The organism is Spongiactinospora rosea (genome assembly GCF_003315795.1).
In the GTDB taxonomy this organism is placed as follows: Bacteria; Actinomycetota; Actinomycetes; order Streptosporangiales; family Streptosporangiaceae; genus Spongiactinospora; species Spongiactinospora rosea.
In genome coordinates, this window is sequence record NZ_QMEY01000032.1 from 57,672 (window position 1) to 98,864 (window position 41,193).

General features: G+C 69.8%; 45 protein-coding genes and 1 pseudogene (1 of these 46 cut by a window edge). 20 read left to right on the forward strand and 26 right to left on the reverse strand.

Going from position 1 to position 41,193, the window contains the following annotated elements; all coding sequences use genetic code 11:
- Positions 1–117: the 5' portion of a hypothetical protein gene (locus DP939_RS47320; protein ID WP_199565729.1), read on the reverse strand. Its footprint begins 33 nt before the window's first position; only the first 117 of its 150 coding nucleotides appear in the window; the start codon lies at positions 115–117; its stop codon lies off the left edge, out of view.
- Positions 118–282: 165 nt separating this feature from the next.
- Between DP939_RS47320 and DP939_RS40235 the strand changes: the two genes are divergently transcribed.
- Positions 283–1,341, forward strand: a complete 1,059-nt coding sequence (locus tag DP939_RS40235) for a sensor histidine kinase (RefSeq protein WP_158578956.1) — start codon at positions 283–285, stop codon at positions 1,339–1,341.
- 59 nt (positions 1,342–1,400) lie between these two features.
- On the forward strand, positions 1,401–3,071 hold the full coding sequence (locus tag DP939_RS40240; RefSeq protein ID WP_113986101.1) for a serine/threonine protein kinase: 1,671 nt from the start codon (positions 1,401–1,403) through the stop codon (positions 3,069–3,071).
- A gap of 4 nt (positions 3,072–3,075) precedes the next feature.
- Here DP939_RS40240 and kynU read toward each other — a convergent pair whose 3' ends face one another.
- The 3 genes from kynU to DP939_RS40255 form a co-directional block, all read right to left on the reverse strand.
- Positions 3,076–4,281 (reverse strand): kynureninase, encoded by a 1,206-nt coding sequence (gene kynU, locus DP939_RS40245; protein WP_113986102.1) that lies wholly within the window; start codon positions 4,279–4,281, stop codon positions 3,076–3,078.
- A gap of 29 nt (positions 4,282–4,310) precedes the next feature.
- Positions 4,311–4,826, reverse strand: a complete 516-nt coding sequence (locus tag DP939_RS40250; RefSeq protein WP_113986103.1) for a 3-hydroxyanthranilate 3,4-dioxygenase — start codon at positions 4,824–4,826, stop codon at positions 4,311–4,313.
- Between the two features lie 69 nt (positions 4,827–4,895).
- On the reverse strand, positions 4,896–6,317 hold the full coding sequence (locus tag DP939_RS40255; RefSeq protein WP_113986104.1) for an aldehyde dehydrogenase family protein: 1,422 nt from the start codon (positions 6,315–6,317) through the stop codon (positions 4,896–4,898).
- Positions 6,318–6,418: 101 nt separating this feature from the next.
- On the opposite strand from DP939_RS40255, the gene DP939_RS40260 reads away from it, so the two are divergent.
- From DP939_RS40260 to DP939_RS40270, 3 genes are all read left to right on the forward strand, one after another.
- The gene (locus DP939_RS40260; protein ID WP_113986141.1) at positions 6,419–7,123 is read left to right on the forward strand and encodes a dienelactone hydrolase family protein; all 705 of its coding nucleotides are present in this window, start codon (positions 6,419–6,421) and stop codon (positions 7,121–7,123) included.
- Between the two features lie 257 nt (positions 7,124–7,380).
- The gene (locus tag DP939_RS40265) at positions 7,381–8,133 is read left to right on the forward strand and encodes a GntR family transcriptional regulator (protein ID WP_113986105.1); all 753 of its coding nucleotides are present in this window, start codon (positions 7,381–7,383) and stop codon (positions 8,131–8,133) included.
- A 123-nt stretch (positions 8,134–8,256) separates the two neighbouring features.
- Complete coding sequence (locus tag DP939_RS40270) at positions 8,257–8,481, forward strand: hypothetical protein (protein WP_113986106.1); 225 nt, start codon at positions 8,257–8,259, stop codon at positions 8,479–8,481.
- A gap of 272 nt (positions 8,482–8,753) precedes the next feature.
- Here DP939_RS40270 and DP939_RS40275 read toward each other — a convergent pair whose 3' ends face one another.
- Positions 8,754–9,956: a coiled-coil domain-containing protein gene (locus tag DP939_RS40275; RefSeq protein ID WP_147268327.1), complete on the reverse strand. Its 1,203-nt coding sequence runs from the start codon at positions 9,954–9,956 to the stop codon at positions 8,754–8,756.
- A 167-nt stretch (positions 9,957–10,123) separates the two neighbouring features.
- Between DP939_RS40275 and DP939_RS40280 the strand changes: the two genes are divergently transcribed.
- The 3 genes from DP939_RS40280 (at position 10,124) to DP939_RS40290 (ending at position 12,445) form a co-directional block, all read left to right on the forward strand.
- Positions 10,124–10,717 carry a gamma carbonic anhydrase family protein gene (locus DP939_RS40280; RefSeq protein ID WP_113986108.1) on the forward strand — a complete coding sequence of 198 codons (594 nt, stop codon included), beginning with the start codon at positions 10,124–10,126 and terminating at the stop codon, positions 10,715–10,717.
- Positions 10,718–10,741: 24 nt separating this feature from the next.
- Positions 10,742–12,079 carry a hypothetical protein gene (locus DP939_RS40285; RefSeq protein WP_113986109.1) on the forward strand — a complete coding sequence of 446 codons (1,338 nt, stop codon included), beginning with the start codon at positions 10,742–10,744 and terminating at the stop codon, positions 12,077–12,079.
- A 177-nt stretch (positions 12,080–12,256) separates the two neighbouring features.
- The gene (locus DP939_RS40290; protein ID WP_147268329.1) at positions 12,257–12,445 is read left to right on the forward strand and encodes a hypothetical protein; all 189 of its coding nucleotides are present in this window, start codon (positions 12,257–12,259) and stop codon (positions 12,443–12,445) included.
- Positions 12,446–12,689: 244 nt separating this feature from the next.
- On the opposite strand, the gene DP939_RS40295 is transcribed toward DP939_RS40290, so the two are convergent.
- Genes DP939_RS40295 through DP939_RS40305 form a run of 3 tightly spaced genes read right to left on the reverse strand, consistent with a single transcriptional unit; the run spans position 12,690 to position 14,891 of the window.
- Positions 12,690–12,971, reverse strand: coding sequence for a metal-sensitive transcriptional regulator (locus DP939_RS40295; RefSeq protein ID WP_113986111.1), 282 nt, complete (start codon positions 12,969–12,971; stop codon positions 12,690–12,692).
- Positions 12,972–12,996: 25 nt separating this feature from the next.
- A complete protein-coding gene (locus DP939_RS40300; RefSeq protein WP_225878789.1) occupies positions 12,997–14,058 on the reverse strand; it encodes a glycosyltransferase in 1,062 nt (353 codons plus the stop codon).
- Between the two features lie 8 nt (positions 14,059–14,066).
- Positions 14,067–14,891: a hypothetical protein gene (locus DP939_RS40305; protein ID WP_225878790.1), complete on the reverse strand. Its 825-nt coding sequence runs from the start codon at positions 14,889–14,891 to the stop codon at positions 14,067–14,069.
- A 437-nt stretch (positions 14,892–15,328) separates the two neighbouring features.
- Between DP939_RS40305 and DP939_RS40310 the strand changes: the two genes are divergently transcribed.
- Positions 15,329–15,682 carry a beta/gamma crystallin domain-containing protein gene (locus DP939_RS40310; protein ID WP_199565730.1) on the forward strand — a complete coding sequence of 118 codons (354 nt, stop codon included), beginning with the start codon at positions 15,329–15,331 and terminating at the stop codon, positions 15,680–15,682.
- A 424-nt stretch (positions 15,683–16,106) separates the two neighbouring features.
- Here DP939_RS40310 and DP939_RS40315 read toward each other — a convergent pair whose 3' ends face one another.
- The 6 genes from DP939_RS40315 to DP939_RS40330 all read right to left on the reverse strand — a co-directional run bounded on the left by DP939_RS40315 (position 16,107) and on the right by DP939_RS40330 (position 19,183).
- Entirely contained in the window at positions 16,107–16,841 is a 735-nt protein-coding gene (locus DP939_RS40315; RefSeq protein ID WP_113986114.1) for a hypothetical protein, read from the reverse strand.
- 25 nt (positions 16,842–16,866) lie between these two features.
- Positions 16,867–17,559 carry a pentapeptide repeat-containing protein gene (locus tag DP939_RS40320; protein ID WP_113986115.1) on the reverse strand — a complete coding sequence of 231 codons (693 nt, stop codon included), beginning with the start codon at positions 17,557–17,559 and terminating at the stop codon, positions 16,867–16,869.
- Positions 17,560–17,628: 69 nt separating this feature from the next.
- The gene (gene amcA / locus DP939_RS49170; protein ID WP_318656344.1) at positions 17,629–17,802 is read right to left on the reverse strand and encodes a multiple cyclophane-containing RiPP AmcA; all 174 of its coding nucleotides are present in this window, start codon (positions 17,800–17,802) and stop codon (positions 17,629–17,631) included.
- A complete protein-coding gene (locus DP939_RS48300; protein WP_225878791.1) occupies positions 17,799–18,119 on the reverse strand; it encodes a hypothetical protein in 321 nt (106 codons plus the stop codon). Before DP939_RS48300 ends, amcA begins: the two co-directional genes overlap by 4 nt.
- 58 nt (positions 18,120–18,177) lie before the next feature.
- Complete coding sequence (locus DP939_RS48305) at positions 18,178–18,732, reverse strand: radical SAM protein (protein ID WP_225878793.1); 555 nt, start codon at positions 18,730–18,732, stop codon at positions 18,178–18,180.
- A 163-nt stretch (positions 18,733–18,895) separates the two neighbouring features.
- Positions 18,896–19,183, reverse strand: coding sequence for a hypothetical protein (locus tag DP939_RS40330; RefSeq protein ID WP_147268330.1), 288 nt, complete (start codon positions 19,181–19,183; stop codon positions 18,896–18,898).
- A 269-nt stretch (positions 19,184–19,452) separates the two neighbouring features.
- On the opposite strand from DP939_RS40330, the pseudogene DP939_RS40335 reads away from it, so the two are divergent.
- A pseudogene (locus DP939_RS40335) lies at positions 19,453–20,270 on the forward strand (helix-turn-helix domain-containing protein).
- Complete coding sequence (locus DP939_RS40340; protein WP_404828625.1) at positions 20,267–20,473, forward strand: DUF397 domain-containing protein; 207 nt, start codon at positions 20,267–20,269, stop codon at positions 20,471–20,473. The pseudogene DP939_RS40335 and the gene DP939_RS40340 overlap by 4 nt, the downstream one beginning before the upstream one ends.
- 334 nt (positions 20,474–20,807) lie before the next feature.
- On the opposite strand, the gene DP939_RS40345 is transcribed toward DP939_RS40340, so the two are convergent.
- From DP939_RS40345 to DP939_RS40370, 6 genes are all read right to left on the reverse strand, one after another.
- Entirely contained in the window at positions 20,808–21,326 is a 519-nt protein-coding gene (locus tag DP939_RS40345) for a DUF6879 family protein (protein ID WP_199565731.1), read from the reverse strand.
- Positions 21,327–22,060: 734 nt separating this feature from the next.
- Positions 22,061–22,477 carry an SgcJ/EcaC family oxidoreductase gene (locus DP939_RS40350; protein ID WP_113986119.1) on the reverse strand — a complete coding sequence of 139 codons (417 nt, stop codon included), beginning with the start codon at positions 22,475–22,477 and terminating at the stop codon, positions 22,061–22,063.
- Between the two features lie 264 nt (positions 22,478–22,741).
- Positions 22,742–22,921, reverse strand: a complete 180-nt coding sequence (locus DP939_RS40355) for a hypothetical protein (protein ID WP_113986120.1) — start codon at positions 22,919–22,921, stop codon at positions 22,742–22,744.
- Between the two features lie 536 nt (positions 22,922–23,457).
- Positions 23,458–25,590 carry a (Fe-S)-binding protein gene (locus DP939_RS40360; protein WP_225878794.1) on the reverse strand — a complete coding sequence of 711 codons (2,133 nt, stop codon included), beginning with the start codon at positions 25,588–25,590 and terminating at the stop codon, positions 23,458–23,460.
- A gap of 121 nt (positions 25,591–25,711) precedes the next feature.
- A complete protein-coding gene (locus tag DP939_RS40365; protein WP_113986121.1) occupies positions 25,712–26,350 on the reverse strand; it encodes a TetR/AcrR family transcriptional regulator in 639 nt (212 codons plus the stop codon).
- Positions 26,347–27,165, reverse strand: a complete 819-nt coding sequence (locus DP939_RS40370; protein ID WP_113986122.1) for a sugar phosphate isomerase/epimerase family protein — start codon at positions 27,163–27,165, stop codon at positions 26,347–26,349. Before DP939_RS40370 ends, DP939_RS40365 begins: the two co-directional genes overlap by 4 nt.
- Before the next feature lie 136 nt (positions 27,166–27,301).
- Here DP939_RS40370 and DP939_RS40375 point away from each other — a divergent pair, with 136 nt between their 5' ends.
- The 5 genes from DP939_RS40375 to DP939_RS40395 all read left to right on the forward strand — a co-directional run bounded on the left by DP939_RS40375 (position 27,302) and on the right by DP939_RS40395 (position 32,817).
- The gene (locus tag DP939_RS40375) at positions 27,302–28,000 is read left to right on the forward strand and encodes a class I SAM-dependent methyltransferase (protein ID WP_113986145.1); all 699 of its coding nucleotides are present in this window, start codon (positions 27,302–27,304) and stop codon (positions 27,998–28,000) included.
- Between the two features lie 45 nt (positions 28,001–28,045).
- Complete coding sequence (gene radA / locus DP939_RS40380) at positions 28,046–29,449, forward strand: DNA repair protein RadA (protein WP_113986123.1); 1,404 nt, start codon at positions 28,046–28,048, stop codon at positions 29,447–29,449.
- A gap of 111 nt (positions 29,450–29,560) precedes the next feature.
- A complete protein-coding gene (disA, locus tag DP939_RS40385; protein ID WP_113986124.1) occupies positions 29,561–30,643 on the forward strand; it encodes a DNA integrity scanning diadenylate cyclase DisA in 1,083 nt (360 codons plus the stop codon).
- A 117-nt stretch (positions 30,644–30,760) separates the two neighbouring features.
- The gene (locus DP939_RS40390; protein WP_113986125.1) at positions 30,761–32,101 is read left to right on the forward strand and encodes a pentapeptide repeat-containing protein; all 1,341 of its coding nucleotides are present in this window, start codon (positions 30,761–30,763) and stop codon (positions 32,099–32,101) included.
- Positions 32,102–32,175: 74 nt separating this feature from the next.
- Positions 32,176–32,817: a class I SAM-dependent methyltransferase gene (locus tag DP939_RS40395; protein WP_199565732.1), complete on the forward strand. Its 642-nt coding sequence runs from the start codon at positions 32,176–32,178 to the stop codon at positions 32,815–32,817.
- Here DP939_RS40395 and DP939_RS45715 read toward each other — a convergent pair.
- A complete protein-coding gene (locus DP939_RS45715; protein ID WP_147268332.1) occupies positions 32,814–33,521 on the reverse strand; it encodes an RAD23 family protein in 708 nt (235 codons plus the stop codon). The two genes, DP939_RS40395 and DP939_RS45715, sit on opposite strands and share 4 nt — an antisense overlap.
- A 118-nt stretch (positions 33,522–33,639) precedes the next feature.
- Here DP939_RS45715 and DP939_RS40410 point away from each other — a divergent pair, with 118 nt between their 5' ends.
- On the forward strand, positions 33,640–34,527 hold the full coding sequence (locus tag DP939_RS40410; protein WP_113986128.1) for an HhH-GPD family protein: 888 nt from the start codon (positions 33,640–33,642) through the stop codon (positions 34,525–34,527).
- Here DP939_RS40410 and DP939_RS40415 read toward each other — a convergent pair.
- Both DP939_RS40415 and DP939_RS40420 read right to left on the reverse strand, forming a co-directional pair.
- The gene (locus tag DP939_RS40415) at positions 34,494–35,126 is read right to left on the reverse strand and encodes a TetR/AcrR family transcriptional regulator (protein WP_113986129.1); all 633 of its coding nucleotides are present in this window, start codon (positions 35,124–35,126) and stop codon (positions 34,494–34,496) included. The genes DP939_RS40410 and DP939_RS40415 overlap by 34 nt on opposite strands.
- Positions 35,127–35,151: 25 nt before the next feature.
- Entirely contained in the window at positions 35,152–35,610 is a 459-nt protein-coding gene (locus tag DP939_RS40420) for a hypothetical protein (RefSeq protein ID WP_113986130.1), read from the reverse strand.
- A 98-nt stretch (positions 35,611–35,708) separates the two neighbouring features.
- On the opposite strand from DP939_RS40420, the gene DP939_RS40425 reads away from it, so the two are divergent.
- Entirely contained in the window at positions 35,709–36,110 is a 402-nt protein-coding gene (locus tag DP939_RS40425; RefSeq protein ID WP_113986131.1) for a RidA family protein, read from the forward strand.
- Here the strand turns inward: DP939_RS40425 and DP939_RS40430 are convergent.
- Positions 36,103–36,396, reverse strand: a complete 294-nt coding sequence (locus DP939_RS40430) for an ArsR/SmtB family transcription factor (RefSeq protein WP_199565733.1) — start codon at positions 36,394–36,396, stop codon at positions 36,103–36,105. The genes DP939_RS40425 and DP939_RS40430 overlap by 8 nt on opposite strands.
- Positions 36,397–36,512: 116 nt before the next feature.
- Here DP939_RS40430 and DP939_RS40435 point away from each other — a divergent pair, with 116 nt between their 5' ends.
- Entirely contained in the window at positions 36,513–37,436 is a 924-nt protein-coding gene (locus DP939_RS40435) for an alpha/beta fold hydrolase (protein WP_113986133.1), read from the forward strand.
- A 106-nt stretch (positions 37,437–37,542) separates the two neighbouring features.
- A complete protein-coding gene (locus tag DP939_RS40440) occupies positions 37,543–37,854 on the forward strand; it encodes a hypothetical protein (protein WP_113986134.1) in 312 nt (103 codons plus the stop codon).
- 92 nt (positions 37,855–37,946) lie between these two features.
- Here the strand turns inward: DP939_RS40440 and DP939_RS40445 are convergent, their stop codons facing one another.
- On the reverse strand, positions 37,947–38,897 hold the full coding sequence (locus tag DP939_RS40445; RefSeq protein WP_113986135.1) for a sugar phosphate isomerase/epimerase family protein: 951 nt from the start codon (positions 38,895–38,897) through the stop codon (positions 37,947–37,949).
- Between the two features lie 363 nt (positions 38,898–39,260).
- Positions 39,261–41,193, reverse strand: a 1,933-nt coding sequence (locus DP939_RS40450) for an ATP-dependent Clp protease ATP-binding subunit (RefSeq protein WP_147268333.1), incomplete at its 5' end; no start/stop codon positions are given.

Sequence of the window (41,193 nt, forward strand, 5' to 3'; positions counted from 1 at the left end):
GCCGCGGGCCTTCTGCCGATTGCGCGGGTCGTTGGCCATCCGCTTGGCCTTCTCCACGGCCTGCCGGCCCTGCGGGCTGCTGAGGTAGCGGCGGACCTTGTCTACCAGTGATGCCATGTTCGCCTCCTTGCGTTGTCCTCCCACTACCCTGCGTTCCGCCTTCGATGCGCCCCGGATGATCTGGCCCAGCTATAGGCCGCGGGTTTGCCCTCTCGTGAGGTGAAATCGCCTATACATGAGCAAATAGCCGGATGTCAGGTTTCGGGGATGAGTGCGGAGAACATGGCTGCCAACGCGCCGCACGGCGAGCGATCCGTGCGCACGCGGATCATGGGGACGGTGCTGCCCCGACTCGGGTTGTTCCTGGTCGTGGCGCTGCCCGCCACCTACCTCGCGGTACGCGCGGCCCCCTCGCCGGGTGTGGCGCTGGCGACCGGGCTCGCGGTGCTGGGGGTCACGGTGCTGGTCGTGGCGGGGCTGGTCGTGCGGCGCGCGGCCGGGCGTACGGCCCGGCGGGTGGAACGGATGGGTACGGCGCTGCGCGAGGCCACCGCCGCCGACCTCGGCCGCAGGATGCCCGTGCCGCCCCGGCCCCGCGACGGCGACGAGGTGGACCGGCTGGCCGCGGCGGTGAACCGGACCCTGGACCGGCTGGAACGCGCTGTGGAGTACGAGCGGCGGTTCGCCTCGGACGCGTCGCACGAGCTGCGCACACCGCTGACCGGGCTGCGCACGCGCATCGAGTTCGCGCTGGCCGACCGTGAAGAGACCGACCCCTGGCAGACGCTCAAGGACGTACTGAAGGACGCCGACCGCATCCAGGCCATCGTGGAGGACCTGCACACCCTGTCCCTCCTGGACGCCGGGCACCGTCCCCGCAGGGAGCCCGTGGACCTGTCCGCGCTGACCAGGGCGGTGCTGTCCGCCTCCCCCACGCGGGTGCCGGTGTCCACCGACATCGCGCTCGGCGTGGCCGTGCCGGGCGACCCGTTCCAGCTCAGGGCCCTGGTGACGAACCTGCTGACCAACGCCGAGCGGCACGCGAACAGCGCGGTGTCGATCACGGTGTCCGCCGGTGAGGGCACGGCCGTGCTGGTGGTGACCGACGACGGCGGCGGCATCGCCCCGGCGGACCGCGAGCGGGTCTTCAAGCGGTTCAGCCGCCTGGACACCGCCCGCAGCCGGGATCGGGGCGGCACCGGGCTGGGCCTGTCCATCGCCAGGGACATCGCCGCGGCCCACGACGGCCAGCTCCGCGTCGAGGACCCGGTGAACGGCCAGGGCGCGCGGCTGGTGCTGCGGCTGCCGCTGACGGCCGAGCGCGCATCCATCACTTCATGAACACATTAAGCGCAAATACGCTCCTTTATCACCCTCAACAGCGGTAACATGATCACGCTATGTCATCGGGAGACCAGCACGACGCGCTCGGCAGCGGCTACCAACTGCTCGACAAGATCGGCGAAGGGGCCATGGGCGCGGTCTGGCGTGCCGTGGACCGGCGTACCGGTGAGCACGTCGCCGCCAAGCTGCTGCACGGCCGCCTCCTCGACGATCCGGACATCGTCGGGCGTTTCGTACAAGAGCGCAGCGTCCTGCTCCGGCTGCGCCACCATGGCATCGTCGCCATCCGCGACTTCGTGATCGAGGGGTCGCGCGTCGCGATCGTGATGGACCTCGTCGAGGGCGCCGACCTCGGCCGCTATCTGCGCGAGCGCGGCACGCTGCCGCCCGCCGAGGCCGTCGGGATCGTCATCGAGCTGGCCGGGGCGCTGGCCGCCGCGCACGCGGCCGGGGTGGTCCACCGCGACGTCAAACCGGCGAACGTCCTGCTCGGCCGTTCCGTGATGCTGACCGACTTCGGCGTCGCGCGCATCCTCCAGGGCCCCGCGGCGGCGGCGACCGCCGTGGTGGGCACGCCGATCTACATGGCCCCCGAGGCGATCGAGGGGGCCAGCGCCGCCCCGGCCGCCGACGTGTACGCGCTCGGCATGGTCCTCTACGAGCTGCTGGCCGGGCGGGCGCCGTTCGCGGGCGGCAACCACCTGAGCGCGCTGCACAGCGCGTTCAACATGACCCCCAGGCGGCTGCCGGGGATGGGCGACGAGATCTGGTCGATCATCCAGGACGCCACGGCCAAGGACCCCGCCCGGCGGCCCACGGTCCCGGTGCTGGCGGAGCGGCTGCGCGCGGTGCTGCCCGCCGTACAGGGGACGGGGGCGCTGCCCCGGGTGCATCGGGACGCGCCGCTCGCGCTCACGACCGTGCCGGTCGAGCGGGCCGCGCAGGCCGCGCCCACGCGGCGGCGACGCAAGCGCGTGATCGCCGCGGTCAGCAGCGTCGTGGCGGCCGGGGCGCTGACCCTGGTCGCGGTCCAGTTCGCGAACGCCGGGAGCGGCCCGGCCGATCCGCACCCCACGCCCGTGGCGGCCGGTCGTACGGTCGCGCCCACGCCGGAGGTCTCCCTGGCGCCTCCGCAGGTGGTGGAACTCAGCCCCACCGCCACGCCGGAGAAGACCGATAAGTCCGGCAAATCAGACAAGAAGCAGGACCCCTCCTCCGCCCGCCGCCCCGCCACCTCCGACTCCCACGTCACCGCCCCGCCCACCAAGCGCGCCGACAAGCCCTCCAAGGGCGAGACCTCCCCCAAGCCGACGAAAACGGCAAGCCCGTCTCCCGCGAAGCCATCCTTCATCCAGGAGGGCCCCGTGCGCCGCGACGAGATGCGCTGCCGCGAGCCCTGGCTGGTGGTGGCCAAGGCCGGGATCGCGATGCGCCCGTGCATCCGGGTCAAGGACGGCATCATGGCCGTCATGGGTCAGGTACGCGGCTCCAAGGGCGTCACCGCCGACGCCCACGTCGAGCTGTGGCGGCCGGGCGTCGGCACGATGCTCGGGCCCTACATCTGCAACGGTATGCGCTTCACCTACGACGGCCAGATCAAGACCTGCGGCTGGTTCAAGGTGGACCCGCCGGACGGCGCGACCTACCAGGCCAGGCAGCGGTGGCGGCTGTCCGGCAAGGGCGGCGACTTCAACGGCGGCGCGCAGTCGGCCGGGCTGGAGTGGTAGTCGTTCAGGTGACCGCGAGGCGGCGGGTGTAGCGCTCGTCGTGCCACGGTTCGGCCGCGAAGACCTCGGTCAGCGCGGTCGCGGCGTCGTAGACGTCCACGTACCGCAGGTACAGCGGCGCGAACCCGAACCGCAGGATGTCCGGGGCGCGGAAGTCGCCCTGCACGCCGCGTTCGGCCAGCGCGCGGACGACCGGGTAGCCGTGCGGATGGCGGAAGGACACCTGGCTGCCGCGCCGCGCGGGCTCGCGCGGGGTGGCCAGCCGTAGGTCCGGGTGAGCGGATTCGGCCAGCTCGATGAACAGCGACGTCAGCGCGAGGCTCTTGGCGCGGACCGCGGCGAGGTCGGCCCGCTCGAAGATCTCCAGCGCGGCGTCCAGCGCGGCGAACGACAGTACGTGCGGGGTGCTCACCGCGAATCCGCGGACGCCCTCGGCCGGGCGGAAGGACGGCTCGAAGGCGAACGGCTCGGCGTGGGCGTACCAGCCGGTGAGCGCGTTGCGCGCGGTGCCGTGGTGGCGCGGGTTGACGTACAGGAAGGCCGGGGACCCCGGACCGCCGTTGAGGTACTTGTACGTGCATCCGACCGCGAAGTCCGCGGCCGAGACGTCCACCGGAAACGCGCCGACGCTGTGGCACACGTCCCACACCATCAGCGCGCCCGCCGCCTGGACCCGCGCGGTCACCTCGGCGACGTCGCGGCGCTCGCCGGTGCTGTAGACCACCTCCGACAGCAGCACCACGGCCACGTCGTCGCCGACGTGGGGCCAGTCGCGCACCTCGTAGCCGTCCAGCAGGGCGGCCAGGCCCTCGGCGATGTACCGGTCGGTGGGGAACTCCCCGAGGTCGGCGACGATCACCCTGCGGTCCGGGCGCAGCTTGAGCGCGGCGGCCAGCGCCTGGAAGACCGCGATGGAGGTGGTGTTGCCGGCCACCACCTGGCCCGGCCCCGCGCCGATCAGCGGCGCGATCCGGTCGCCCATGGCCAGCGGCTGGGCAAACCAGCCGGCGGTGTTCCAGCCGCCGACCAGCTCACCGCCCCACTCCCGCTCCACCGCCCGGGCGACCCGGGCCGCGGCGCTCTTGGGCGGCGCGCCGAGCGAGTTGCCCGCCAGGTAGATCCGGTCGTCGGGCAGGGTGAACTCGGCGCGGAAACCGGCGAGCGGGTCTGTGGCGTCCAGGGCCTGGCATTCGTCGCGGGACAGGGTCATGCGTGTTCCTCCGGTGCGTGGGTCACCCGTCAGCCCTTGCCGGGGTGGTGGGCCCCGCAGGCGTCGCAGGTGCGGGCCTTCTCGTCGGCGTAGAACGCCTCGAAGACCGGCGGCAGGTCGACCACGATGTCGCGTACCTGCAGCTCCACCTCGTGGACCAGGTTGCCGCACTCCTGGCAGTACCACTGGAAGCGCTCCAGCGTGCCCTCCGGCCGGACCTTCTCCACCAGGAAGCCGATCGAACCGGGCTCGGGGCGCTGCGGCGAGTGCGGCAGGTTGCGCGGCAGCAGCCACATCTGGCCTTCGCGGATGTGGACGGTGTCGGGGCCCTCCGGCGTGATGACGTTGACGTGCATGTTGCCGCGGACCTGGTAGAACAGCTCCTCGTACGGGTCCACGTGGTAGTCGGTGCGGGCGTTGGGGCCGCCGACGACCATGACCACCAGGTCGTCCGCGCCCTCGAAGATCACCTTGTTGCCGACCGGCGGTTTGAGCAGGTGGGCGTGCTCGTCGATCCACTTCGTGAAGTCGATGGGTGGGATCATGGGCGTCCTCCGCTGCAGACGTGCGGTAAGTCTCGTTTTATCCGGCAAAGCCGGACATATCAACCAGGTTCAGGCGTCCTCCAGCTTGATCGTCACCGTGGAGGGCTCGGAGTAGAAGTCCAGCGAGTGGACGCCGCCCTCGCGGCCGATCCCGGACAGCCGCAGCCCGCCGAACGGCGTGCGCAGGTCGCGCAGGAACCAGGTGTTGACCCACACCAGCCCGGCCTGGACGGCGGCGGCCACCCGATGCGCCCGGGACAGGTCGCGCGTCCACACCGTGGCCGCCAGGCCGTACCGGCTGTCGTTGGCCAGCGCGACCGCCTCGGCCTCGGTGTCGAACGGCGCGATGTGGCACACGGGCCCGAAGATCTCCTCCTGGTTCACCCGCGAACCCTGCGGCAGGCCGGTGAGAACGGTCGGCTCGACGTGGTAGCCGCTCTCCGCCCAGGGCGGGACGCCGCCCCCGGCCAATACCTCCGCGCCCTCGGACGCCGCCAGCCGGTAGTACGAGAGCACCTTCTCGCGGTGACCGGCCGAGATCATCGGCATCGGCTCGCGCTCGCGGGACAGCTCCTCGGCGCGTTTGGCCAGCCGCCTGGCGAACTCCTCGTAGATCGGCCGCTCGACGTACAGCCGTTCGGTGCACAGGCAGACCTGGCCGCCGTTGGTGAACACCGAGCGCACCGAGCCCTCCACGGCCGCGTCCAGGCGGGCATCCGCGAAGATCAGCCCGGCGTTCTTGCCGCCCAGCTCGAACGAGATCGGCTTGACGCCGTCGGCGACGGTCCGCATGATCGCCGACCCGGTACGGCTCTCGCCGGTGAACGTCACGCCGTCCACCCCCGGGTGCCCGGCCAGGAACTCCCCCGCCGACCCCGCGCCCGGCCCGTTGACCACGTTGAGCACGCCGGCGGGCAGCCCCACCTGGGCCGCGATGTCCGCCAGCACGGCGGCCGACCCCGGCGTCAGCTCGGACGGCTTGATCACGATCGTGTTGCCCGCCACCAGCGCCGCCCCGGCCTTCCAGGTGGTCAGCAGGAACGGCAGGTTCCACGGGACGATCACCGCCACCACTCCGAGCGGACGGCGGATGGTGTAGCTCAGCGTACCGGGCAGGTGGTACGCGTTGTCCGGACGCTGGGCGGCTATGTCGGCGAACACCCTGAAGTTGGCGGCTCCGCGTGGGATGTCCAGCGTGCGGGCCTGCACGGCGTCCTTACCGGTGTCGGCGACCTCGGCGGCCACCAGGTCGTCGAACCGCGCCTCCATGCCGTCCGCGAGCCGCCGCAGCCACGCCGCGCGCTCGGCCACCGGCAGCGCGGCCCAGCCCGGCTGCGCGCGCCTGGCGGCCGTCACGGCCCGGTCCACGGTCTCGCGTCCGGCCTCGTGGATCCGGCCGATCTCGGCCCCGGTCACCGGGTCGTGGTTGGCGAAGGTGGCGCCCTCCGCGATCCACTCACCGCCGATGAAATGACCGTTCTGGTATGACATCACCGCCTCCTCCCTCCCTTCGCATCGTCTCTCCCGGCGGCCCCGGACGCCAGCGCGCGCGCTGTTGGCGATCTATGTGTCGCGTGACATCCTGGGTGATCGTGACGACACGTACAGAACGGGTGACGGTATCGGACGGGGCCTTCGACATGCCGGTGTGGCTGCCGGCGTCCGGACGCGGGCCGGGGATTCTGCTGATCCAGGAGGTCTGGGGCGTCGGGCCCTACATCAGGAAGGTCGGCGAAGACCTCGCCGCGCTGGGCTACGTCGTGGGCGCGCCCGAGCTGTTCTGGCGGCTGCACGAGCACTGGGAGGGCGCCCACGACGACGCGGGCCTGGCGGCCTCCCTCGACCTGGCCTCGCGCTTCGACTTCGAGCGCGGCGTGGAGGACAGCGCCGCCGCCCTCGGCCACCTGCGCGGCCTGCCGGAGGTCGCCGGGCGGGCCGGGACGTTCGGGATCTGCCTGGGCGGGTCGATCGGCTACATGCTCGGCGCGCGGGGCCTGCCCGACGCCGTGGTGGCGTTCTACGGGTCGGCCATCCCCGACGCCACGGATCTGATGGACTCGGTGCGGGCGCCGCTGCTGTGCGTGTTCGGCGGCTCGGACCCGTACATCCCCAGGGACAAGGTGGCCAAGGTCGAGGAGGCGGCGGCCGGGCGGCCCGGTGTCGAGGTACGCGTCTACGAGAAGGCCGGACACGCCTTCCACAACCATCTGGCCCCGCGCTTCCACGATCCGGAGTACGCGCCGCGCGCCTGGGAGGCCGCAACGACCTTCCTTTCCCGCCACCTTCCCGTTACCTGACACTCCATTCACGCAGGTCAGGTCGCGCACCCGTGGGGTCTCTCTTTACGCGATTGCCATCCGTCGGTGATGGGCACGATCATTACCGGCCAGGACCGTTCCACGGTAACGGACCGAGAAAACCCCCGTAGATCACCACATAGGCACGATTCACTCAAAATCAACTCGGGACCAACCTGCGTATCTGTGCGATCGTGGACAAGACGGGGCAAGTTCTCTGGAGAGCCAAAGCAGTTGGTGACAGAGGGTGATCAAACGTGTCGGAATCCCCGGTGTCCAACGAGCCCCCGATCTATCGGCGCATAGCCGACGGGCTCCGCGCCGCGATCTTGTCCGGTGAACTGCGGGACGGCGACCGGTTGCCGGGCGAGAACGCGCTGATGGCCGAGTACGGCATCGCCCGTGCGACCGCCAGGCAGGCGCTCTCCGTGCTCATCAACGAGGGTCTGGCCGTGCCCAAGCGAGGGTCCGGAGTCTATGTGCGCAGGTTCAAGCCGATCAGGCGGCACGGCTCCCGGCGTCTGGCGCGCGACCAGTGGGGCCAGGGGCGGGCGATCTGGGACTCCGACACGCGCGGGCGGCCGTACACGGTCGACGGGCTGCGCGTGGCCAGGGAGCCCGCGCCCGACGACGTGGCGGCGATCCTGGCCGCCTCGGAGGTCTGGGTGCGCAGGCGGCGCTACTCGGTGGACGAGCGGCCGGTACAGCTCGCGACCTCCTATTTCCCCGCCGACCTGGTGGAGGGCACACCCATCACGCTCCCCGACACCGGCCCCGGCGGCGTCTACGCCAGGCTCGGCGACCTCGGCCAGGCCCCCGCGCACTTCACCGAGGAGGTCCAGGCGCGGATGCCGCAGCCGGAGGAGGTGACCGCGCTGCAACTGCCCGCGGGCACGCCCGTGGTCGTCGTCTGCCGCACGGCCTACACGGCGGGAGGGACCGCGGTGGAGGTCAACCTCATGACGTTAGACGCCGCGTCTTATGTACTTCAGTACGACTTCGACGCCTAAGTCAAGGCAAAACGTCAAGCGGCTACGTTGACCTGACCCCTACGATCATTGATTTCTCTAGAGATGTGGCGCACCTTCGTAAGTGCAAGGTCGCAAACCGGGCCCTGGGGAAAGGGTGGACAGATGTCCTTGGACCGGCATCTCACAGAAATCGCCCGGGAGTACCCCGACTGGACCATCTGGCGCAGCGACGCGGGCCGGTGGTGGGCCACCCGCCACCACCCGCTCTCCCTGCCGGAGCGCGAGGCCGGCCTCGCCATGACCATTGACGCCGACACCCCGGACGACCTGCGCGAACAGCTCATCGACCAGCGGGAGCGCGCCGAGTCGCTGGGGCCGGACCCCTAGCCAGCCCCGTGGAACGCACCCGATCGAGGGGGGGCGCTCCACGGGTCCGAGCCGCCCGGTGCCGGAGTCTGCGTCACGCGGCTCCGGCGCCGGGCACCACAGGCGCGGAAGCCTCTGACCCGATCGGGGGCGGGGGTTTCCGCTTCGGTCCGGCCGCGCCGACGAAGCCGCGGCCCGGACCACGCAGTACCAGCACCACGAAAGTGCGCGGCGAGCCCACACCACCCACTGCACCATCGCCCGCGCACCCTGAGCGGGACGACGGCCGCCGGTCAGCCGCGGTCGTGCCGGGAACGGGCGTACGCGTCGTCAGGTATCCCGTCGGCCTCGACGACATCGTGCGCACCGGGCTCCGGCGCTCCGGGGCGGCCGGTCTCCGCGTCGTCGTCCCGCTCCACCTCGGCCCCCGGGCGGGGGGCCTCGTCCTCGGCGTCGTCCACGACCACGCGGACGACCTCGGCGTCGAAGTCGGGGGCGGGCTCCAGCGCGTCCTGGGGCTCGGTGAGCTTGCGGACGTCCTGGGTCATGTCGGGGGTGACCTCGGGGGTGATCTCGGGGACGGCCTCCGGCGCGATCTCAGGCGTGGGGAACTGCTGCACCGCCGAAGGCGGGAGTACTTGAGCCTCGTTCACCAGCGCCCCGGCCGCGTTCTCCTGGTGCAACAGGTCGCCGAGCACCGCGCCGATCTCGGTGAGCCTGCGCACCACCTCGCCGTGGGTGTCGGTCAGGTAGGCGACCCTGCGCCCGGTCTGCTCGTCGAGCGTCGCGGCGCGGTGCTGGGCCGCGGCCAGCGCGGCCTGGGCGTCGGCGCGGGCGGCCTCAAGGGTGGCCTCCGACTCCGCCCTGGCGGCGGCGAGCGTGGCCTCGGCCTCGGCGCGAGCGCCGCCGATGGTCTGCTCCGACTCCTGCCTGGCCTCGGTGAGCAGCCGCTCGGACTCGGCCTGCGCCGCGCGCACGGTCTGGTCGGCCTCCGCCCTGGCGGTGGACACGGCCTCCTCGGCCTGCGCCTGGGACTGGGCCAGCATCTGCTCGGAGGCGGCGGTGGCCTCGGTGACCCGGCGCTCCGCCTCGGCCTGGGCCGCCGACAGGATGCTCTCGGACTGCTCCCGAGCGGTGGTCATCAGCCGCTCGGACTCGGTGGCGGCCTCCTCGCGCACCCTTCCCGCCTCGGCCTCGGCGTCCTGCTTCTTGGCCGCGGCCTCCTCCTCGCCCAGCTTGAGGATCTGCGCGAGCCGGGGGCTGAGGTCTTCGTAGCTCTGCGGCCCCTCGACCATCCGCCTGCGGGCCTCCGCCAGCTCGATGCGGCCCTGCTCCGCCTGCTCGATCGCCCGCGCCAGCCGCTCCTCCAGATCGCGGATCTGGTTCCGCGTGCGGACCATATAGTCGTGGACCTGACGGCGGCTGTAGCCGCGCATGACGACCTCGAAGGAGTCGTCCTGCATCAGGTCTGGAATGCTTTCGTGCTGGTTTGTCATGGCATTGCCCTGGGGGTCTACGAGATGAGGAAGGACGACGGCTCAGGCCGATGGTACGGCGGGCTGGACGGCCAGGGCGTCAGGAAACGACTTTCCTGCCTGCGGGCCGAGTCCGCAACCCGAACGCTCCACCTGCTGCGGAAATATCGACTTACTACCATGAATCCATGAATGATCTCCCCTCCATCAGGACTACCCCCTTCATCGGGGCTCTCCCCTTCGACGCGACGAATGATCTCCCCTTCATCGCGGCCCTCCCTCCCGACGCGACTCCTGACATCCACCCAGAAGCGTATGTCGCTCCCGGAGCCGTCGTGGTCGGCAGGGTGCGGCTCGGCCGCGCGGCCAACGTCTGGTACGGCTCCGTGCTCCGCGGTGACGATGAGCGGATCGAGGTGGCGGAGGAGTGCAACATCCAGGACCTTTGCTGCCTGCACTCCGACCCTGGGGAGCCGGCGATCCTGGAGCCGCGGGTGAGCCTCGGGCACCGGGCCATGGTCCACGGGGCGTACGTCGAGACGGGCGCGCTCATCGGGATCGGCGCGATCGTGCTCGGCGGGGCCCGGGTGGGCGCGGGCACGCTGGTCGCGGCCGGGGCGGTGGTGCCGCCAGGGCGTACCGTACCGGCCGGTGTGCTGGTGGCCGGTACACCGGCCAAGGTGATCCGTGAGCTGACCGACGCCGACCGGGCCTCGTTCGCCAAGACGCCCGAGGGGTACATGGCCAAGGCCGACCTGCACCGCGCAGCGCGGCGCGTATGATCGACGCCCCGCGAGACGTCTAACATGGCCGCCGTGCGACAGTGGGATGGATTCTCGACCATCGAGGGCGACGTACGCGCCATGGTCGACGATCCGCGCTGGCCGGGGTTGCCGGCGCAGGCCAAGGCGCAGGCCGTCGCCGCGCGCATGCTGGTCACCGCGGACGGCGGGAGATGGCTGTTCGGCACGCACGCGCGCTGGTACCGCCAAGATCCGGTCGATGGGCGCTGGCACCTGTCCGCGCCCCCGCTGGACCAGACGCTGCGCTCCTCCGCCCACGTCGTGCGGCACACCTCTCCGCTGGCCGCGGACCTCGTGCCGCGCGGACCCGACTTCTCCTACGAGGAGGGTTCGACTCAGGGCTTCATCGGCCCCGACGTGCCCACCGACATCGTGGAGAAGGTCCGTGTGCTGGTCCTGTCCCGCAGGGCCAGGCACGAGGACTTCCCGCTCACCACCGAACCGCTCAGCAGGCTCTTCGCCGGTGACGTCGCCAGCACCGTCGCCGCGGTGTGGGGCACGCTGATGTGGACGGCCTACGCCCCGGCGTTCGACGGCAACGAGGTGCTGCTGTCGATGTTCGGCGAGTTCCTGGGGCGGGCGCTGCCGGGCGACGAGTTCGTCCGGTGGGTGAGCCGGGTCTCCCTGCTCGACCTGGCCGGCCTGTACGCCGAGCGGATCAGAGCCGGGGAGCCCAAGGCCGGGCTGCGGCTCGCGGCGGTGATGGCCAACACCGCCGACGCCGTGCTCGCCGACGACCGCTTCCGGCCGCGCGCCGCGGCGCTGCTCGCCATGCTCCAGCCCGCGCTGCGCCGCCGCGACCTCGACCACGCCGCCGCCCACCAGGGCGACGAGGCCGTACGACAGGCGTGGCTGGACCGCTGCCCCCCGCTGCTGACCCGCGCGGTGGTCTGCGAGACCTCGCCCGGCGAATACTTCAGGCACTCGATGTACGACCTGGTGCAGTCCCTCGGCTACATCGCCAAGCGGCGGCACGACCCGCGGGTCACCGCGGCGGCACTGCTGGCCGCCGACCTCGCCGCGCTGTCCCCCCAGTCGGCCGCCAAGGTCTATCCGTGGCTGGACCCGGAGATGCGGCACGTCGTCCACACCGTGCTCGCCGACCCCCGGCACACGCTGCGCGGCCAGTGGCCGGACGACGGCGAGCTGCCGCCCTCACTGCGCCCGCCGGACATCGGCAGCGCGGCGGCCCTGCTCGGCACCGCCTACGCCACGGGCCTCGCCTGGTGCTCCCTGGCCGGGGTGGAGGCCCCCGCGAGCGGGTTCGCGACGGCGGCGGCGACGGCCCGGCGACTCACGCATCACTTGATCTTCGCCAATGAATCCGGCTTAAACCAATAGGTGGGTAATTTCCGCCTTACCTTCCCTATACCCTCCCAATACCCTCCGGTCTGAAGATTCATCGAATTGTGATCTCCGAACCGGAAAAGATCCATACCTGGATCGGGACCAGCCGGAAGGAATGGTCCCGATGGGCCATGTCGCCGAAAGGCCCCCAGTCGTAACCTCGTGATGGGTGTGGGCTGCGGAAGGAAGGACGACGCGGTGGGGCACGACGACATGGACCTGCGGGTCCACGACCGTGTCGCGTTGGACGAAATCGCGCTCTACGCCGAGGTGCTCACCGCCGTCGCCATCACGGAGCGACGGCTGACCTTGGAAGAGCTCGACAACGCGCTCGGATTGCGGACTCCGGCGAGCCACTGACGAGTCACTGAGACCATCACAACTGCCTAGTCCCGGCCTTGTCCAGGGCCGGGACTACGTATTTTTCGGGCCGGTGTACGGACTAGCCTCGTGCCGGGGGCCGGACTAGTCCCGTTTCTGAGCTCTTTTCATGATCTGGGCTCACGATGTGGTGTCCAGGCTCATCACTTGGGGTCCAGGCTCATGGCTTGGGGGTCTGGGCTCACGACTTGGAGGGCTGGGCTCACGACTTGGAGGGCTGGGCTCACGACTTGACCAGGCGGGCTATCGCCGCGGAGGCCTCCTTGACCTTCTCCGACGCCTCCGGGCCGCCGGAGCTGATCGCGTCCGCCACGCAGTGGCCGATGTGGTCTTCCAGCAGGCCCAGGGCGACCGCCTGGAGGGCCCGGGTGGCCGCGGAGACCTGGGTGAGCACGTCGATGCAGTAAGAGTCTTCCTCGACCATCCGCTGCAGGCCCCGGATCTGCCCCTCGATACGCCGCAGCCGGGTGAGATACGCCTGCTTGTCCCCGCTGTACCCATGCATGTACCCAAGCTACCGGTTAGCGGTATCACCGCAGGGTAGTGAACAGCTCCTCCCACTGTTCCGCCACAGCGGGAGCGGCGTACCCGGCGGCGCTCGCCAGCGCGCCCGCGCCGAGGGCCCGGCGCCGCCGCTCGTCGTCGATGAGGGAGAGCAGGGCCGCCGCGTACGCCTCCACGTCGCCCTCGCCCTCCGGCACCAGCAGCCCGTTGCGGCCCGGCGTGACGAACTGCCCCGGCCCGCGCGGGCTATCGAACCCCACCACCGGCACCCCGCAGCCCAGCGCCTCCATCACCGTCATGCCCAGCGCCTCGGCCTGCGAGGTGACCGCCACGATGGACGCCTTGGCGAACTCCCCGGTGAGGTCCGGCGTGGTCCCCATGAAGTAGACGTGGTTGTGCAGGCCCAGGGTGGCGACCAGGGCTCGCAGCCGCTTCTCCTCCGGCCCGCCGCCGTACAGGCGCAATCGCCAGTCCGGGCGCTTGTCGGCCACGGTGGCGAACGCGCGCAGCAGCCGGTCATAGCCCTTGACCGGCACCCAGCGCCCGCCGGCGGCCACGATCCGGTTGTCCATCCGCGAACGCGGCCATGGGGCCGCGGGCAGCGCGTCGGGCACCAGCCGTATAGCGGTTCCAGGGGCATTGTCCAGCAGCCGGGTCCACTCCTCGGCGGCGGTCTCGGTGGCCGTCACCACGCCGTCCAGCCGCGGGTAGAACCGTTTGACCGGAGCCGGGCTCGGCGGCCTGCCCCACTCCCTGGCCAGCTTCAGCACCTCGCGCGGCGCGTGCCTGGCGGCCTGCACGGCGAGCGCGGGCCTGGTGGTGATCAGTACGTCCGCGCGCAGCACGCGCAGCCTGCGCCACAGCGCGACCTCGGCGCGCATCTCACCGCGCGGGAGCAGGTGGCGTACGCCCGGCCGCACATCGACCAGCCAGCGCAGCTCCACCCGCGAATCGACCGGGAAGAACGGCTTGTCCCGGTGCCGTTTGACGCTGAGGATCTCCACCTCGTGGCGCTCGGCCAGCTCGGCCGCGAGATTGACGACGGACCGCACGTCACCGCGCATCCCGTACACCGACGGCAGCACCACGCAGATCCTCAAACGCCGACCTCCAGGCGCAGCTCGTCGTCGGCGGTGAAGGCCGGCCGGACGGGCACACCGTCCACGGTCGCGGCCGGGTAGTGCAGGCGGCGGCGTTTGCCGTCCACGTCGTCGAGCATCGCCGCCAGGCGCAGCGGGCCGGGCACGCCCTCCACCTCTAAGGAGGGCTGCCACTCGCCGGTGGCGGCGTTGGTCGCCTCGACGACGTCGCACAGCGACAGGGCCGCGTGGAACCGTACGCCCTGGACCGTCGCGGCGGCGGTGAGCACGGTGGCAGGTGTGTCCTGGTGCAGCGCGAGACGGGCCTCGTGGCGCGAGTCGTCGTCGGAAAGGCCGGTGTACGCGAGCAGCCCGGTCACCTCGAACCGGCCCTCCCGGAACCACACCGCCCGCACCTCCGCCACCGGCCGCGCCTCGGATATCTTCAGCGCCAGATTGCCGTTGAGGGTGCGGTAGGCCCGGTAGGCGATGGTCCGCCTGGCGAGCGCGTAGGCGTCGAGGTGATCGAGCGAGAAGCCGGGATCGGTGCTCTTCAGCCGTACCCGCTGCGCGCCCCGCCCGAGATAGGCGTCCCACCTGCCGGGTTCGAGCCGCAACGCGGCCAGCGACACGGCCAGCGCCGCGTCCCGCACCTCCGGGCTCCACGCTCCGAGCGGCACCCGCCGCTCCTCACCACTGCCCCGGCGGCGCAGCACCAGCTCCGCCTCCTGCCCGAGCGGGCGATCCACGGCGAGCCGCAGCGAGAGCACATCGGCCAAGGTGACCTCGGCATCGGTGACCACGACGCGCACCCGCCAGCCCTCCCCCTCGAATTGAGCCACGCGTCTGTGAGGTTACCGTGATTCTTCCGTAATGTGGAGAAGCCGCTTTGTCCAGACTTACCCACCCTCGCCCGAAGCCTGGCCGGTAAGGGACATCGGACGGCCCCTTCCCACGCCGACCGCCGCCACCCGCCGGCGCCCGCCACCGCCCGGCGCAAGGACTCGGCCGAACGACGCCACCCCGGCCCCGGCGGCCCGCCACGGCGACCCGGCCAACGGCTCGGGCGAGCCGGCTCCACCACCACCCACGAATGACCAGAAAGTGGATACCTATTGGGCTGTCAGATGGCCATTCATACGATGAGGATAAATGCGTCTGGAAAATCACTTAAAACGACAGCACAAGCTCCCTGAGAATCCTGCCGAGCTCGTCAGGGCAGCGAATTTCTGCAATTCATGAACCCCATCCCTCGGAAAGGTGAATTTCCGTGAAACGAATGGCCAAGAACGCGATTCTGGCGACACTGGCATCCGTCGCCATGACCGCCTCGCTCACCGTCACCGCGCCGGCCGCGTTCGCGATCAACAGGGTCGACTGCGGCCGCAGCGACTTCACGTGGGTCGAGCTCCACTTCTCCGGCGGCGGCGCCGAGGACTGGTGCTACGCCAATCGCGGTGAGGCCGGCATCCGCGGCGGCGCGTGGCTGGACAAGATTCACACGGGCAACAACCGCGTCCAGTGGTTCGGGGACGGAAGGTGGCAGCCCGCCCAGCCGATCAACAAGTGGACGACGTTCCACTTCCCGAACCACCCGGGCGGCGTCAACATAACCGCCATCAGAATCGTCTGACCCACCGGCGATAACAGGGGCGGCGATCGGGCCCGATCGCCGCCCCACCCCCTTGTTCCCGGTCATCAGTACCCCTATATCGGCAGCGAGCCCGCCCCATCAGGCCGGTAGCCACCGACTCGCGCCCATCCGGGTCCGCGCACGACCACACCCCCGCAGCGTCTTCGACGGCTTCCCGCAGCCGCAACGGACCGTGCCGACGTACCGTCCACCCGTTCCCCGCCTGCCGGGTGATCGCCTGGGAACCGGTGTCACGTACCTGCCACAACCACAGGAACTGGGGTGTACGGCCCGGCACATGCCGCCACCTCGTCGCCTCCCAATGCCGATCTCCAGGACCTTCTCACCGTCGCCGATACCGGCCATCAGGATTCACCGGCCATCATTGCCGGTGAACCGGATTCCAGACGACCCCGGTGCGGGATTACGGGCGAGGAGGTTCCGGCTGTTCGAGCCCCAGCCAGAAGGCCGCTGTAGAGGGCACGTCCGTACCCAAGGTGGATCCGTCATGGGGCAGCAACTCGGTCGGTGCGAGATATCCGTCTCCCTGCTCAAGCCGGATGCGCAGGCAGCGCAGTGGCCGTCCCTCCGCGACATAGCGGCGTACGTCATCGGTGTGCGGCCAGTTCTCAACTGCGGCCACCCCATACAGCTCCTGACATATCTCCTGAATGTCCCGATCGCCGAGGAGTAGATACCTTGGCCCTGGACCAAGGTTGAGGCCCAGCCGGCGGCGGGAACGGTGCCGGGCGGCCTGCGGTCGCCGATCGAAGTTGTCCACGTGCAGCCCGATGCGCTGGTCGATCGAGTGGTCCCTGGTGGTGGTCGTGAGACCTCCACGGTTCACCACACACCCGAGGAGTTCGGTCGGCCAGCGGCCGTCGAGCGGATCGAGCTCGGCCGCCGCGTCCCGCCGGCTGTGCTCGCCAGCGCCGAACAACGGCAACTCGCATCGCACCAGTTCGACAAGGCGGCCGGTCTCCGTCGCGTCCGACGCTTGAAACCGATCGGCCTCCTCCCTGGTCAAAGGCTGCCAGTCGTCCACCGGGACTACCGCACCTTCGTCGTAATCCTCCTTTGCGCCGGCCTGGCGGACCGTGGCGATCTCGCATCGTCCGATCAAGTCGGCGAAGGAATCGAAGATCAAGCGGATGCCCACGTTGTTCCCCCGTTCGATCGAACCGCTAGGCATCCTCGCCGTAGGTGACGTCCAGCTCTGCGGCCAGCGCCTCACCGAGTTGATGGACCTGCGACCGCTCGATCGTCACCCCCTTGAGGGAGCCGACGCCGCGGATGGCGGACAGGTCCTGGCCTCGTAGATCGCACCCACGGAGATGGCCGCCGACGAATTCGGTTCGCCGCAGTTCACACTCGTCGAACAGGGCCCTGCTGAGGTCTACTCCAGTGAAGGCCGCCTCCTGTAGCGAGCACCCCGTGAAGATCAGCCCCCCTGCACCACGATAGCGGTTGACGGCCGGGCTACTGGCGAAGCCGGCATAGTCCAGCCGACACCGCTCGAACATCACGTCGTCGAGAGTGACGTCGTCGAACGCGGCCCCGAGAAGCTTGCAGTTGGTGAACTTCACGCGAGAGAGCTTGCTATCACTCCAGCGCAGCTCGGACAGCTCGCAGTCCACGAACTCCACCGAGGACACCCGCAGGCCATGGAAAACCACACGCTGTACCCGGAGGTCGGCGACGCGCCCGGTCGAAAGGGCTATATCGTTCAGCGAAAGCTGGCGCAGGTCCGACCCGGCATAGACGAATTCGGCCAGCTTTCCCTCGTTGCCTACATCCAGCGAGTTCGTGGCTGTGAGAAATTCCTCCTCCACGGCGGGAAGCAGAACCTGCACACCACGAATCGTGCTGCATTCCATCGCTCAGTCTCCATTACGGCTCCAGCCGTCGGTGCCACAGCGCCCCGCAACGGCACCAGTCACTAAAACCTACTTTTTATTCCAGTTGTCCCAGCTCGGACGGTTATCAAAGGGTCCGGGGCTCTTCTTCCAGTTGTCCCAACTAGGCTGATTGTCGAATCCATCGATTGGAGGAGGGCCGCTGGAGGTCAACTCCATCATGACCGGCGCCCGCGAAGCGGCAAGTCGCTCTAGAATCGTCACCCGTTTTCCTCTCGTGTGGCCATGTCGGCCAGTGCCGTTACCAGGGCTTGCCGGGAGACGCGGCAGTAGTTGGTCTCAGTCCGGTCGAAGCGTCCGTGCTCGAAGTACCGGTTGCCCGCCTGGGCGCCGCGACACCAGGAGAAGAGGTCGCACGTGGTTTCGCAGCCATCCAGGCCGTCCAGGAACTCCTGAACATAACGAAGGCGATGGGCATGTGCCAAGATCACGGGGATGGACTGCCGCAGCACGTTGCCCGCCAGGAAGTCATCGTAGGCCGGGGCGGTGATACCGGCCAGTTCCGGGCTGAGCAGCACCACGTCCCCATTCCAGGCCACAGTGGGGATCGGATCGAGGAGGTGCTGGTCCCAGTGAGCCTCACAGCCCTCGCGGAGCAGGCGCCTGCGGGCCCACCACCGAGATCGCCGAGAAGGGGATGCGACGTTCCCGCAGGAGGGCGATGCCTTGGGTGATTCGGTCGAAGGCCGGCCGCTGCGCGATGTCCGCGCGGTCAGAATTCAGCTCTGCGGGGCCGTCGATGCTGACGCCTACATGAATGCCGTAGGCAACGATGAGGTCGCACCATTGGGCGTTGATCAAAGTGGCGTTGGTCTGGACACAGTGGCTGACGAATCCGGCGCGGCGCAGCTCCTCGAAGGGCTCCAGCAAGGCGGTGAACTTCCGGACCCCGAGCACAAGCGGCTCTCCTCCATGCCAAACGATCTCCAGGGGATGTTCCATTTCAGCCATCATTTCCACTGATATGGCGATAGCTCTGGACACCTCCACCGGCATCTCGTTTCTGAGACGACGATGAGGCAGGTAGCAGTACCCGCAGTCCAGATTGCACAAAGTGGTCGGCTGGATTATCAGGGCGCGCGGGCGAGATGCGAATCGAAGATCGTAGCGAGCGCGCCCACCGTGATGTGTCATCGCTTCTCCTGAGGATGCACCAGCTAAATGTACATGGCTATAAGCTGCCCAGCTGGTTAGTGTCCACTACGTCCGTTCGGTCCGCTTCAGGAAAATGAGGGACACCCTCCAACCGCCCCCTTACCCCCGCGGTCTCCCCGTCACCGGATGCCATGGCGGCCGGTCACATCTGCGCTCGGAATTCGTCGTACGCGCCCCGCCTCGCCTCCAGCACGAAGCGGCTCCAGGAATCTCCTGTGGTGACGATGTAGGAACGTGGGCCCGCTATCAGGTCACCGATGTTCAGCCTCAGCAGATCTTCGTACCGCTCCGGCGTGGCCGTGCCGCCTTTCACCGCTGTGAGCCATCTGCTGAACGCCCTGCGGGACATATGAATGCCGTTGCTGGTTTCGTCGCAGTCGTCCCATATACGCAGCCACGTTCCGGTACCGAGCCTGGCGACCTGAACCATCAAAGCCATTGCACAGCCTCCAGCTCTCGGCTCCCAGTCAAGAATTGTCCTATTTATCGGTTGTCGTATATCTGTCGGCGAGTGGCCTGCTGGCGTCATGATTGTATCCGTCATTTATAACGTCCATCGGGTGGTGCTAATGTGCCCGACGTCGGACGTTCCTGTCCGGTGGAGCCGCGCGACAATTTGGTGATTGTTGGCCACTCGTCGTGTCACCAGAAGTCTGATGTCGTCACCAGCCTGTCGGTCGCCAGGGAAATGGAGCCCCCATGGCCAAGGAAACGCACTCCCCGAAGTCCCGCTTCGGCGCCGAGCTGCGCCGCCGTCGCGAAGAAAAGGGCTGGACCCAGCGGAGCCTCGCGGCCCATCTAGGGTATGGGCATTCGCTGATCGGTCATATCGAACGAGGTACCCGAAACCCGCAAAAAGTGTTCGCCGAGAGGTGTGATGAGGTCTTTGGGCTCGATGGGTATTTTGTTCGACTCTGGCGCCTCACCAACGAGGCCCCGACAGGTCCGCTGTGGTACGCGAAGTGGAAGGACGAGATCGAGCCCGAAGCCGAGGTCCTGCGGACCTGGGACCCTCTGGTCATTCCGGGCCTCCTACAGACGGAGGCATACGCCCGCGCCCTCATCGCGGGCGGCGAGTCAGCCGCGCACGAAATCGAAGACCGAGTCCGTGCCCGAATGGGTCGTAGGGGCGCCCTAGAGCGCGCGAAGCCGCCAGAACTCTGGGTGTTCCTGGACGAGGGGTATTGTACCGCCAGGTCGGCACGCCACAGCTCATGGTCGATCAGCTTGATCACCTGCTGGAGGTGATGGCCAAGCCATGGGTGAGGGTGCAGGTCGTGCCCTTGAGCGCACACACCTATGCCGGTCTGGCCGGTGGGTTCATCATCGCGGAATCCAGTAGCCAGCCCACCGCCGTATCCATAGAATCGGCCGGACATGGCGAGGTATCCACAGAGCCAGAGCTGGTGCGCCTGATCTGGCGTCGATATGACAGGATACGGACCGAGGTACTCCGTCCCGATGAGACCGTAGACTTGATCACGAAAGCGCGGGACCAATGGATGCAGCAGATTTGAGCAGCGCCGACCTTTCCTCGGCCACTTGGAAGAAGAGCAGCTACTCTGCGGATGGTGGCGGCAACTGCGTCGAGATTGCCGGTAATATCTCCGGAGTCGTCGGAGTAAGGGACAGCAAGAATCCCACCGGCCCCACGCTCCGATTCACCCCCGACGAGTGGCGGACCTTCCTCACCGGCATCAAAAACGGCCAAACCCCCTAGCCGGCATCCCGACAGGCCCCCTTCCCTACCAAAGGTGGGGGCCTCGCCCCGCTGGCGCGATCATAAAAGGGGGCCAATGGATTCAGCAGGAGTGAGCAGCACGGACCTTTCCTTGGCAGTCTGGAGAAAGAGCTGTAGGTCAAGCGGCAGCGGTGGCAGCCGCGGTGAGGTGGTGGGAGCGGGTTCGGCCCAGGTACACCGCTCCTTGATCTCTTCTCTAGCCCACAGTGCGTCGTCCAAGTCAATGGGGCATAGTTGGCGATGGCTGCGAGCAATACAGGACTTCGAGGAATGGGCCCCTTGGCGAGCGAGGAGCGCTCCGGGCCGGTTACGATCAAGCGGGGCCATAGTCCGCATGGTCGATGGCCCGCTCCCAGACTGCATCGAAGGCGGAGATGCAGAGCTTGATCACCGAGGGTTCGTCACACAGCTCGTCGTCCAGGATCGAGCCGTCACCGGCGAAGTGGTGAAACCTGATGAGCCGGTCGTCGAACACCCAGAAGTCATTGCCCGGCAGCGCCAGATCGGACGCCTGACGCCGAGGGAGCCACCTCACTCGCTCACCGGCCGCGACGTTGTACTCCTGTGTTAGGGCGTGTTCATATCTGATGTAGTCGGCGAGCGGCTCCGAAACGATCCGCGCCCTGCGAAACTCGACACCGCGCGCTATGGCGTCGCCGATGGTGTCACGCCATTTGGTGAAGTCGATGTGATCGAGGCTCCCTGTCTCCAGCCACCTGCGGAAGTTGGGGTTGTCCGGGGAGTAGGCGTCACGCATCTCCAGGTGAATTGCGCTGCGTATCGCGCCCGCGATCAGTTCAGGGAATGGTGGGATCTTCCTCTTCGAGTTCACGCATCTTCTCCAATACGAGCCTTCTTGCACAGTGTGGGAGCCCCCTCGGGCTCCCATGGGGAGACCTCCACTGCTCGCCTGCAACGAGGTCACATCGCCAGTCTCCCCGGGCCAGCGGCATCGTCACCTTCCGCTTGAATCTATAACGGACCGTAGTCACGTAGAGGGCTTCCAGAGCCGCGGAGCAAGTAACGGCGAAAACCCGCCAAGCGACACAATGGCCTGCCCGTCGTACGGCGAGCGGCCACGGCACACACGAATCCCGGCCACAGGCACCCGCAGGGCGACGGGCCTTCGATCGTGGAGGCTTCCCGTAAAGGAACCCAGGCGAGAATGTGCGGCACGTGAGAAGCCCCGCGTCGGGCTAAGCCCGACACCAGGAAAAGCGTCCGAGCGCAGCGAGGGCCGAGCTTTTGGGCGCGCGAAGCGCGCTTGAGGAGGACGTGCTCACCTACGGTAGGGGCGTTGCCATTGGGAGGGCGCTTTAGCCGGTGCGAGGTACGGCGAGCGGCCACGGCACACGCGAAAGGCCGGGCACAGGGCGTGGCCGGGCACGGTGGGGCGGTGGTAGGAGGCTCCGCCGTACAAGAACCTGGGCCAGGACGCACGGCACACGAGAAGCGTCCGCGTCGGGCGGAGCCCGGCGTCCGAGGGCCATGAAAGGACCCCGCCGGCTGTGCCGGGCGGGGTCGTGTGTGCGTTCTGTCGCTGTGTGCGTGTCGCATCGAACGCGATCAGTCGGTGTCGACCACGATGGTGTTCTGGCAGGCGGTCAGGTACCACTGCCCGTCCTCCTTGGCCATGACGAACATCGGCGTGCCCACGTCCTTCGTCCCATCGAGGTTCCGGTAGACCTGGCGCACCTTCACGGCTGCGACGTCGGGACGGATGAACAGCACATGTTCGACCTCGAACGTGACCGTCGCGCCCTGCATTCCTCCGGGAAGGACCTGGTGGGTGAAGGCCGAGATCGCATCACGGCCGAAGAGACGCTTGCCGTGGCCTGTCGTCCAGATCGCGTCGGCCCGGAACAGGGCGACGAATTCGTCAGGGAGCTCGTTGTTCTGGACGTGCTCGACCTTGGCCACCACCTGCTTGATCGCTTCGATGTCGGCCTGGCTTGTCTGGTCGGCGATGCTCGTTGTGCTCATACTTTGGACGATAGGACCTTAAGTTGACTTGAGGTCAACAGCGTCATCCCCTGGCGCTGTGACCGGAAACGATCACCGGGTTGACGTGTAGGGCGGGCGGGCCTGCGCGTGGGGCCTGGTCGTTCTGGCCGCCGTTCTGCATCGGTCGGCGGGAGCACATGGGTGCCGAATCGGTGTGGTCACCCATGCCGGGTCCAGGGGCGCGGGCCAGGTGCGGCAGTACCTGCATGTGGCGGCTCAGGAAGGGCCATCCTGGTGGCCGGGTCAGTCGCCCCGCTTCCAGTAGTTGTCGGGATCGTCCTGGTCCGGGTGGCGTTCTTCGTCCACCCGTAGCATTTTCCGGTGCTCCCGTTCGATCTCCTCCGCGGTCCTGACGCCGCCCCGAGTCAGGAACCAGCCCAAGAGCCGGAGTGAAACCACCGCCGCCACCAGCAGCAGCACCATGAATCCCACCCCTACCAAAACGGTGAGTCCGTTCATGAGCCTTCCGCCATCCAGAGGAGCAGTTCGGCGGCTTGATCCGGGTTGTTGAGTGCCATCTCAACATGACCGCTCCGGGACGGGTCCGCTAGCTAGACACACGGCACGTGAGGAGCCCCCCGTCGGGCGAAGCCCGACACCAGGAAGACGTCCGAGCGCCAGCGAGGGCCAAGCTCTTCGGGCGCGCGGAGCGCGCTTGCCCGCCGAAGGCGGGGTATCGCTGTCTCCGTTGTAGGTGGTGCTGGAACGGCGAGGGGCCACAGCGCATGCGAAAGGCCGGGCACAGAGCGCAACAGAGCACGGCGGGGCGGGAGTAGGAGGCCCCGCCGTACAGGAACCTGGACCAGGACACACGGCACACCACAAGCCCGCACGCCGGGCGAAGCCCGACATCAGGAAAGCCGCCGAGCGGAGCGAGGGCCGAGCCCTTCGGCCTTCGGGCCGAGCGTTAGCGAGGGGTCTTTCGGGCGCGTGCGTGTAGCGCGCGCCCGAAAGCATGATCAGGGGGTGGGGGCTGGTTCGCCCTTGATGGAGCGGATCAGGAGTTGGGCGACGTCCACGACCTCCAGGGACTCCTTGGCCTCGCCCGCGTTCTTCTTCTCGCTGATCGCGTCCCCCAGCATCACCAGGCAGAACGGGCAGGCCGTCGAGACCCGGTCCGGATCCGTGGTCAGCGCCTCGTCCACCCGTTCGGTGTTGATGCGCTTGCCGATCCGCTCCTCCATCCACATCCGAGCACCGCCCGCCCCACAGCAGAACCCCCGGTCCTTGCACCGGTGCATCTCCTGCGTACGCACCCCCGGCACCTTGGCCATGATGTCGCGCGGCTGCGCGTAGACCTTGTTGTGCCGCCCCAGGAAGCAGGGGTCGTGGTAGGTGATCTTCTCGTCGATCGGGGTGATCGGGGTGAGTTTGCCCTCCTCCACCAGGTGGGCCAGCAGCTGCGTGTGGTGCACGACCTCGTACTGGCCGCCGAGCTGCGGGTACTCGTTGGCGAGGGTGTTGAAGCAGTGCGGGCAGGTGGCGACGATCTTCTTGACGCCCGCGTCGTTCAGGGTCTCGATGTTCTGCTGGGCGAGCATCGAGAACACGAACTCCATGCCCAGCCGCCGCGCCGGGTCGCCCGTGCACGCCTCCATCGGCCCCAGCACCGCGAACTTGACGCCCGCGATGTGCAGCAGCTCCGCGACCGCCTTGGTGGTCTTCTTGGCGCGGTCCTCAAGCGCGCCCGCGCAGCCGACCCAGAACAGGTACTCGGCGTCCTCGGGCATCTTGTCCTCGACCATCGGGACCTCGAAGTCCAGCTCCTCGATCCACTCGGCGCGCTTCATCTCGGACATGCCCCACGGGTTGCCCTTGTTCTCCAGGTTCTTCAGCATCACCCCGGCCTCGGAGGGGAAGCTGGACTCGATCATGACCTGGTAGCGCCGCATGTCCAGGATGTGGTCGATGTGCTCGATGTCCACCGGGCACTGCTCCACGCAGGCCCCGCAGTTGGTGCACGACCACAGTACGTCGGGGTGGATCACGCCGTCCTCGCCCACCAGCGGCTTGCCCGCCAGGGCCAGGACGTCCTCGGGCAGGTTCTCGCGTTCGGACTCGCTCGCCATCAGGTAGGGGGCGATCTTGAAGGCGTGGTCGCGCTGGTCGAGGATCAGCATCTTCGGGGAGAGCGGCTTGTCGGTGTTCCAGGCGGGGCACTGGGACTGGCACCGGCCGCACTCGGTGCAGGTGTAGAAGTCGAGGAAGCCCTTCCAGGTGGTGTCCTCGATCTTGCCGCGGCCGAACACGTCGGTGTCGGGGTCGGCCTCCTCGAAGTCGAGGAGCTTGCCGGCGCTGCGCATCGGCTGGGCCGCGCCGTTGCCGTCGGGGCGGCGGGAGAACAGCACGTTAAGGGGGGCGGTGAAGATGTGCAGGTGCTTGGAGTTGAGCACGATGACCAGGAAGATCAGCATGACGCCGATGTGCAGGAGCAGGCCGACGTGCTCAAGTGCCTGGTTGGCGCCGGCGCCGAGCGGGCGCAGCAGGGCCGCGGTGGCCTCGGAGACGAACGCGCCGCCCTCGTAGGGGAAGGCGCCGGTGTTGATGGCCGCGCCTCGGTACAGGAACATCGTCCAGATCACGTTGAAGATCATGATCAGGACGAGCCACGCGCCGCCGAGGTGGGAGCCGGAGAAGCGGGAGTCGCGGCCGAGGGTCTTCGGGGAGTTCTTCGCGCGGATGACGGCGAACGCGACCAGGCCGAGCAGCGCGGCGGCGGCGATGAAGTCCTGGAGGAAGCCGAGGACCGCCCAGGTGCCGATCAGCGGGATGTGGAAGTCGGGGGTGCCGGTGATGCCCCCCTGGATCAGCGCGCCGTACGCCTCGATGTAGACGGTGAGCAGGATGAAGAACGCCCACATCACGAAGAAGTGCGCGGTGCCGGACGCCGTCCACTTGAGCAGCTTGCGCTGCCCGAAGACCTCCACGAGCTGGGCCTTCAGCTCTGCGCCCGCATTGTCCTTGGCGTACGCGACCCGCTCGGGGGCCGGTTGCCCGGCCATGGCGAGCCGATACAGCCACAGTGCGCGACGGGCCGCCAGCGCCACCGCCACGGCGGTCATCACGAGTCCGATGATCGCTACCAGGAGCACCTGGACCTCCCACAACTACCTTGGCTGTCAGCGTAGACCGCCGCACGCCCACAACGGCGACAGGGCACCAGGCTAGAACAATGCTCGGTGTATTGTGCGCGCGGGGGGGCACCCCGCCTGGTCAGTCGCCCGTCATGTACCTCTGGATGGACGGCCCGACCAGCTCCGCGACCTCGTCGATGTCGGCCGAGGCGAGCGGTTCCAGCCGCACGATGTAGCGCATCATCAGCATGCCGAAGATCTGCGAGAACGCCGCCTCCATCCGCATCGGCGGCACCCCGGCGACCGCCATCACCCGCCCGAGGATGGCCCGCGTGATGAACTCCCTGATCATCGTCAGGGCCTGCTCGTTGGTCATCGCGGTGCGCATCAGCGCCAGGATCGGCTCGCGGGCGGCGGGCTCGGCGGTGACCGTCAGGATCTCCTTGACCAGCCGGTACCCGACCCGGTCGCGCGGCCCCTCAAGCACGCGGGTCACCACCTGGCCGGGGTCGGCGGGCAGCCGCATCGCCGCGACGAAGACGCCTTCCTTGCTCTCGAAGTAGTGGTGGACCAGCGCCGGGTCCACCTCGGCCTCCCGCGCGATGCCGCGGATCGTGGCCTTGTCGAACCCCTTCTCGGCGAAGATCTTGCTGGCCGCGGCGAGGATCTGGCCCCGCGTGTCGGCGGTGCCCGGACGCCTGCCGGGACGCCGGCGCGTGGCCGCGCCGTTCTCGTGCTCCTGTGCCGTGCCCACCGGCCCGGCGGCGGACTCGCTCATGCGCCGGCCGTGGACGCCGCGAGGTGCAGGCGGGCGAAGGCCAGCCCCTCGGCGAGGTCGTCCACCCGCTCGGTGCGGCTCGCCGCCTTGCGGGTGTTGATCTCCAGCACCACCAGCCCGTCGTAGCCGGTCGTGGCCAGCCGCTCCAGGATGGGCGCGCAGGGCTGGCCGCCCCGGCCGGGCACCAGGTGCTCGTCCTTGTTGGCCGTGCCGAGGCCGTCGGCCAGGTGCAGGTGGGCCAGCCGGTCGCCGAGCTTGGCGGCCATCTCCAGAGCGTCGGTCCCGGACACCGCCGTGTGCGACAGGTCGAGCGTCACCTGCGGGAAGTCGTGGTCGACCGGGTTCCAGCTCGGGGCGTAGGGCACGACCTCGTTGCCGCGCGCCCGCAGCGGGAACATGTTCTCCACCGCGAAGGTCACGTCGGTCTCCTCACGCATCCGGGCCAGGCCGGTCTCGAAGTCGCGGGCGTAGTCGCGCTGCCACCGGAACGGCGGATGGACCACGACGGTCCTCGCGCCCAGCCGCTCGGCCGCCTTCTGTGCCCGCACCAGTTTGGCCCATGGGTCGCGGCCCCACACCCGCTGGGTCACCAGGAGACAGGGCGCGTGGATGGCCAGGATCGGGAGCTGGTAGTGATCGACCAGACGTTCCAGGACATCGACGTCCTGGCTCACCGGGTCGGCGCCCACCATGATCTCAACGCCGTCGTACCCCAGCCTGGCCGCCAGCTCGAACGCGTCGGGCGTGCGCTCGGGGTAGACCGACGCGGTGGACAGCGCGATCTTGGCACTGGGCACCCGGAGCACGTCACTCACTTCGCGACCTCATTCGGTAGACACCGCATTCGGTTGACACCGCACATAAGCCAGACTAAGCCGGTGCGCCAAAGAGTGGCGTCATAGCATCCGTGGGGCACGTCACTCGCGCGGGATGCGCGTAGGGTTCCACACCATGGGTCGGATCGCGAAAGGGGCCATTCCCAGCCCTAACATCTGGAACAACCCCCGGACCTACGAGTTGGAGAACCGCGCGGTCGATCCGGAACGCCGGGCCGACGCCGCGCTGGCCGAGATCCGGCCGCTGACCGGCGCGGTCGTGCTCGACATCGGCTGCGGCACCGGGTTTCACCTGCCGTCGTTCGCCGCCGTGGCGCGCGAGGTGGTGGGGGTCGAGCCGCACGGCGACCTCGCGGCGCTCGCCGTACGGCGCTGCGCGTCCCTGCCCAACGTCAGCGTCCGCGCCGGGTCGGCCCAGGCGTTGCCGCTGCCCGACGCGTCCGTGGACGTGGCCGTGGCCCGCTGGGCGTACTTCTTCGGCCCCGGCTGCGAGCCCGGCCTGGCCGAGCTGTCCCGGGTCGTACGACGCGGCGGCGCCGCGTTCGTGATCGACCTGGACGCCACGCGCGGGGCCTTCGGCCGGTGGTTCAGCCGTACCGTGCCGACCTACTCCCCCCGCGCCGTGGAGGACTTCTGGACCCGCCAGGGTTGGCAGCGCCGCCCACTGGACCTGCGGATGGTCTTCGACCGCCGGTCCGACCTGGAGGCGGTGCTGCGGATCGAGTTCACGCCGGAGGTCGCCGACCAGGCCATCGCCGAGACCCCCGGCCTGGAGATCGCCTACCCGAATGTGCTGCGCTGGAAGTCCTACTAACTTTGTCGGCCCAGATTGTCGGCGCGGCCCGCTAGCCTGCGGTGCATGGCCAAGACTGCGCAAAAGCCCGGCTACCGCTGCGCGGAGTGCGGGTGGCGTGCCACCAAGTGGGTCGGGCGCTGCGGGGAGTGCCAGGCGTGGGGCACGGTCGAGGAGGAGGGCGCCAAGGGCGGGGTCCATGTGGCGGCCGCCGGGGCGGTCACCGCGCCCGCCGTGCCGATCGGGCAGGTCAAGGCCGAGATCGCGGCGGCCCGCACCACCGGGGTCGGCGAGCTGGACCGGGTGCTCGGCGGCGGCCTGGTGCCCGGCGCGGTGGTGCTGCTGGCCGGCGAGCCGGGCATCGGCAAGTCCACCCTGCTGCTTGAGGCGGCGGCGCGGATCGCCCGCGCCGAGACCGTCCTGTACGTCACGGGCGAGGAGTCCGCCGCCCAGGTCCGGCTGCGCGCCGACCGCATCGGTGCGCTGCAGGACCGCCTCTACCTCGCCGCCGAGACCGACCTGTCGGCGCTGGTCGCCCACGTCGAGCAGGTCCGCCCCGACGTGCTGATCGTCGACTCGGTGCAGACCATCGGCTCGGCCCAGGCCACCGGCGTGCCCGGCGGGGTCACCCAGGTCCGGGAGGTGGCAGGCAACCTCGTGCGGCTGGCCAAGGAGCGCGGCATGTCCACCGTGCTCGTGGGGCACGTCACCAAGGACGGTTCAATCGCCGGTCCGCGCGTCCTTGAGCACCTGGTCGACGTGGTGCTGCACTTCGAGGGCGACCGCCACTCCCGGTTGCGCCTGGTCCGCGCGATCAAGAACCGCTTCGGCCCGGTCGACGAGGTCGGCTGCTTCGACCTGCACGAGCGCGGTATCGACGGGCTGACCGACCCGACCGGGCTGTTCGTGTCGCGGCGCGGCGAGCCGGTGCCGGGCACCTGCGTCACGGTCACGGTGGAGGGCACCCGCCCGCTGCCCGCCGAGGTCCAGGCGCTGGTGGCGCGCACCGAGGCGCAGCAGCCCCGGCGCAGCTCCTCCGGGCTCGACCCGTTCCGGGTGACCATGGTGCTGGCCGTCCTGGAGCGACGGCTCAACGCCCGGCTGAGCGGCTGCGACGTCTTCACCGCCACGGTCGGCGGCATCCGGCTGGGCGACCCGGCGGTCGATCTGGCGGTGCTGCTCGCGGTCGCCAGCGCGGCCGGTGACAAGCCGCTGCCGGCCGGCATGGTGGTGCTCGGCGAGGTCGGGCTGGCGGGCGAGCTGCGCCCGGTCCGCGACGTGCGCAGGAGGCTGTCGGAGGCGGCCCGGCTGGGGTTCTCCCGGGCGCTGGTGCCCGCGGGGTCGCTCGACGTCACGGAGGGCGGCCCGGCGTCGCTGGTGCCGGTGGGCGACCGTACGGCCAGCCTGGCGTCCGGTTTCGACGTCACGGAGGCGGAGCACGTGTGGGACGCGCTCCGGCATGTCACCTGACGTTCCACCGGCCGTGCGACGAGACCAGACCGATCTCCTGGCACGCCGGTAAGCTGGAGTGTGGTAAAGCGCGGCGGGGGTCATGCGTAGGGCGGGACCAGCGGGGGTCATGTGGCAACGAACGACAAGGGGATCGACGAGCGGCGAAGAGCCACCCTTGCCGAGGTCGCACCCGGCACCGCGCTGCGCGACGGCCTGGAGCGGGTCCTGCGCGGGCACACCGGGGGCCTCGTGGTGCTCGGCTACGACAACACCGTGGAGCAGTTGTGCAGCGGCGGCTTCGAGCTGGACGTCGACTTCTCCGCCACCCGGCTGCGCGAGCTGGCCAAGATGGACGGCGCGATCGTGCTGCGCGACGACTACAAGATCGTGCGTGCCGCGGTGCACCTGGTGCCCGACCCGTCCATCCCGACCGACGAGGCCGGCACCCGGCACCGCACCGCGCAGCGGGTGGCCAAGCAGACCGGCCGCCCGGTCATCTCGATCAGCAAGTCCATGCGGATCATCGCCCTCTACCTCGACGGCATCCGCTACGTGCTGGAGGAGTCCGCGGTCATCCTGTCCAAGGCCAACCAGGCCCTGGCCACCCTTGAGCGCTACAAGCTCCGCCTCGACGAGGTGTCCGGCACGCTTTCGGCGCTGGAGATCGAAGACCTGGTGACGGTCCGCGACGTCGCGGTGGTCGCGCAGCGGCTGGAGATGGTCCGCAGGATCGCCCGCGAGATCGAGGACTACGTGGTGGAGCTGGGCACCGACGGGCGGCTGCTCACCCTCCAGCTCGACGAGCTGGTCGCCGGGGTCGAGCCCGACCGCGACCTCATCGTCCGCGACTATCTCCCGGACGGCGGGCGGCGGCCGCGCAAGGTCGCCGACGCGCTGCACGACCTCGACCAGCTCTCCCAGGGCGACCTGCTCGACCTGTCCAAGGTGGCCCAGGTGCTCGGCCACACCGGCGCCGAGGCGCTGGACACCCCGGTCAGCCCGCGCGGCTTCCGGCTGCTGGCCAAGGTGCCGCGGCTGCCCGGCACGGTCGTCGATCGGCTGGTCAACCACTTCGGCGGGCTCCAGAAGCTGCTCGCGGCCAGCATCGACGACCTCCAGTCGGTCGGCGGCGTCGGCGAGGCCAGGGCGCGCAACGTCCGTGAGGGGCTGTCCCGCCTGGCGGAGTCCTCCATTCTGGAACGTTACGTGTGACCTCCGCCGGTCGATAACCGGCGGTGCGCCGGGCGCCCCGATGGTGAATTGCCACCATGATCGGCAAATCCATCACCCGGGCCGCCGGTCCTCGTGCACCGTGAACCTGTGCGACTCATGCGTGATCCCGCGAAACTGGCCCTGACGGTGGCCGGGCTCGTGTTCCTCACCGGGCTGGTGTGGGTGCTCGGTCCCGGCGCGCTGTGGGTGCTGGAGCACATCGACGGCGTCGGAGGGCTGGCCGGCAAGGACCTGGCGGCGGCGATCGACGCGACGCGCGGCCGGGCGCTGACCGTGGCCACCGGTACGGCGGCGCTGGTCGCCGTCTACTACACCGCCCGCAACGCCGACACCGCCCGCCGTACGTTCCAGCTCGGCGAGCGCGGCCACGACACCGACCGGTACGGCAAGGCGGCCGAGCAGCTCGGCCACGCCCAGGCCCCGGTACGGCTGGCCGGCCTGTACGCGCTGGAACGGCTGGCCCAGAACAACCCCGCCCTGCGGCAGACGATCGCGGACGTGATCAGCGCCTACCTCCGGATGCCCTACCACCCGCCCCGGGAGGAGGAACGGCTGCGCAGGATCCGCGCCGCGCAGCGCGCCTACCACGCCCGCCTGGCCCGCCGCCCGGCTCCCACACAGGGCCGCGACCCGCACGAGGAACGGCAGGTCCGGCTCACCGCCCAGCGCATCCTCGCCGACCACCTGCGCCCCCACGTACTGCCGCCGCGAGGCCGCCGGGCCCGCGCGGCCACGCCGGCCGACCGCTTCTGGCCCGGCATCCGCCTTGACCTCACCGGGGCCACCCTCATCGACTTCGACTTCCAGGACTGCCGCGCGACGTCGGCCAGGTTCAGTGACGCGCTGTTCTGGGGCGACGCGGTGTTCCGCGGGGCCCGGTTCGAGCAGGAGGCGGAGTTCGGCGCGGCGGAGTTCACGGGCCCGGCGAGGTTCGGCGGGGCGGAGTTCGGCGGCCGGGCCGGGTTCGGCGACGTGGCGTTCCACGACGACGCCGAGTTCGGCGGGGCCGAGTTCCTGGACAACGCCTGGTTCGGCAAGGCGCGGTTCAGCGGCGACGCGGGGTTCGGCGGGGCCGGGTTCGCCGGGGGCGCGGGGTTCGCCGAGGCGGAGTTCGGCGGGCGGGCCGCGTTCGGCGAGGCGAAGTTCGCGGGCCGGGCGGACTTCCAGGGGGCGATGTTCTCGGGGTCGGCCCGGTTCGGCAAGGCCGGGTTCGCGCAGAGCGCGGAGTTCGGCGGCGCGGTGTTCACCGGCCGCACCGACTTCGAGGAGGCGGAGTTCGTGCGCGCGGCGGGGTTCGGGGCGGCGACGTTGCTGAGCGACGCGCGGTTCCAGGTACGGCGGGGCGTGGAGCAGGCGGCCACGGACGGCGTGGGGCCGATGTCCACGGCGCATCGCTCGCCGGAGCCCCTGCCGGAGGAGGAGCGCGGGCAGGTGTGATAACCAGGTGGCCTGGTGGGCCTGGAGGGGCAGAATTGATACTCCGACCTGGTTCGCCCGAGGGGAGAGATGTGATGGCATTGGGCAAGGCGCTGCACGAACACGCCGACCACGGCGGCACGATCGACCGGCCGCGCGCCTACGAGATCGTGTCCCGGGCCGGCTTCCTCGGACGGCGGCGCGAGATGTTCACCCGGCTGGCGTCCCTGGCCGGGGTCCGCCCCGGGCACCGGGTGCTCGACGTGGGCTGCGGCACCGGCTACCTGAGCCGGATCATCGCGCCGGTCGCCGGGGCCGGCGGGCACGTGACCGGCATCGACCCGTCCGCCGCGATGATCGGCCACGCCCGCGACCGGGCCCCCGCCAACTGCTCCTACCAGGTGGGCGAGGGCCAGGCGCTCGACTTTCCCGACGCCTCCTTCGACGTGGTGGTCTCCAGCCTGGCCGTGCACCACATCCCGGCGGACGCCCGTCCGGCCGCCGCGCGGGAGATGTTCCGGGTGCTGCGGCCCGGCGGGCGGGTGCTGATCGCCGAGTCCAGGCCGCCGGCCAATCCGCTGCTGGCCCGGCTCGCCGGGCCGCTGTTCGGTGCGGCCATGCGGCACGACCCGCGCGACCTGCTGGCCGGCCTGCTGCCCGGCGCGGGCTTCACGGTCGAGGACGACGGCGAGCTGCCGATCATGCTCTACTACGTGCGGGGCGTCCGCCCGGCCTAGCGGAGGTGGAAGACGGCCTTGGGGGGGCTCTGCAGGTCATCGGCGTAGACGGCGGCCACGTAGGTGCCGGGGCGCGCCCCCGGCCGGGCCGTGCCGCAACGGCCGCCCGAGCGGTGCCGGTCCCACTCGACGGGACGCACGTAGGGGATGCCCCGCTCCAGGCGCTTGATCTCGACGCCGTCGCCGCTGATGCAGTCGGAGGTCGACCAGATCCGGTCCGCGCCGGAGGTGATCCTGATCTCCAGGGCGCGCGGCCCGACATCGGTCTTGCACATCACGTCGCCGGTGTTGACCAGCGTCACCACGAATTTCGGCCGGGTGCCGCCCGGATAGACCTGCTGCTCGCCCTGGAGGTTCAGCACGAGGTCGCTCCTGGCGCACGGGTCGCCGGGGCGGGTGGCGGGGGTGGTCGCGGCCTCGGGTGACAGCGTGGGAGCGGGGGTCGGGGACGGCTTCTGCTCCTTGCGCGCCCCCGGGGTCGCGTACGGGCCCGGCCGCGGGCTGGCCTGGAGCGCCGCGAGCGGGTCCGGGCCGGTGGGCGTGGCCCGCGCGGCCGGCGGCTGGTGGGCGTCCGATGTCCTCGAACAGGCCCAGGCCACCACGGCGACGATGATGAGGACGGCGACGAGCAGCGCCATTCTGCGGCGCCAGTAAATCTCGGGATCCACCTCATGGAGATCGTCGCGGAACGCGTCCGGATCCATACACTCAGTATGCGGAATCGTTGCCGGTGGACGGCAACCTGGGCGTTGACCAGGCGTTTCAACGTCAATCCCGCACAACCCGGGCTTCTGGCCGGGGAGGCTGCGCTAGGTTCGACGGGTGGCCGAGCCCAATCCCCTGCGCGAGCCGTTGCTGGACTGGTACGCCGAGCATGCCCGCGACCTGCCCTGGCGGCGTGCGGACGCCACGCCCTGGGGCGTCCTGGTCAGCGAGATCATGCTCCAGCAGACCCCGGTGGCCCGCGTGCTGCCCGTCTGGGCGCAGTGGCTGGCCCGCTGGCCCGCCCCGGCCGATCTGGCGGCCGAGCCGCCCGGCGAGGCGGTACGCGCCTGGGGCCGGCTCGGCTACCCGCGCCGCGCCCTCAACCTGCACGCCTGCGCCCGCGCCATCACCGCCGAGCACGGCGGCGAGGTGCCCGCCGACCACGACACGCTGCGCGCGCTGCCCGGCATCGGCGAGTACACCGCCGCCGCCGTGGCCAGCTTCGCGTTCGGCGGGCGGCACGCCGTACTGGACACCAACGTGCGGCGCGTCCTGGCGCGGGCGATGCGCGGCGAGGAGTACCCGCCCAAGGCCACCACCGCCGCCGAACGCGCCCTCGCCACCCGGCTGCTTCCCGCGCACGACGCCCCCACCTGGGGCGTCGCCGTCATGGAGCTGGGCGCGCTGGTCTGCACGGCCCGCGCGCCGCGCTGCGCGGACTGCCCGATCGCCGCGCTGTGCCGGTGGCGGCTCGCGGGCCGCCCGCCGCACGAGGGCCCGGCCCGCAAGGGCCAGACGTACGCGGGCACCGACCGGCAGTGCCGGGGCAGGCTGCTGGCCGTACTGCGCGGCTCGCACGACCCGGTGCCCAAGGCGGCCCTGGACGCCGTGTGGTCCGACCCCATCCAGCGCGAACGCGCCCTCGACGGCCTGGTCCACGACGGCCTGGCCGAAGCCCTCCCCGACGGCACCTACCGCCTCCCGCTGGCCGTCGTCTCCGAGTGAGGCCCCCCGGGGGCGGCGAGGGACCCGATGTGCCGGGCGAGGGCCCGCCGAGCCCAGGAGGGGTCGGCGGCGGCCCCCTCGTAGATCAGGTGGGCGGCCAGGCCGTCGATGAGGGCGTGCAGCCGGGCGGCCTCCAGCTCGCGGTCCGCGCCGGGGTCCAGGTCGGTGCCGTTGTCCAGTTGGGCGATCATCCAGCGGGCGCTCTCGCGCATCCGCAGGTGCGCCTCGTCGCGGGGCACGCGCAGCTTCGGGTCGGCGTTGGCGGCGGTGAACAGCGCCAGGTAGACCTCCATCTCGGCGCGGCGGTCGCGGTCCAGCGGCAGCAGCTCGGCCGCCACCGCCTGTACCGTCGCCACGGCCGTCGGCCCCGGCGGCAGCGCCGTGACGCGGGCCGTGGCCCGCTCGATGACCAGCTTCAGCGCGAACACCAGCAGCTCGGAGTGGGTGGGGAAGATGTGGCGCAGCGACCCGGTGGACTGCCCGGCCTCGGCGGCGATCGTACGGACGGACGCGCCGGACACGCCATCTCGGACGATCACCCGCCAGGTCGCCTCGGCGAGCCGTTCGCGGCGTTCGTTGTGGTCGATGAGTCTGGGCACGTTCGTTCTTAGCACGCCCCGGCCATCATGACGCCTTGGACCGGGCCGCCGCGAAGTACTCCCGCACCCGCCTCGGCCACCACAGCAGCGCGAACATCACGACGTGCAGCGCGTCGGAGGCGATCACCGCCCACAGGTACTCGCTCCCCGCGGCGGCCGAGACAAGGCTGGCGAGCGAGGCGAACACCAGGTAGCCGCTGAACGCGACACGCGCCCAGGTGCGGCCTTTGCGCAGTTTGAGGACCAGCCAGAGGGTGAGGACGATGTCCAGGGCGTGCAGGCCGCCTGAGTAGATGTGCGCGCCCGCGACGGCGAAGTCCAGGTGGGCGGGATCCAGCGACGGGTTGTTCCGCATGATCGAGCGGGCCACGGCGTCGCCGTTGAGCAGCATCTGCACCGGCAGCGCGACGAGCACGGCGATGTAGACGACGAGCAGGCGGGCCAGCAGGCGCAGCTCCGGGGGTTCAGGTACGGGGAAGGTCACCCGCCCGACGTTACTAATACACTCGTGTTAATACAAACCGTGATCAACAACTCCTCCTTTTGGACATATCGCCGGTGGTGCTGTGAGGATGCGGTGCCATGACGACAGCACGCACATTGATCAGCAGTGGATCGGCGTTCGAGGAGCGGATCGGGTACTCGCGCGCGGTCGTGGTCGATGGATGGGTCCATGTGTCCGGTACGACGGGCTTCGACTACCGCACGATGACGATCTCCGAGGACGTGGTGGAACAGGCGCGGCAGTGCCTGCGCAACATCGGGGAGGCGCTGCGCGAGGCGGGCGGCACGCTCGCCGACGTGGTGCGGGTGACGTACATGCTGCCCGACCCCGCCGACTTCGAGCCGTGCTGGCCGACGCTGCGCGAGCACTTCGGCGACATCCGCCCGGCCGCCACGATGATCTCCTGCCGCCTGGCGGACCCGCGGATGCGCATCGAGATCGAGGTCACCGCCCGGCTGGGCGGCGGGCGGGCTACCTGAGCACGATGTCGAGCAGGCCGGGGAAGCGGGCGTCCAGGTCGGCGCGGCGGAGGGTGAGGTAGAGCTTGCGACCGGCCCGGCGCTGGCGGATCACCCCGCTCTCGCGCAGGGTCCGCCAGTGGTGGGTCATGCTCGACTTGGGCACATCGGGCCGGATCTCGCCACAGAACCGCTCCTCGCCGGAGGCCAGCGCGCGGGCGGCCGCCAGGCGCACCGGATGCCCGAGGGCGGCGAGCACGTCGGCGAGTTCGATCTCTTCGGCGGCGGGATGGTGCAGTACGGCCACAGGACCACTGTACGTGATTCTCGTACGACCGGCTTGACACCCTGCGTTCGATTGTACGAACATCTCGTACTGTCATTCATACGAGATTTCCGTACAGTCGAACGACAGGGGATGCCATGTCCGCGAACGACTCTCTCGGCGACGAAGCCCTCGCGCGCTCGCTGCCGGGCACGTTCACCAGCCGGCACGCCGAGGTGAACGGCGTGCGGCTGCACTACGTCGAGGGCGGCGGCGGTGAGCCGCTGCTGCTGCTCGGCGGCTGGCCGCAGACGTGGTGGCAGTGGAACAAGGTCATGCCCGACCTGGCCCGCCGCTACCGGGTGATCGCCGTGGACCTGCGCGGCATGGGCGGCTCCGGCAAGCCCGCCGGCGGCTACGACAAGAAGACGATGGCGGCCGACATCCACGCCCTCGTCCGCCATCTGGGCCTGACGACCGTCAACATCGCGGGCCACGACATCGGGGCCATGGTCGCGTACGCCCACGCGGCCAACCACCCCGAGGCCACCACCAAGATCGCACTCCTGGACGTCGCCCACCCCGACGAGTCGTGGTCCGCCATGCGCCTGCTCCCCGGGCCCGACCAGCACGTCGACTCGGTCATCGAGGCGGGCGCCCGCTCCTACCTGTGGTGGTTCGCCTTCAACCAGGTACGCGGCCTGCCGGAGAAGCTGCTTGAGGGCCGCCACCGGCTGCTGGGCGACTGGCTGTTCGACCGCCAGTCCGACGACCCGGGCTTCATCGACGAGCGGTCCCGCGAGGTCTACGCGCGCGCGTACTCCACCGCCGACGCGATCCGCGCGGGCAACGGGTGGTACCAGACCTTCAACCGCGACATCGAGGACGAACGCGGCTACGGACGCGTCACCGCCCCGATGCTCGTGCTCGGCGGCGACCGCAGCAACTACGCCAATCTGCGTGACACCATGCCCGCCAAGGGCACCGACGTGCAGGTCGTCAAGGTGGCCGACTGTGGTCACTACATCCCGGAGGAGCGCCCCCAGGTGGTCATCGACGCCCTGACCGCCTTCCTGGGCTGAACTCTCCCCGTGCAGGGTGACAGCATCCTCTCGTAACGGTAAGTAGTGATTCGATCACACAACGTGCATGATCGATCGAGCAGGTTCCCCCCACCTAGGAGCGATCATGTACATGACCATCGTGCGCCGCCTGGCCGTCGGGTTCGTCGCCGGCGCCGCGGCCGTGAGCGCGTTCGCGCTGCCCGCCGGGGCCGCGTCAGCGGACCCATGGGACGAGCTCCCCAGCAGCGAGCAGATCGAGCAGGAGGCCATCGCCCGCGGCGAGGGCTGTGTGGACGGCAGCGGCGTCAAGCAACCCATCGGCACCACGCGTACCGCCACGCTGAGCCAGGGCTGGCTGGTGACCCAGCGCTGCGGGGCCGGTTCGCTGGGCGGCATCGACTGGATCGACAACCCGTCGAGCGTCCGCCCGGCCTGACCCCGCAGGGGCCCGTGAGCGGGCCCTCAGGAGCGCTCAAGGGCGGCCGACCGTGGGGGCCGCTCTTGAGTCCCGGGCCACGGGTGAGCAGGTCAGGCGGCGAGCTGGAGGCCCAGCGAGCTGAGGTTGCGGCGGGCCCAGTCCAGCTCCTCGGCGAGGGCGGAGACCAGCGCGCCCGGCCCCTTGCCCCGGAGCGGCACCGCGAGGTCGTGGGTCTCGACCTCGACGTGCGCGGTCCCGGCCACGGTGCCCGACAGCATCGCGGTCAGCGTGTCCTCAAGCACCGAACGCGTGGTCGGCAGCTCGCCCCGCGCCTGCCCCGCGTGGTCGTGTACGTGGCTGAGCTTGACCACCGGCGCTCCGGCCCGGGCCAGCTCGCGCAGCGCCGTACCGGGCTCCTCGGGGCCGTCGGCGAGGTGGCAGGCGTCCAGGCAGACGCCCAGGTGCTCGGAGTCGATGCCGCCGACGCGCTGGAGGGCCTGCTCGGTGGTCTCCAGCACGCACCCGGGCCACGGCTCGAAGCCGACGCGGATGGTCTTGCCGGTCACGCTGTACAGGCCGCGCAGTTCGCGGGAGAGGCGTTCGAGCCGCTGGGACGCTATGGCGTGCAGGTCGGCCGGCCAGTCGCGGCGCCAGCCGATCGGGATGGTGGAGATGCTGCCGAACTCCACGTCGTCGGGCAGCAGGAACGCGAGGATCTTGGCCAGCGCCATCGTGTAGCGGTAGCGCTCGGGCTTGGCCCAGTCGGGGCCGGGCGACTCCTGGTTGCGACCGCCCGTGCCGTTGAGGCTGACGACCTCCAGGCCGCGCTCCTCCAGCGACCGGCGCAGCCGGACCAGCTCGATGCGGTCGGCGATGAGATGGTCGGCCACGCTGGGGGCGAGCCACAGGCCGACGCCCATCCGCTCCACCCCGAGCCGCTTGCGCACGGGCATCGCGTAGCGGGTGAGGTGGGCGATCAGGTTTTCCAGGTCTTCAGCGGGGTGAACACCGGCGTTGTAAGCCAGGTGAACGAGCGTGCCGTCGTCGTGGCGCATGCGCATCCGGTGCCTCCAGCGTGCTACGTGTGTGAAGCGCTTCCCGCCGCCCGTCGCAGGGCCGGGCGGGAATCCCCTCCCTGCCGAATTCGGCTGGGTCTGCCCGAGCATGCCCCCCGGTATGCGGGTTTCGCGTCACCCCTGGAGCCCATTGCGGACTACGTCGCAGGGGTGACCTCCGGGGCCGACGCCACACTACGGGTGACCACTTGTGAGCCACTGGGAGCAGACTTGGCCGTATTCGCTCTACGCAGTGTAGTACTACATCTGGTGGCGCGATACCAGGTACCCCGCAAAAGATGCCCGCACATGCGAGACCCCGCGTGGCGGTGCCACGCGGGGTCTCGAACGGGTCGATCGACCTGCGGCTCAGCGCTGGCCGGCTTCGACGATCGCCGCGGCCGAGTCGGGCACCAGCGATGCCGGCGCCGCCTCGCCCACGAAGGTGAACTTGGCGTTCTCGCCCTCGCCCTCGACGGCGATCTTGACGATCTGGCCGGGGCGCAGCTCGCCGTACAGGATCTTCTCCGACAGGGAGTCCTCCAGCTCGCGCTGGATGGTCCGCCGCAGCGGCCGGGCGCCCATCACCGGGTCGTAGCCCCGGTCGGCCAGCAACTGCTTGGCCTCCTGGGTGAGCTCCAGGCCCATGTCGCGGTCCTTCAGGCGCTCGGCGACCTGGTTGAGCATCAGGTCGACGATCTGGATGATCTCCTTCGGGGTGAGCTGGTGGAACACCACCGTGTCATCGACACGGTTCAGGAACTCCGGCCGGAAGTGCTGCTTCAGCTCCTCCTGCACCTTCGCCTTCATCCGGTCGTAGTTGCTCTCCGCGTCGTTGTTACGCGCGAACCCGACCCCGATGCCCTTGGAGATGTCCCGCGTGCCCAGGTTGGTGGTCATGATGATCACCGTGTTCTTGAAGTCGACCACCCGGCCCTGAGCATCGGTCAGCCGGCCGTCCTCCAGAATCTGCAGCAGCGAGTTGAAGATGTCCGGATGCGCCTTCTCGATCTCGTCGAACAGCACCACCGAGAACGGCTTGCGGCGCACCTTCTCGGTGAGCTGGCCGCCCTCCTCATACCCGACATAGCCGGGGGGAGAGCCGAACAGCCGCGAGACCGTGTGCTTCTCCATGAACTCCGACATGTCCAGCATGATCAGCGCGTCTTCGTCGCCGAACAGGAACTCCGCCAGCGCCTTGGACAGCTCGGTCTTACCCACACCGGACGGACCGGCGAAGATGAACGACCCACCCGGACGCCGCGGGTCCTTCAGCCCGGCGCGAGTGCGCCGGATCGACCGGGACAGGCCCTTGATCGCGTCGTCCTGGCCGATGATCCGCTTGTGCAGCTCGTCTTCCATCCGCAGCAGCCGCTGCGACTCCTCCTCGGTGAGCTTGAACACCGGGATGCCGGTCGCCGTCGCCAGAACCTCGGCGATCAGCTCCTCGGTGACCTCGGCCACGACGTCCATGTCGCCGGCCTTCCACTCCTTCTCCCGGCGCTCACGCTTGAGCTGGAGCTGCTTTTCCTGGTCGCGCAGCGCGGCGGCCTTCTCGAAGTCCTGCGCGTCGATCGCGGACTCCTTGTCGCGCCGCACGTTGGCGATCTTCTCGTCGTACTCCCGCAGGTCCGGCGGCGCGGTCATCCGCCGGATGCGCATCCGCGAACCGGCCTCGTCGATCAGGTCGATCGCCTTGTCCGGCAGGAACCGGTCGCTGATGTAGCGGTCGGCGAGCTGGGCGGCGGCCACGAGCGCGCCGTCGGTGATCGACACGCGGTGGTGCGCCTCGTAGCGGTCGCGCAGGCCCTTCAGGATCTCGATCGTGTGGCTGAGGCTGGGCTCGGCCACCTGGATCGGCTGGAACCGGCGCTCAAGCGCCGCGTCCTTCTCCAGGTGCTTGCGGTACTCGTCGAGCGTGGTCGCACCGATGGTCTGCAGCTCGCCGCGGGCCAGCATCGGCTTGAGGATGCTGGCGGCGTCGATCGCGCCCTCCGCGGCGCCCGCGCCGACCAGGGTGTGCAACTCGTCGATGAACAGGATGATGTCACCGCGGGTGCGGATCTCCTTGAGCACCTTCTTCAGGCGCTCCTCGAAGTCACCGCGGTAACGCGACCCGGCCACCAGGGCGCCCAGATCGAGGGTGTAGAGCTGCTTGTCCTTCAGCGTCTCGGGCACCTCGCCCTTGACGATCTTCTGGGACAGCCCCTCGACCACGGCGGTCTTGCCCACGCCGGGCTCGCCCACCAGGACCGGGTTGTTCTTGGTACGGCGGGACAGCACCTGCATGACCCGCTCGATC

Excerpts from the sequence above, each read along its gene's own strand:
- radA (WP_113986123.1), top strand. The coding sequence starts at position 28,046 with ATGGCCAAGACTGCGCAAAAGCCCGGCTACCGCTGCGCGGAGTGCGGG.
- DP939_RS40330 (WP_147268330.1), bottom strand. The coding sequence starts at position 19,183 with ATGGTTCAGGTCGCCAGGCTCGGTACCGGAACGTGGCTGCGTATATGG.
- DP939_RS40435 (WP_113986133.1), top strand. The coding sequence starts at position 36,513 with ATGTCCGCGAACGACTCTCTCGGCGACGAAGCCCTCGCGCGCTCGCTG.
- DP939_RS45715 (WP_147268332.1), bottom strand. The coding sequence starts at position 33,521 with ATGGATCCGGACGCGTTCCGCGACGATCTCCATGAGGTGGATCCCGAG.
- DP939_RS40365 (WP_113986121.1), bottom strand. The coding sequence starts at position 26,350 with ATGAGCGAGTCCGCCGCCGGGCCGGTGGGCACGGCACAGGAGCACGAG.
- DP939_RS48305 (WP_225878793.1), bottom strand. The coding sequence starts at position 18,732 with ATGACACATCACGGTGGGCGCGCTCGCTACGATCTTCGATTCGCATCT.
- DP939_RS40425 (WP_113986131.1), top strand. The coding sequence starts at position 35,709 with ATGACGACAGCACGCACATTGATCAGCAGTGGATCGGCGTTCGAGGAG.
- DP939_RS40395 (WP_199565732.1), top strand. The coding sequence starts at position 32,176 with ATGGCATTGGGCAAGGCGCTGCACGAACACGCCGACCACGGCGGCACG.
- DP939_RS40250 (WP_113986103.1), bottom strand. The coding sequence starts at position 4,826 with ATGATCCCACCCATCGACTTCACGAAGTGGATCGACGAGCACGCCCAC.
- DP939_RS40390 (WP_113986125.1), top strand. The coding sequence starts at position 30,761 with ATGCGTGATCCCGCGAAACTGGCCCTGACGGTGGCCGGGCTCGTGTTC.
- DP939_RS40445 (WP_113986135.1), bottom strand. The coding sequence starts at position 38,897 with ATGCGCATGCGCCACGACGACGGCACGCTCGTTCACCTGGCTTACAAC.
- DP939_RS40440 (WP_113986134.1), top strand. The coding sequence starts at position 37,543 with ATGTACATGACCATCGTGCGCCGCCTGGCCGTCGGGTTCGTCGCCGGC.
- DP939_RS40320 (WP_113986115.1), bottom strand. The coding sequence starts at position 17,559 with ATGGAATGCAGCACGATTCGTGGTGTGCAGGTTCTGCTTCCCGCCGTG.
- DP939_RS40295 (WP_113986111.1), bottom strand. The coding sequence starts at position 12,971 with ATGCATGGGTACAGCGGGGACAAGCAGGCGTATCTCACCCGGCTGCGG.
- DP939_RS40375 (WP_113986145.1), top strand. The coding sequence starts at position 27,302 with ATGGGTCGGATCGCGAAAGGGGCCATTCCCAGCCCTAACATCTGGAAC.
- DP939_RS40255 (WP_113986104.1), bottom strand. The coding sequence starts at position 6,317 with ATGTCATACCAGAACGGTCATTTCATCGGCGGTGAGTGGATCGCGGAG.
- DP939_RS40240 (WP_113986101.1), top strand. The coding sequence starts at position 1,401 with ATGTCATCGGGAGACCAGCACGACGCGCTCGGCAGCGGCTACCAACTG.
- DP939_RS40355 (WP_113986120.1), bottom strand. The coding sequence starts at position 22,921 with ATGGTGCTGCTGCTGGTGGCGGCGGTGGTTTCACTCCGGCTCTTGGGC.
- kynU (WP_113986102.1), bottom strand. The coding sequence starts at position 4,281 with ATGACCCTGTCCCGCGACGAATGCCAGGCCCTGGACGCCACAGACCCG.
- DP939_RS40285 (WP_113986109.1), top strand. The coding sequence starts at position 10,742 with ATGGCCGCCGTGCGACAGTGGGATGGATTCTCGACCATCGAGGGCGAC.
- DP939_RS40275 (WP_147268327.1), bottom strand. The coding sequence starts at position 9,956 with ATGACAAACCAGCACGAAAGCATTCCAGACCTGATGCAGGACGACTCC.
- DP939_RS40235 (WP_158578956.1), top strand. The coding sequence starts at position 283 with ATGGCTGCCAACGCGCCGCACGGCGAGCGATCCGTGCGCACGCGGATC.
- DP939_RS40270 (WP_113986106.1), top strand. The coding sequence starts at position 8,257 with ATGTCCTTGGACCGGCATCTCACAGAAATCGCCCGGGAGTACCCCGAC.
- DP939_RS40310 (WP_199565730.1), top strand. The coding sequence starts at position 15,329 with ATGGCCAAGAACGCGATTCTGGCGACACTGGCATCCGTCGCCATGACC.
- DP939_RS40280 (WP_113986108.1), top strand. The coding sequence starts at position 10,124 with ATGAATGATCTCCCCTCCATCAGGACTACCCCCTTCATCGGGGCTCTC.
- DP939_RS40350 (WP_113986119.1), bottom strand. The coding sequence starts at position 22,477 with ATGAGCACAACGAGCATCGCCGACCAGACAAGCCAGGCCGACATCGAA.